This is a genomic window from Mycolicibacterium sp. 624, assembly GCF_040548615.1.
Taxonomy (GTDB): domain Bacteria; phylum Actinomycetota; class Actinomycetes; order Mycobacteriales; family Mycobacteriaceae; genus Mycobacterium.
The window spans coordinates 401,989-459,659 of sequence record NZ_JBEPRZ010000001.1; the positions used below are offsets into that span (position 1 = coordinate 401,989).

The following is a 57,671-nucleotide window of genomic DNA, read 5'->3' on the forward strand; positions in this document are numbered from 1 at the left end:
CACTGGCGCAGGTCCGCTGTACTCCGCACTGCTCGACGGTCTCGACCAACCGCACGGACTCGCCTTCGCCGGGTCGACACTCTATGTCGCGCAGAGCGATCAGGTGGACGCCTATGACTACGCCGACGGAAGGGCGAGTCACCCGCGCGTCGTCGCCTCGGGCCTGCCCGACGCCAAGAGCCCCGACCTGCAAGGTGCCTACTCGCATGCACTCAAGAGCGTGGCGGTGGGACCCGATGGGGCCGTGTACTTCTCGATCGGCTCCACGGGAAACATCTCGGCATCAGACCGCACCGCCACCCCGCCGCGCGCCACCATCATGCGGGTGCCACCGGGCGGCGGTCCAGCCGAGCCGTTCGCGACGGGCGTCCGCAACGGGACCGGGCTGGCCGTCGCCCCGGACGGTGCGTTGTGGACCGCGATCAACAACCGCGATAACGTCGCGGTCCCCGACGCGGGACCGGACTACGGCCGCGTCGTGCCCGATTATGTCGATGACCATCCACCCGAATCGCTGGCCAGGCTGACACCGGGACGCGAGCTGGGCTGGCCCTACTGCAATCCCGACGGCGGACCCGCCGACCTTCCCCTGATCCGCGACGTCCAGACCAACGCCGACGGTAGCGAACTCGACTGCGCGGCACTGCCACCCATCGAGCAGAGCCTCGGCGCCCACTCCGCGCCACTGGGATTGAGCTTCGTCGACGGCGCCCTGCCCGCGCCGTATGCGCGTGGGGCGCTCGTCGGCGTGCACGGCTCCTGGAACCGGCAGACGCCGCAGGCTCCGGACGTGTCGTTCTTCCCATGGCAGGACGGAGGCCTGGGGAACCAGCAGACGCTGGTCGGTGGATTCCAGACCGGCGACGGGGCACGCTGGGGCCGCCCGGTTGCCGCGGTCGTGGGACCCGACGGTGCGGTGTACGTCTCCGACGACTACGCCGACGTGATCTACCGCGTGGCGCCGCCGGGGCGTTGAGCCGTCGCAGCTTGTTGAGCACCACGTCGACCACCGCGTCACCGGCCGCGCTTAACCGACACGGTCAGTTGGTGGTCGCTGAGGTGGCGACGTCGTCACCGAACCATTTCTCTTTGATCAGGTTGTAGGTCCCGTCTTCTCGCATACGGAACAACGCCTGGTTGATCGGCTTTCGCAGTGGACTGTTGATTTTGAACACGAAGCCTTGGTTCTCGTCCTGGAACACCGGCCCGGCCATGACGGCGACACCTTCGCCTCGGTGGGCAACGTAGTAGCGCAGGACGGGGGCATCGAAGACCACCGCTTCGTAGCCTTCTTCGCGCAGGAGGTGGTAAGACTCCTCGATGGTCTTGGTCTCCGTCGCGTCGATACCCATGCTGCGAAGAAACGCTGCAGCTGTGGTGTCACCGACGGTGGCGACGGATTTTTCGTACAGGTCGGCCGGGCCACTGATCTTGGCATCCAATTTGGCGACCGTCAGAGTGGCGCTCAGATTGGCGGAGTAAAACGAGACGAAGACGATGCCCGCGAAGCCCCACAAGATCGCCAGTGCCTGGGTAATCGTCTTCGTCGCCGAGGTGCTGTTCTTGCCAACAAGCGATCCGATACCCCAACCGAAGGACTGCAATATTCCTGGGAAGTAGGACCGCGACACGACGGGTTCTGCGCTGCGCCGTTCGATCAGCCAAAAGATGTGCGCGGGCACCACACTGACCACCACGGCGGCGCTGAGCCAGATCAGCATTGTCCGCGACAGCAACAGGTCAAGGTAGCCGCCGAGCCCAGGCACTGAGGGGCGGGTGTCGTGTACTGGGACGATGATCTGCAGCCCGGCATCGAGAGTGGGCTGAGAGAAGTCGAATAGCTGTTCGCGATCAGCAGTCAGCGAGATCGCTCCGATTGCGACGTCGGATCGCCCCTCGGTGATCGTTTCCAACTGTCCGCGTACGTTGTCGGTTTCGATGTAGTCGGTTGTCCATCCCAGTCGCTGCGCGACTTCGTTCCACAGGTCGATGCTGAAACCCGTTAGCTCGCCGCTGCTCGTTCGCACGACAAACGGCTCCAGGGTATGGACGGCGACGGTGACCGATTGGGAATCGGGATCGGCTGCGGGTTCGGCCGCCGCCTGTGGAATGGCTGCCGGTACTGCGCCGAGCAAGGACAACGCGAACACAAACGCCGTCAGCACGAAGTACCGCAAGTTCACCCGCACCACGCTCCTGCTCGCTGCAAACAGAATCTGCTATCGGACCAGAGTGGGTTCGCGGACGGCCAACTGCGAAGGTGCCGGCGCACAACCAAAGAGACGGCTGCAGCGAGACCGCCAATTCCCACGGACAACACCCTACGGGCGGCCTATCCAGACGTGCCCGGGGCCTGGAGACCGGGGCGCGGGGGTTAACTCCTCGCCGCCAGGTCGGTGCGGGCCAATTCCGCAGGGTCACAACTACGGCAAACACATTGCCGTCAACGCAATTCGCCCGTTGTGCATCCGTGATGCACTTGTGACGAAAGTTGACAGTGTGTCACCTGTGATTATTGTTGTCCTGTACCCAGGGATGACCAGAAGGGGGCGCCGGTGCCGAACCCAACCGCAAATATCCGGCGCATCGTCGCCTTCGCATCGACGCTGATGATGTGCGCCACCCTGGCTACCACAGCGGGAGTGCCGACAGCCCGCGCAGCCGATGCCCGGGAGCTGCTCGCCGGGGCCATCGCGGGAACGCGCGGCTCCTATCTGGTCTACAACTTCGGCGGTGGAAATCCTGCGCCCATGCTCAACGCGGCGGGCAACTGGTACGAGATGACCAGCGGCGGACACCTGATGATCATCAAGGCGGCGTCACAACGGCTCACGCCACGCCTGCTGGTGGACTCGCACCGCGGCTACCAGGCCCGCTGCGAACGTGATCCGCGCGCCCGCACGAGTGAGGGCCTATGGCAGGCATCGGAGATCTTCACACCTCTGCAGGCATGGCAGGCACTCGGTCGACCGACCATCGCCATCAACGCCAACTTCTTTGACGTGCGCGCCCAGAAGGGCGGCTCGTGGAAGTCGACGGGCTGCAGCTCACCGCTGGGCGCCTACGTCGACAACACGCGGGGGCAGGGCCGCGCGAATGCCGCCGTCACGGGCACCATCGCATACGCAGGCAAGCAGGGGCTGTCCGGAGGAAACGAGACCTGGACGGCGCTGAGCACCATGATCCTGCCGGTCGGCGGTGCGCCGTTCGTCATCGCCCCGAAGTCGACCAACGACTACGACGCGGCGACCCCGGTGATCACCGACCTCGTCGACAAGGGCAACCGCTTCGTCGCCGTGGCAGGCCTGCACCTGCTGGCGCCGGGCGACACCGCGCAGATGAACGACGGCGGACCAAGCGCGGCGCGCACCGCGCTGGCGTACTCCCGCGACAAGGATGAGATGTACGTCTTCCAGGGCGGCAGCTACACACCGGATCAGATCCAGGATCTGTTCCGCGGCCTCGGCAGCGACAGCGCGATACTGCTCGACGGCGGCGGATCCTCGTCCATCGTGTTGCGCCGTGACACCGGGGGTATGTGGGCGGGTGCCGGTGTGCCCAAGGGATCCTGCGACACCTACGAGGTGCTGTGCGACTCTCGCGAGCGGGCGCTTCCGAGTTGGCTGGCCTTCAACTGAGGTCAGGCGGCGTCGGACGCGCTGCCCTCGGACGACGCGTCGGCGCCGGCGTCGGTCGCGGCAGCGGCCTCGGTGACACCCTTGCCGTCGTTGCCGTTCTTGGACTCCGACACGGGGCCGGGCTTGTCCTTGGGCGAGAACGCATTCGCGATGTCGCGTACGACGTTGAGCGACGGCTTGGGCTTCTTCACCGGCTTGGTGGCGGCCTCCTCGGCCGCCGCCGCAGGCTTGGCCTCATCGTCGGACTTCGCGTGCTTCGGCGCCTTGGCCTCAGCATCGGTCTCAGACGACTCGCCTGGCTCGCCCTCGCCTTCGGGCTTCGCGTGCTTCCCCGGCGAAAGCTGTTCCGGGGCAGGCTCTTGGGCGCCGGGATCGGTTTCGTCGGCGGGCTGCTCGTCGGCGAGTTGCTCCGCGGGCACCTCCGCTGGCTTCTCGGCATCATTGGCCTCTGCGGCCTGGTTCTGATCAGCCTGACCCTCGGCCTCGATGGCCAACTCCTCGGTTGATTCGTCTGCGCTGGAGCCGGTTTCGTCCTCCACGACACCCTCAGCGCCGGCAGGAACGGAGATCCTGGAGAACGTCGCGTTCAGGTCGGGAACATCTCCGATCTCGGACTCGGCGCTGATCGCGGCCGGGGCGACGGAATTGCCCAGTCCCCCAAACAGTCCGCCGAGCAGGCCACCGACACCGCCGATGACTCCCCCCAGCAGATCACCGAGCGGATTGCCCGGCGCCGATGGCGTTTCGCCGGGGACCGGCGGAGTGCCGGCAGCGCTCGTGCCGCCAAGAAGGTCCCCGCCAAGCAGGGCGTCCAGCAGGTTCTTCAGCACGTTCGGGCCGCTCGGTGTCGGGTTTCCGCTGAAGAACTCCTTCTGAATGCCGCCGACGAGGGCGCCGAACGTGTCAACGAGCGCCCGCCCGTAGTCGATGTTGGCGAAGGAGAAGAACGGCGTCTCAACCCCGGCATTGGTGAAGTCCCGGGTGTAGGTGCCGTCGGGATTCCGCACCACGTTGGAGTAACCGATGTTGGTGAGAATTGTCAGGGCGGGCATGAGCGCGTTCGCAATTCGCATCGGAATCTGCGCCAGCAGGCCCAGGCCGACCAGGTTCAGGAAGTCGGCGGCCAGGAAGAGCGGCTCCACCAGGGGGAGAGCCTTCGACTGCAGCGTGAGATAGATGTTGAGCGCCAATGGGTCATCCAGGTCGAGCGCCTCGTCCACGGCATCTCCGACCAGATCGATCAGCTGATCGTCGAGGCCTTCGAGGGTCAGCCCACGCAACATGTAGGTGGGCATCATCGCGGCGGCCAGATTGTTGGCCAGCGTGAAGGGATTTGGCCAGGACGCCAGGTCAGACATGGGTTGATACTCGAAGGCGATGTCGACCAGGATCGGCAACACGTTCGCGCCGCCGATGTGCAGGCCTAGTGGCCCACCAATCCCACCGTTGCCTGTCAGCTCGGTCGTCGGATTGACGGTGTTGATCCCGAACAGCGCCGCGAGCGGGCCGAAGCGCGCGAACGCACCACCGTCGGGCCGACCCGGGTTGTTGACCAGGATCATCGGAAGCAGGGTCAGACTGCCGAGGAGCGGCTTCACGCCGTCGTAGTTGAGGCCGCCGGGCTGGTTCGCCAGGTCCGCGATGACCTGCTCATAGGCCATTGCCGCGGCGAATGCGCCGAGCCCGATGCCCACGGTCGGAACGACGCGGAGGTCGAGCACGTCCGGGATGGCGGAGGTCAGGCCGTCGATCGCGTCCCTGAGCCCGTTCCTCAACAGGCCGAGCGGATCGAGGATGTCCACCAGCGGGTTGTCCTCGAGCTTGTCGAGCAGATTGGTCAGCAGGCCATTGGCCCCGATCTCGAGATACGGGGAGTTGTTGATCGCGTTGGCCACCGAGTTCGGCAGCGCGGACGTCCACCCGAGGTCCAGGCCCAGCATCTTCAGGATCGAGAACGTCGGCCCCGCCGTGACGATGTTGACCCCGGACAGGTCAAGCAGATTCGACAGATTCAGCGGATTGGACAGGTCGAGACCGATCAGGGCGAGCAGCCCCGTCAGCGATCCGTCAACGAGTTCGTCCAGGCCGAGCGCATCGAGTACGTCGGCGAGCAGCTGGCCGATCCCGGGGACCTGGCCGAGCACCACGTCCAGGAGCGGAAGATCGAGCGCCAGCGCGGAGATGATCCCCGGCAGCAGGTTCGCGGGGATGTCCGCCAACAGCGAGTTGATCAGGCTCCGTGGATCGATGCCCGCCGCCTGCGCCAGTTTCGCGAGGTTGATGCCGTTGACCACCGCCCGGATCAGTTGATCACCGATCGCCTGGCTGCCGTTGTAAATCGTGGAACCAAGTCCGCCGGTGATATCGGGCACCTGCCCGGAGTTCGGCAGCAACCTGATGGCGGCTGACAGGTCGATGGCCTCCTGGCTGACCGCCCTGGACGGCTGCGGCGCCGGAGCTGCACCCACGGTCAACGCCGAGACCGTCGCTGTCGCGGTGGCGACCACGGCAATCTTCTTAACCTGACGGCTCCCCTTGCGATGCTTGGCTGCCACGTGACCAGTCCCTTCGCCGCATTCTCACCCGTTTCACAGGACGCTAACATCTACGCCGACGGCAATAGTGCAGATTGCTGAGCGAATACTTGTAGATGCAAGAATGCGGAGTTCGACCCGATCCGCTGCAGCCCATGGGACGTTCCACCGAGGCCCGGTAGGCAAACAGCACGGTGGGCGCAAGCCGGTCAGACCGATAGGCACACCATCTTTATCGCGGTCGTCGCACCTGATCGACCACCCGGTGGACCGTGTGATCGGTTAGGGCCTGCCCGCAGTCCACGCCAGCAGCTTGTCGGCGGACCAGGTGTTGACGATGCGGTCGATCGGCACGTCGTTGTCGAGGGCGCGTTGCGCGCCGTACCCCAGGAAGTCGAGCTGGCCGGGGGCGTGCGCGTCGGTGTCGATGGAGAAGTCGCAGCCGATCTCCAAAGCCAGTGACAGCAGCCGGGTGGGCGGGTCGCGACGCTCGGGTCGCGAGTTGATCTCGACGGCGGTGCCGTGGTCGCGGCACGCGGTGAACACCTTCTCGGCGTCGAACGCCGACTCGGGCCGGATGCCGCGGTTGCCCTCCACCAGCCGTCCGGTGCAGTGGCCAAGCACGTCGGCGTATCCCTCGGACACCGCCCGCACCATGCGGCGCGTCATCGCCGGGGCGTCCATCTTGAGCTTGGAGTGCACGCTGGCGACGACGACATCGAGGCGTTCCAGGAGTTCGGGCTCCTGGTCCAGGCTGCCGTCGTCGAGGATGTCAACCTCGATGCCGGTGAGGATGCGCATGGGCGCGTAGCGCTCACGGAGTTCGTCGATGACGTCGAGCTGCTGGCGCAACCGTTCCGGGGACAGTCCGTTGGCGACCGTCAGACGGGGCGAGTGGTCGGTCAGCGCGCAGTACTCGTGGCCGAGAGACTTGGCGGTGGCCATCATCTCGGCGATCGGCGCCGATCCGTCCGACCAGTTGGAGTGCAGGTGCAGGTCACCCCTCAGCGCGGCCCGGACCTCGCCACCGCCGAGATCTCTTGCCGCTGAGCGCAGTTCGACGAGCGTCTCGGGTTCGCGGCCTGCCCAGGCCTGCTCGATGACCTTGGCGGTCTTGGGCCCGACTCCGGCCAGGGTCTGCCAGCTGTTGGCCTTGCCGTGCTTCTCGCGCTGGGTGTCGTCGAGGCCCTCGACGACATCGGCTGCGTTGCGGTAGGCCATCACCCGCCGCGAGTCCTCGCGCGCACGGTCCTTGTAGAACGCGATCTCGCGCAGTGCGGCTACGGGATCCATGTCCTCCAGTGTGCCCTGCGCTATCACGAGCACCACGCAGATTCCGGGTCTAGGCTCGCAAACGTGCGATTCGCCTTCAAGACCTCCCCGCAGAACACCACCTGGGCCGAGATGCTGCCGATCTGGCAGACCGCCGACGATATCGACGTCTTCGAGTCGGGCTGGACGTTCGACCACTTCTATCCGATCTTCTCCGACCCCGCAGGCCCGTGCCTGGAGGGCTGGATCACGCTGACAGCGCTGGCTCAGGCCACGACGCGACTGCGCGTGGGCGTGCTGGTCACCGGCATCCACTACCGCCACCCCGCCGTCCTGGCCAACATGGCGTCCGCGCTGGACATCGTGTCGGGCGGCCGCCTCGAGTTGGGCATCGGCGCCGGCTGGAACGAGGAGGAGTCCGGCGCGTACGGCATCGAACTGGGCAGCATCAAGGAGCGGTTCGACCGCTTCGAGGAGGCCTGCGAGGTGCTCACCGGGCTGCTCAGCCAGGAGACCACCACGTTCGACGGCAAGTACTACCAACTCAAGGACGCCCGCAACGAGCCGAAGGGACCGCAGCAGCCCCACCCGCCGATCTGCATCGGCGGCAGCGGCGAGAAGCGCACGCTGCCCATCACGGCCAAGTACGCCGACCACTGGAACTTCGTCGGTGGCCCGCCAGACGAGTTCGCCCGCAAGCGCGATGTGCTCGCCGCCCGGTGCGCGGACATTGGACGCGATCCGAAGGAGATCACGCTGTCGGCGCACGTGCGCCTGGACTCGGACCTCGACTACGCGAAGGCGGTCGCCGAGGCCGCCGCTCTCGGTGAGGAGGGTCTGGATCTGGCGATCATCTACCTACCGCCGCCCCTGGATCCGGCGGTCCTGGAACCGCTCGCCGAGGCGATTCGCGACAGCGGTCTACTCACCAGGCCCTGAACTCACTCGTCACCCACCTCGACCACGTGGACGCGAACGCCGTGTTCGGCAATTCGCTCAAGCTGTTTCACGTCAGCGGTGGAGTCGGTCACCAGATGATCGAGCTGGTCCAGCGCGGTCATCCGCGCGAGCGTCACCTTGCCGATCTTGGAGCCGTCTACCGCGACGACGACGCGCTGAGCGTTGGTGGCCATGGCGATCGCGGTGCGTGCCTCGGCCTCATCGAAGGTCGTCGCGCCGACCTCGGCGGACATCCCGTCAGCACCGAGAATCGCGGTGCCGACGGTGATGACCTGAAACGCGTGCTCGGACATCGGACCAACGGCCTCAAGGGAATTCGCCCTGACCAAACCACCCGTGATGATCACCTTCATATGCGCGTCGACCGCGCAGTCGGCGGCTATCGTCAGCGAATTCGTGACGATCGTCATGTTGGGTCTGCCTTTGAGCGATCGGGCCACCTCGCCCGTGGTGACGCCACCGGTCAACGCGACCGCCTGCGGGCCAGCGGGCACCAGCGCGGCGGCTCGCTGGGCGATTCGCCGTTTGATCGCGATCATCCGATGGTCGCGTAGCCGTACCGGAATCTCGCTGCCGCTCGGGTCCAGCGCGCGGGCACCGCCGTGGGTGCGCACCAGCAGGCCTTGCTCCTCGAGTTCGCTGAGGTCACGACGCAAGGTCGCGGCCGAGACGCGCAACTCTGCGCACAGCATCTGGGACGCGACCTCCCCGCGATCGCGCAGTAGTGACAGCACCTCGCGCATCCGGTCGGTGCGGTTGATCGACATCGCTCAGGCTCCTTGGGCTGATGGTGGACACAATCATTTTTACTGATCGTTTCGCCGGTTCCTATTGCGCGCTATGAGCGAGCTTCTCATGATCGTTGAATGTTGCACACCTCACGATCCCGGCAGCTGGTGACGCAGTGAGCCTCGCCGCCACAGCGGATCTCATCGCGGAAGCGACCGCCTCCGACACCGCCGTCCTCGCGTTCAACGTGATCACCATCGAGCATGCCGAGGGCATCGCGGCCGGGGCGGAGCGCGCAGGCACCGCCGCGCTGCTGCAGGTCAGTGAGAACACCGTGCTCTTCCACGGCGGCCGGCTCGCACCGCTGGTGTCGGCGTGCGCCCGGATCGCCGCACAGTCATCGGCACCGCTCGCGGTGCACCTCGACCACTTCCGGGACGTCACGCTCATCACCGAGGCGATCGATACCGCAGCCGAGTTCGGCGCCACATCGATCATGATCGATGCCGCACACCTGTCCTACCGGGACAACGTCGACCTCACCCGCTCGCTCACCGATCGGGCGCACGGCGCCGGACTGTGGGTGGAGGCCGAACTCGGCGAGATCGGCGGAAAGGACGGACAAGCCATGGGAGCGCACGCGTTCGGAGCGCGCACCGATCCGGACGAGGCGGCCAGCTTCGCCGCGGAGACCCGTGTCGACGGCCTCGCCGTCGCGGTCGGCAGCACCCACGCGATGACCACCCGGGACGCCCGTCTGGACGTCGAACTCATTCGACGGATCACCGCCAGTGTTTCTAAACCCCTTGTCCTGCATGGTTCTTCGGGCGTCACCGACAGCCAGATGCGCGACGCCGTTGCCGCGGGCATCCGCAAGCTCAACGTGGGCACCGCCCTCAACATGGCCTACACCGCGGCGATCCGCGAGGTCCTCGCCGCCGACGCCGAGGCGACCGACCCCCGCAAGTACCTGACGGCCGGACGCGAGGCCATCGCCGGCACCGTGGCCGAGCTGTGCCGCGCCGTCGAGGCACCCTCGTCCACCCGCGGGGAGCGTGAGGCGTGATGAGCCCAACCGCACCCGCGCACCCGAACACGCTCGGACTGCCCGACTTGATCGCCAGGCACAAAGCCGGTGCCGCCGTGGGCATCTACTCGGTGTGCTCGGCTCATCCCACCGTGGTGCAGGCCGCCGTCGTGCAGGCGCTTGCCGACGGCAGCCATGTGCTGATCGAGGCCACGTCGAACCAGGTCGACCAGTTCGGCGGCTACACCGGCATGCGTCCAGCCGAGTTCCGCGATCTGGTCCTCGGCATCGCCGACGACTGCGGACTGGCCCGCGACCGCGTCATCCTCGGTGGTGATCACCTCGGCCCCAACCGCTGGCAGGGCGAATCCGCCAGTGCCGCAATGCTCAAGGCCGATGCCCTGATCGCCGCATACGTCGAGGCGGGATACACCAAGATCCACCTCGACTGCAGCATGTCGTGCGCCGACGATCCCGCGGTGCTGCCCGACGAGGTCGTGGCGACCCGCTCGGCCCGCCTGATGCGGATCGCCGAGGACACCGCGCGCCGCCTCGAGAACGACGGTCCGGTGTACGTCATCGGCACCGAGGTGCCGGTCCCCGGCGGTGCGCACGAGACCCTCGACCACCTCACCCCGACTTCGGCCGACCGGGCCCGGCTCACCATCGCCGCACACCGGGTGGCGTTCGCCGACGAGGGCCTGGACTACGTGTGGCCGCGGGTCGTCGCCCTGGTGGTGCAGCCCGGTGTTGAGTTCGACCACCTCAACGTCATCGACTATCAGCACGGCGCCACCACGGAGCTGCGGCATGTCCTCGACACCGAGGACCACCTCGTCTTCGAAGCGCACTCCACCGATTACCAACGGCCCGAACAACTCCAGGAACTCGTCGAGGATCACTGGGCGATCCTCAAGGTCGGTCCCGGCCTGACATTCGCGATGCGCGAAGCACTCTTCGGTCTGGCGTTGATCGAACGGGAACTCGTGCCGGGGCCATCGCGGTCAAACCTGATCGAGGTCATCGAGCGCGCAATGCTGACCAATCCCGGGTACTGGGAGGGCTACTACGAGGGCGATCCGCTCGCCCAGCGCACGGCCCGCCGATACAGTTACAGCGACAGGCTGCGGTATTACTGGGCCGACGACGAGGTCGACGCGGCACGACTGACCCTGCTGAGCAACCTGGACCGCGTGGGCATTCCGTTACCCCTGATCAGCCAATTCCTTCCCGTCCAATACGACCGGATTCGGGCCGGTGACCTCTCCCCGACGGCGCACGCCCTAGTCATCGACCGGGTGCGCGACGCCCTTCGCCCCTACGCCCGCGCGTGCCAGCCAATAACCTCAGGAGCAGCCGATGACTAAGTCGCCCCTTTCCCCGCAGACCGGAATACCCGCCCAAGAGGACGGCGGCGCAACCATTCTCGAGATCGGCCAGCAGCCCGAGGCCTGGCGGGAGGTGGCGGGCAGCACCGACGCCGAGGCCGCGGCGTTCCTTCGCGAGATCGGCGCACGGCCCAACCTACGGGTCATCCTCACCGGTGCGGGCAGCTCGGCGTTCGCCGGTGACATCGCGGCTCCTGCGCTGCGTCGACATCTCAACCGGCGCGTCGAGGCCGTGCCGACAACGGATATCGTCGCCAGCCCGTTGGACTTCCTCGAGCGCCACACCCCGACCCTGCTGGTGTCGTTCGGCCGGTCGGGTAACAGCCCCGAGAGCGTGGCGACCACCGAGCTCGCCGACGAACTCGTCGAGGACGTCTGGCATCTCATCCTCACCTGTGACCGCAATGGCAGGCTCGGTCGTGCGCACTCCGGTCGCGCCAACTCGCTCGTTGTGTACATGCCCGAGCGCACCAATGACACCGGCTTCGCGATGACGTCCAGCCTGACCTCGATGTTGTTGTCCTGCCTGCTAATGCTTGGCCCCGCCGAACCCGGCGACGTCGACGCCCTGGCCCGCGCCGCACAGAGCGTCATCGAATTGCAGCCCGACATCCGGACGCTGGCACAGTCCAAGAAGCGGCGGATCGTCTACCTCGGCAGCGGAGCGCTGGAGGGTCTCGCGCAGGAGTCGGCGCTCAAGCTGCTCGAGCTGACGGCCGGGGAGGTCGTGACGTACTTCGACTCGCCGCTGGGCTTTCGGCACGGGCCCAAGTCGGTGCTCGACTTCGACACGGTCGTCGTGGTGTACGTCTCGACCGATCCGTACACCCGTCGCTACGACCTCGACATCATCGCCGAGATCCGCGCGCAGCTCGGTCAGGACGCCGTCACCGTGATCACCACCGAACCGATCCCCGCCGAGCTGGGGCCCGCCGTGGTCCTGCCAGGCCTGGCCGGCCTCGACGACGCGCTGGTGGCGCTGCCCTATCTCGTGTTCGCCCAGTATCTCGCGCTGTTCACGTCGTTGGCCTACGCCAAGGCACCGGACAACCCGTTCCCGTCCGGTGAGGTCAGCCGGGTTGTGAAGGGCGTGACGATCTATCCCATGACGGTGGGACGGTGATGACGGTGGCGCGCTATCTGGGGGTCGACGGCGGCGGATCGAAGACCGCGTTCGCACTCGTCGACACGACCGGCCACGTCCTGGCCCGCGCCACAGCACCCACCTCCTACTACTTCTCCGAGGGATTCGACGTCGTCGAACATGTTCTCTCCCAAGGGGTCACGGATATCTGCGGCCAAGCTGGCATCGAGACGTGCGATATCGACGCGGCGTTCTTCGGTATCCCCGGCTACGGCGAGGCCAGCGGTGACATCGCGCAACTCGATGCCGTGCCCGGCCGCGTCCTCGGCCACGACCGCTACAGCTGCGACAACGACATGGTCTGCGGCTGGGCCGGGTCACTCGGTGGCGAGGACGGTATCAATGTCATCAGCGGTACGGGTTCGATGACGTACGGTGAGCGAAATGGCACGGGACACCGCGTCGGCGGCTGGGGCGAACTCTTCGGCGACGAGGGTTCGGCGTATTGGGTTGCGACTCAGGGCTTAAACGCATTCAGCCGGATGAGTGACGGCCGACTGGCCCGCGGCCCACTCTACGAACAGCTCAAGAGGCGGCTCGACGTCGCGGCGGACCTCGACGTCGTCAGCCTGGTCATCGAGAAGTGGGCGGGAAACCGCAGTTCGATCGCCGCGCTGGCGACCACCGTCTGCCAGGCCGCCCACGATGACGAGGTCGCGGCGGGCATCCTGTCCGCCGCTGTCGCCGAACTCGTGACACTCGTCGAAACCACCCGCACGCTGCTGGGTTTCACCGACCTTGAGACGGTGCCGGTGTCCTACTCGGGCGGGATGTTCTCTGACGAGGGCTTTCTGGCGCTCTTCCTCGCAGCGCTTGGCGGCCTGCCCGGCAAGTACGACCTGCAGCGCCCGCTACTCGATCCCGCGGTGGGAGCGGCCATCTATGCCGCAAAGCGCAGCGGCCATCCGCTGAGTTCCAGCTCGATGCAGCAACTCATTACAAACCGCCAACGGACCGATGAGGTGAAGCCATCGTGACCGATGCGCCAACGACCACGACGCGCAGCTGGATCTTCTACGCCGCATTGCTCATCCTCTTCTGGGGAGTGTGGGGCGCCTTCTCGGCCCTGCCCGCGACCAAATACGGCTACCCCGACGAGATGATCTACTGCATCTGGGCGCTGACGATGATCATCCCGGCGGCTTTCGCGCTGCGCGGCCAGCGTTTCGACCGGCGACCGCAGGCCGCGGTCTATGGTCTGCTCATCGGACTCACCGGGGCAGGCGGCCAGCTGCTGCTGTTTCAGGCGCTGACCATGGGTCCCGCGTACCTCATCTTCCCGATCGTGTCGATATCGCCCGCGATCACGGTCGTGATGGCGATGGCGCTTCTGCGCGAACGTGTCTCGCCGCTCGCCGTCGTGGGTCTCGCCGCCGCACTCACGGCCATCGTGCTGTTCAGCATCACCAGCAGCGACTCCGACGGTTCGTCAGGCCCGTGGCTGCCGCTGGCGATCCTGATCTGCGTGGCGTGGGGTGTGCAGGCCTACTTCATGCGCAAGACCGCGACGATCGGCGTCAATGAGGCCACCACGTTCGGCTGGATGGCGATCAGCGCGCTCGCCCTGATCCCCGTCGCGGTGCTCTCGATGGGTGGCATACCCGGCGGATTCCCCTGGCAGGCACCGGTATTGACGGCAGGAACTCAGCTGCTCAACGCCGTCGGCGCCCTGTTCCTGGTGATGGCGCTCAGCCGCGGCAAGGCGACCATCGTCGCGCCGACCACCAACGCGCTGGCACCCGCGCTCACCATCGTGGTGTCACTCATCGCCTACCAGACCCTGCCCACCCCCTACGGTGCCGTGGGAATCATCCTGGCGCTGGTGGGCTCGACGCTCATGGTGTACAGCGACGAGAAGCGCGGCGAGGCACTCGCCGACGCGGTCATCGAGAACTCACTACAGAGCAGCACGGGAACCAGGAGCCAGGCGTGAAACCCACCATCGTCATCATCGGAGCGGGAAGCGTCGAGTTCACCCGCGAACTGCTCGGCGACATCTTCTCGTTCGCGGAACTCGGCTCAGCCCGAATCGTCCTGCACGACATCGACACCGAGCGGCTCGACACCGCCGAGGCCATCGCTCGCGCCACCGCCAAAGAGGCCGGCGCGCAACCCGAGATCCTCTCGTCCCTGGATCGCCGCCGCGCCCTCGACGGTGCCGACTACGTCATCAACGTGATCCAGGTGGGCATGCACGAGGCAACGGTGCGCGACTTCGAGATCCCCGCGCGGTACGGGCTGCATCAGACCATCGGCGACACCATTGGCATCGGCGGCATCTTCCGTGGCCTGCGGACGTTCCCGGTACTGGCTGCCATCGCCCGCGATATGCAGCAGGTGTGTCCGGACGCCTGGCTGCTGAACTACACGAACCCGATGGCCATGAACGTCACGTACCTGCGCCACGCCGCGCCGGGACTCAAGGTGCTTGGCCTGTGCCACTCGGTGTACTGGACGATGGCCGGTCTGTGCGAGCTCATCGACGTGCCGCTCGACGAGGTGTCGTACTGGTCGGCCGGCGTCAACCACCAGGCGTGGGTGCTGCGTTGGGAGCGCGGCGGACAGGATCTGTACCCGCTGCTGGATCAGCGCATCGCCGCCGACCCCGAGCTGCGCCGCAGGGTACGGGTCGACATGTACCGCAGGCTCGGCTACTACCCCACCGAGACGAGTGAGCACTCCAGCGAGTACGTCCCGTGGTACCTGAAGCATCCCGGCGAGGTCGATCGGCTGCGGCTCAACGTTGGCGAGTACGTGTCGATCAGTGAGGCGAATCTCGCCGAATATGCCCGTGTCCGTGCCGAACTCGCCAACGCCAAGGCTCTGCCGATCGACACGGATTCCACGGAGTACGCCCCGCAGGTGATCCACTCCCTGGAGACCGGTGCCGTGCGCGTGATCTCGGCGAACGTCGTCAACGCCGGGCTGATCACCAACCTGCCCGACGGTGTGGCCGTCGAGGTGCCCACAGTGCTCGACGCGCTTGGTGCGCACCCGATGAGCGTCGGGGATCTGCCGCCGCAGTGTGCCGCACTCAACCGGAGCTTCCTCGGACCGGTCGACCTCACGGTGCGCGCCGCCGTGGACGGGGATCCCCGATTGGTGCGGGCGGCGGCGATGGTAGACCCGAACATGGCCGCCACCTTGACCGTCGATCAGATCTGGGAGCTGTGCGACGAGCTGACGGTCGCGCACGGGGACCTGCTGCCAGAACCCCTCCGCACGAAACTCGCACCGTGAGAACCGATCCGCCGACAAAGGAGTATTCATCGTGATCCGATCAGTGATTCGCCAAAGACTCTGCATTGCCTTGGCCGCGGTCCTCGCCTCCGGCCTCACCGCCTGCGGCGGCGGCGACTCGTCGTCGGGTCCCGTCGAGATCGCGGTCTGGCACGGCTACCAGGACACCGAGGGTGAGGCCTTCAAGGGCCTGGTTGACCAGTACAACCAGGAACACCCCGACGTCCACGTCAGTGAGCTGTACTCGAGCAACGACCTCGTGCTGCAGAAGGTTCTGACCGCCGTCCGCGGCGGCAGTGCCCCCGACGTCGCCTACATGTTCGGGTCATGGTCGCCGAACATCGCCCAGATCCCCCAGGTCGTCGACATGGCGGGCGAGGTGTCCAACCCGGACTGGAAGTGGGACGACTTCTATCCCGCCGAGCGCGAGGCCGCGACTGTCGGGGACAAGATCGTCGGTGTGCCCGCCCTGGTGGACAACCTCGCGATCGTCTACAACAAGCAACTCTTCGCCGACGCCGGTGTCGCGCCGCCGACCCCGGAGTGGACGTGGGACGACTTCCGCGCGGCAGCCGCCAAGCTGACCGACCCGGCGAGGGGACAGTACGGCTGGCTCATTCCCGCCGACGGCAGCGAGGACACTGTGTGGCACTACGTTCCGATGCTGTGGGAGGCAGGCGGTGACATCCTGTCCCCCGACAACGAGCACGCCGTGTTCAACTCCGAGGCGGGCGTCAAGGCGCTCACCGTGCTGCAACAGATGGCCGTCACGGACAAGTCGCTCTACCTCGACACCACCAACGAGAATGGACCCAAGCTGATGAACAGCGGCAAGGTCGCGATGCTGGTGACCGGACCGTGGGATCTGAGCCAGCTGTCCGACATCGACTACGGCGTGCAGGTCATGCCCACCTTCGCCGGTTCGAGCGGCAGCCATCAGACAATCGCCGGCCCGGACAACTGGGTCGTGTTCGACAACGGCGACGCCAGGAAGCAGGCGGCGACCGACTTCGTGAAGTGGCTGACCGCCGCCGAGCAGGTCAAGACATTCTCACTCGGTACCGGCGACCTGCCCACGCGGCTCTCTGTCGGCCAGGATCAGGCCTTCGTCGCCAAGCTCGACGAGGGCCTGCCGGGCAGCGGCACGTTCGTCGAGAACCTGAACAACGTGAAGAAGGTCAGGCCGACCGTCCAGCAGTACCCCGACATCTCCGAGGCATTGGGGCAGTCGATCGTCTCCGTCCTGCTGGGCAAGGATCAGCCGGCTGACGCGCTGAACGCCGCGGCCAAGGCCGCCGACGCGGCTCTCGCGGAGAAGTAGGCGAATGCCCGGGGACGTCTCCGTGCGACAACCGCACTCGTTTCTCCGCCGCGTTGGCCAGTCGGAGAGCGTGAACGGCTGGGTTCTTGCGAGTCCGGCGATCGTGTTGATCGGCATATTCGGCCTGCTGCCGGTGCTGATGTCGCTGCAGCTGTCGTTCCAGCAGTCCGATCTGCTGACGCCGGAGACGCCGTGGGTGGGCCTGGAGAACTACCGGAAGTTGGCGGACGACCCGGTGTTCGTCGTGGCGATCAAGCACACCATCGTCTACACGGCGCTGTTCGTGCCCGGCACCATGCTCGTCGGTCTGTTCGTGGCCGCGGCGATGAACCGCTCGGTGCGGTTCATCTCGGTGTACCGCACCGCCGCGTACATCACGATGGCGGTGTCCACCATCTCGCAGGGCATCATCTTCCTGTGGCTGACCGACCGTGACTACGGTTTGGTCAACGCGACACTCAATGCGGTCGGCGTGCCATCCCAGGGGTTCCTGGCGTCGCCGTCGCAGGCGCTGTTCGTGATCGTCGCGATGACGATCTGGGGCTGGACCGGATTCTCGGTGATCGTGTATCTCGCAGCGCTGCAGGGTGTTCCCGCCGAGCTGCACGAGGCCGCGGCGATCGACGGGGCGAGCGCGTTCACGCGCTTCCGCACCATCACGGTGCCTCTGCTCGGCCCGGCGAATCTGTTCCTGCTCGTCTGGTTGACAATCAACGCGCTGCAGCTGTTCGACGAGGTGTACGCCACCACGCGCGGTGGCCCCCTGCGCGCGACGACCGTCATCGTCTACTACCTGTGGGATCGCGCGTTCGTGCACTTCGACGCCGGGTACGCCGCGGCTATGGCCTATGCGTTGTTCGTCGTCATCCTGGTGATCACCGCGGTGCAGTTCCGCGTCGCTCGTAGATATGTGCACTACTCATGACCAAGCCTCGACTCTCGGAGCGTACCGAGACACCCGTGCCCCCCGACCCCGCCAGCGGTTCGACGGCCCCTTCTGCGGCGCGTCGCCGGCGGATGCCACGGCTGCCCTTCAGCCCGTGGCACCTGGTGCTGATCCCGCTGTCGTTCCTGCTGATCGTGCCGCTGCTGTGGATGCTGGTCACCTCGCTCGAGACCGAGGGCGAAACCAACCACTTCCCGCCGGTGCTGCTACCCGAGACCCCGCGATTCGAGAACTACTCGCAGGCTTGGGCATCCGCGCCGTTCGGGTACTTCTTCCTCAACAGCGCGATCGTCACCCTGGTCGTGCTCGCCAGCAACCTGATCGTGTGCAGCCTCGCCGGTTATGCGTTCGCCCGCATTCGGTTCCTGGGCCGCGGAGCACTCTTCGTCACCTTGATGGCGACGCTGATGGTGCCGTTCCAGGTCACGATGATCCCTGTGTTCCTGATCGTGAAGTGGTTCGGCGACAACGTCGCCGACGTACTCGGCATCGATCACATCGGTGCGTTGATGCTGCCGAACCTGGCGACGGCGTTCGGGATCTTCTTCCTCCGCCAGTTCTTCATGACCGTCCCTGTGGAACTCGAGGAGGCGGCACGTGTGGACGGAACCTCGCGGCTCGGAGTGCTGTTCAAGATGGTGCTGCCATTGTCGCTGCCCGCGCTCTCGACACTCGCCGCGCTGACGGTGCTCACATCGTGGAATGACTTCCTGTGGCCGCTGATCGTGATCACCTCGCAGGACCAGATGACGATCCCGTTGGGCCTGAGCTACTTTCAGGGCGCCCACCGAGTGAACTGGCCACTCCTCATGGCGGCCAACGTGATGAGCCTGTTGCCGATGCTGTTGGTGTTCATCGGAGCCCAGCGGTACTTCGTCCAATCGGTGGCAAGTACCGGAATCAAGGGTTGAGAGAGGAAAGACGTTGGCACAAGTGGAGTTCCGCGATGTCACGCGGCAGTACCCGGGAGGGCGTTCGGGAGACACCGTCGCCCTGAAGGGCCTCAACCTGACGGTGTCGGATGGGGAGTTCCTGATCCTGGTCGGGCCGTCTGGCTGCGGCAAGAGCACCGCCCTGCGACTGCTCGCCGGGCTGGACAAGCCGACGTCTGGCGAGATCAGGATCGGCGGGGCGGTGGTCAACGAGCTGAGTCCCGGCGCACGTGACATCGCGATGGTGTTCCAGAACTACGCGCTGTACCCGCACATGACCGTCTACCGGAACCTCGCCTACGGGCTGCGGCAGCGCAGAACGCCTCGTGCCGAGATCGCGCGCCGGGTCAGCGAGACCGCCGAGCTGCTGCAGATCAGCGAGCTGCTCGATCGCAAGCCCGGTCAACTCTCGGGCGGACAACGACAGCGGGTGGCGATGGGCCGCGCACTGGTTCGCAAACCGCAGGCGTTCCTGCTCGACGAGCCGCTGTCCAATCTCGATGCGAAGCTTCGCAATCAGGTTCGCGGCGACCTTAAGCGGTTGCACCGCGAGTTACCCGTCACCTCCATCTATGTGACTCACGATCAGGTCGAGGCGATGACCCTGGGCGACAGGCTGTGTGTGATGTCCAACGGCGAGGTCCAACAGATCGGCTCCACCGACGACATCTACAACCGCCCGGCCAACACGTTCGTCGCGGCGTTCATGGGTAGTCCGCCGATGAATCTGATGCCGGGGATCGTGCGCGGCGGAGCGCTGCACATCGGTGGCGTGCAGGTCACGTCGGTGGCCGAACCCGACGGCCCGGTGACCGTCGGGGCACGGCCCGAGCATCTTCGGCTGCACACCACGAACATCGGCGGCATGGTGCCCGCGCGGGTCGACTTTGTCGAGCCACTCGGCAGCCATGTCCTGGTCACCGCGCTCGTCGGGGACGAAGTCCAGCCGTCCGCCGAGCCGACGCGGGTGATCGTGCAGGCGCCGGCCGGTACCGAGCTGGACTCCGGCACTCGCATCGGGCTCGCACTCACACCCGAGCGGACACACTTCTTCGACGACGAGACCGGGAATGCCAGACATCGATCCGAACGCATTGCGCACTAGGACGGCCGATTAATCGACTGCCAGACAGATGCAAACTTTTAAGCAAACAACCGCGATTGGCGGCCGTCGGGTCACGGCTCGGTTCAATAGCCGTAGCGCAGCATCTCGGCCGCGGTGACGAGGCGTTCCTGCTTGGCCGGGAACTCGCGGCACTTCATCGGGTGTAGGAGGTATGACCAGGCGATTCGCTTAATCCGCGAACGCCCCAGCGGGTTGTTTGGCACGGTGTTCACTCCTGCGTCGTACGGCTGCACCGTGGGGTCACACTCACGCACGACCCCCGCATACCATTAGACACCTGTGACGTAGCTAACACCACGAGACTCGCCGAGCTTTAGTCAGATGTTTTTGGTGTGACTGAAGTGATTATTGGGACCTCACCGCTGCGGCGCGGCGGTCGGCTTGATGGGCACGGGCAGCGCACTGTCCCCCATCAGATACCGATCCACACCAGCCGCGGCGGCACGACCCTCGGCAATCGCCCACACGATCAGCGACTGTCCGCGTCCCATGTCACCGGCCACGAACACGCCCGGCAGCGACGTCTGGAAGTCGTCGTCACGCTTGACGTTGCCGCGGTCGGTCAGCTCCACCTTCAACTCGGTCAGCAGTCCCGCGCGCTCCGGGCCCACAAAGCCCATCGCGAGCAACACCAGGTCGGCCTCGAGTTCGAAGTCACTGCCCTCGACCTTGACGAACCTGCCGTCCTGCATGACGACCTCATGCACCTTGAGCGCGGTGACGTGGCCATCGGCGCCGACGAACTCCTCGGTGTTGACCGAGAACACCCGCTCGCCACCCTCCTCGTGCGCCGAGGACACCCGGTACATCAGCGGGTAGGTGGGCCACGGCGTCGAGTCCGCGCGCTCCTCGGGAGGCCGCGGCATGATCTCGAACTGGTGGACACTCGCCGCGCCCTGACGGTGCGACGTGCCCAGGCAGTCAGCACCCGTGTCGCCACCACCGATGATGACGACCTTCTTGCCCTTCGCGGTGATCGGCGGCTGGCCGTCGGCATCGAGAACGTCATCGCCCTGCTGCACGCGGTTGGCCCACGGCAGGAACTCCATCGCCTGATGGATGCCCTTGAGTTCGCGGCCAGGAATCGGCAGATCACGCCAATCGGTCGCGCCGCCGGACAGCACCACCGCGTCATAGTTCAGGCGCAGCTGTTTCACCGTGATGTCGACGCCCACGTTGACGCCGGGCCGGAACTGGGTGCCCTCGGCCGCCATCTGCTCCAGGCGCCGGTCGATGTGGCGCTTCTCCATCTTGAACTCGGGGATGCCGTAACGCAGCAGGCCACCGATGCGATCGGCCCGCTCGAACACCGTGACGGTATGACCGGCCCTGGTGAGCTGCTGGGCAGCTGCCAGCCCGGCCGGTCCGGAGCCGACCACGGCGACCTTCTTACCGGTCTGCACGTCGGGCAGCATCGGAACAACCCAGCCCTTGTCGAAGGCGTTGTCGATGATCTCGACCTCGACCTGCTTGATGGTCACCGCGTCCTGGTTGATGCCCAGGACACAGGAGGCCTCGCACGGGGCCGGGCAGAGCCGCCCAGTGAACTCCGGGAAGTTGTTGGTCGCGTGCAGGCGCTCGATGGCATCGCGCCACCGGTCCTTGTACACCAGGTCATTCCACTCGGGGATGAGGTTTCCCAGCGGACAACCGTTGTGGCAGAAGGGAATGCCGCAGTCCATGCAACGGGCAGCCTGATCCTGCAGTGCGTCGTGGGAGAAGTCCTCGTAGACCTCTTTCCAGTCGCGCAGGCGCAGCGGGACCGGCCGGCGTTGCGGGGTCTCGCGATGAGTGTGCTTGAGGAAGCCGCGCGGATCAGCCACTGGTGGCCGCCATGATCGCGGTGCCGACGTCCTGGCCGTTGCGTTCGGCCTCGGCGATCGCCTCCAGCACGCGCTTGTAGTCGCGTGGCATGACCTTGACGAAGTGCTTCAGCTCACCCTCCCAATCGGCGAGGACACGTTGGCCCACAGCCGAATCCGTTGCGTCGACGTGCGCGACGAGCATGTCACGCAGCCAGCCGACGTCGTCATCGTCCAATGCCTCGAGTGCGACCATCTCACCGTTGAGGTTCTCACTCAGTGCGGTGTTCGGGTCGTACACGTAGGCGATACCGCCCGACATTCCCGCGGCGAAGTTGCGGCCGGTCGGGCCGAGGATCACCACCCGTCCGCCGGTCATGTACTCACAGCCGTGGTCGCCGACGCCCTCGACGACGGCGTGCGCACCGGAGTTACGGACGGCGAACCGCTCGCCGCTCTGACCCCGGATGAACGCCTGACCGCTGGTGGCGCCGAACAGAATCACGTTGCCGGCGATGATGTTGTCCTCGGCGGCGAAGCCCTCGGGCGCCTGCTCGGACGGGCGGACCACAATCCGGCCACCCGACAGGCCCTTGCCGACGTAGTCGTTGGCGTCGCCGTAGACCCGCAGGGTGACACCCTTGGGAACGAACGCGCCGAAGCTGTTTCCGGCCGAGCCATCGAAGGTGATGTCGATGGTGCCGTCCGGAAGCCCCTGCCCGCCATAGGCCTTGGTGACCTCGTGGCCGAGCATGGTCCCGACCGTGCGGTTGACATTGGTGATCTTGGTGGCGAATCGCACCGGCGATCCCGAGTCAAGGGCCTCACGGCTCTGGGCAATCAGCTGCTGATCCAGCGCCTTGTCGAGGCCGTGGTCCTGACGCGAGCTGCAGTACAGATCCTGGTTCATGAACGCCGATTCGGGTTCGTACAGCACCGGCGACAGGTCCAGCTTGTGCGCCTTCCAGTGCTCGGCGGCCTGGGTGGTGTCCAGGGCGCCGACTTGGCCGACCATCTCGTTGACGGTGCGGAAGCCCAACTCCGCCATGAGTTCACGGACCTCATCGGCGATGAACATGAAGAAGTTCTCGACGAACTCGGGCTTGCCATTGAACCGCTCGCGCAGCAGCGGGTTCTGGGTGGCGACACCCACCGGGCAGGTGTCGAGGTGGCAGACCCGCATCATGATGCAGCCAGCCACGACCAGCGGCGCAGTGGCGAAACCGAACTCCTCGGCACCCAGCAGCGCAGCGATAACCACGTCGCGGCCCGTCTTGAGCTGACCGTCGACCTGGACCACGATGCGGTCGCGAAGTCCGTTGAGCAGCAGGGTCTGCTGAGTCTCGGCGAGACCGAGTTCCCACGGCGCACCGGCGTGCTTCTGTGAGGTCAGCGGGGTGGCACCGGTGCCACCGTCGTGACCCGAGATCAGCACCACATCGGCGTGTGCCTTGGAGACACCCGCGGCCACGGTTCCGACGCCGTTCTCGGACACCAGCTTCACGTGCACGCGGGCGCTCGGGTTGGCGTTCTTCAGGTCGTGGATCAGCTGGGCAAGATCCTCGATCGAGTAGATGTCGTGGTGCGGCGGCGGCGAGATCAGGCCGACACCCGGGGTCGAGTGCCGCACCTCGGCCACCCACGGGTACACCTTGTGCCCCGGAAGCTGGCCGCCCTCACCGGGTTTGGCGCCCTGCGCCATCTTGATCTGAATGTCGGTGCAGTTGGTCAGGTAGTGACTGGTGACACCGAACCGGCCAGACGCCACCTGCTTGATGGCACTGCGACGCCAGTCGCCGTTGTCATCGGGCTCGAAACGGTCCACGCTCTCGCCGCCCTCGCCCGAGTTCGACCGGGCGCCAAGGCGGTTCATCGCAATGGCCAGCGTCTCGTGCGCCTCGGCCGAGATCGACCCGTAGCTCATGGCGCCCGTCGAGAACCGCTTGACGATATCGGCGGCCGATTCCACCTCGTCCAGCGGAACCGGCTGGCGCACCCCGTCGCGGAACTTCAGCAGACCGCGAAGCGAGGCCATCTGCTCACTCTGGTCGTCGACCAGTGCGGTGTACTCCTTGAAGACCTTGTACTGCCCGGTGCGGGTGGAGTGCTGCAGCTTGAACACCGTGTCCGGGTTGAACAGGTGATACTCACCCTCGCGACGCCACTGGTACTCACCGCCCACCTCGAGTTCGCGGTGAGCGCGCTCGTCGGGCCGGTCCAGGAAGGCCAGCGCGTGCCGGGAGGCGACGTCGCTGGCGATGTCCTCGAGGTCGATTCCGCCGACCGGGCAGCTCAGCCCGATGAAGTACTCGTCGAGCACGCCCTGCGAGATGCCGATGGCCTGGAACAGCTGCGCACCCGTGTAGGAGGCCAGGGTGGAGATGCCCATCTTGGACATCACCTTGAGCACGCCCTTGCCCGCTGCCTTGACGTAGTTGGCCTTGGCTTGGTCGCTGTTGATTCCGGTGATCACGCCGCGGTCGACCATGTCCTCGATCGACTCGAAGGCCATGTACGGGTTGATCGCGGCGGCGCCGAAGCCACACAGCATGGCCATGTGGTGCACCTCGCGCGCGTCGCCGGCCTCGACCACGAGGCCGACCTTGGTGCGGGTGCGCTCACCGACGAGGTGGTGATGCACGGCCGCAACGGACAACAGCGACGGGATCGGCGCCATGGTCTCGTTGGACTCGCGGTCGGACAGCACGATGATGCGGGCACCCTCGCGGATCGCCTCCGACACCTTGGCGCGCACGGTGTTCAGCGCTTCTTTGAGGCCCTGTCCGCCCCGATTCACCGGGTACAGACAGCGGATCACCGCGGCGCGCATACCGTGCTTGTGGCCGCGGATCTCGTGGTCGGGATCAACGCAGATCAACTTCGACAGATCGGCATTACGCAGGATCGGCTGGGACAGGACGATCTGGCGACACGACTCGGGACCCGGGTTGAGCAGGTCCCCCTCGGGTCCGATCACGCCCTGCAGGCTGGTCACGACCTCTTCGCGGATGGCGTCCAGCGGCGGGTTGGTCACCTGGGCGAACAGCTGCTGGAAGTAGTCGAACAGCATGCGGGGGCGCTGCGAGAGCACGGCGACCGGTGTGTCGGTCCCCATCGAACCGAGGGCCTCGGCGCCGGTGCGCGCCATCGGCGCCACCAGCATGTTCAGTTCCTCGTAGGTGTAGCCGAAGATCTGCTGGCGCAACACCACCCGGTGGTGCGGCATGCGGACGTAATCGCCGGGGGGCAGCTCGTCGAGGGGGAACAGGCCCGCGTCGAGCCACTCCTGATACGGATGCTCGGCGGCGAGTTCGGACTTGATCTCCTCGTCGGAGACGATTCGGCCCTGGGCGGTGTCCACCAGGAACATCCGGCCGGGCCGGAGGCGCAACTTCTGTACGACGGTGGACGGGTCCAGGTCGAGCACACCGGCTTCGGATGCCATCACGACGAGACCGTCTTCGGTCACCCAGATCCGCGACGGGCGCAGGCCGTTGCGGTCGAGCACGGCGCCGATGACGGTGCCGTCGGTGAAGCACACCGCAGCCGGGCCGTCCCACGGTTCCATCAGCGAGTCGTGGAACTCGTAGAACGCGCGACGCGCGGGGTCCATCGACTCATGACGCTCCCAGGCCTCGGGGATCATCATCAGCACCGCGTGCGGCAGGCTGCGACCGCCGAGGTGCAGCAACTCCAGCACCTCGTCGAAACGCGCGGTGTCGGATGCGCCGGGGGTGCAGATCGGAACGATCTTGTCGAGCCCCTCGGTCCCGAAGGCGTTGGTGCGGATCAGCGCCTCGCGCGCCCGCATCCAGTTCTCATTGCCTGTGACGGTGTTGATCTCGCCGTTGTGGGCGACCCGTCGGAACGGGTGAGCCAGCGGCCACGACGGGAAGGTGTTGGTGGAGAACCGCGAGTGCACGATGCCCAGCGCGCTCATCATGCGCTCGTCCTGGAGATCCAGGTAGAAGGCCTTGAGCTGAGGCGTGGTCAGCATGCCCTTGTAGACGAAAGTCTGACCGGAAAGGCTTGGGAAGTACACGGTTTCGCGTCCGGGGCCGTCCTGGCCCGGGCCCTTGGTGCCCAACTCGTGTTCAGCGCGCTTGCGCACCACGAAAGCCTTGCGCTCCAAGTCCATACCCTCGGCGCCAGCGATGAACACCTGACGGAACGTCGGCATCGCATCGCGCGCCAGTGCACCCAGTGAGGAGTCATCGGTGGGAACCTCGCGCCAGCCGAGCAGCGTCAGACCCTCGGCTTCGACGATCTTTCCAACGGCCTCACAAGCAGCGGCCGCATCCTTGGCCGACTGCGGGAGGAACGCGATACCGGTGGCGTAGCTGCCTGCCGCGGGAAGCTCGAAGTCCCCTTGTTCCGCACAGACCGCCCGCAGGAACTCGTCGGGCACCTGAAGCAGGATTCCGGCACCGTCACCCGTACTCGGCTCGGCACCCTGAGCACCGCGGTGCTCGAGGTTCACCAGCGCCGCAATGGCCTTGTCCACAATGTCACGGCTACGTCGTCCGTGGATGTCCGCAACCATCGCGACACCACAGGAATCGTGCTCATATGCGGGGTTGTACAGCCCGACCGCCTTGGGCGCCATTCCCACCTGACCTTTTCTCTTCACACGCCTTCACGCAGCGTGTCTGCGTGGCAGCCGTCAACAGACGGCACTGCCGGGCTAGGCGATGGGAGGGCCAGTGTGCAGCACTGAACGACAGGCTTTATGTCCCCAATTGCCTCGAGTGATAAACGATATGACAGAGACTGCCTGACATGCCAACTTAGCCAGACCTAACTAATGCGCTGGGACGTCCAGCCGCGCCATTCCGCGTCAAGGCACGATTTGGACTCTAAAATGTTGCAGCACTGCAACTTTCGCGATGACGTCGAACCGGCCGCCCGGCTGGGGTGCGATCCACATCACGCCCGGGATCGCCCTTGCAGTTTGCTACCATTAAGTAGCAGTCCATCTAGCTGCTATTATCGGACTCTTCCAATTTGCTGGAAAGCTTTCTCGGATTCTTAGGCTCGACCAGGGCAAACTTGGCCGCCCCGGAGCCCGGCCCCGCCCGTCCGGATACCCCTGCCGGGTATCAAGGAGTGCACCTGCCGCCAAGCTTGGCCCAATGCGACACCACGCGAGCAACACGCCGATCGGCAGATTCCGGATCGAGACCCTCGAGGAAGGCGTCGACCGATGCGCCGCCACGATGCCCATCGAGGGGTTGCTCAACCCAGCCACCGGGGAGCCCAGCCTGGGCCCACTGGCAGTCCTGACCGATCACATCGCCGGATTGCTCAACCACCACCGCCGCCATGACCACGAATGGACTGTGTCCAGCGAACTCTCCCTGGAACTGGCACCCGACGCCGCCGCGGCGGTCGCTGCCGCAGGTGACGAGACCGTGCTGGGCATCAGCCGGCCGATGAGCGGCAAGCACGCCACCGCGGTCGGCGAGTGCGAGTTGCTTCTCGCGGGCAGGCTGATCGGGAGCGGGACCGTGCGGTCGTTCTACATCGACCACCCTGGCGAGTTCGCCGAGGCGCCCGCCCGCGAGGGCGACATGGAGGAGAAGTTCGGCCTCTCCGACATGATGGCGATCGACTCCCCGCGTGTCGAAGGCGACTCGGTGATCCTGGGACAACGCGCCGATCGCGTGCTCAACAACAACATCGACGTCGTCCACGGTGGTATCGCCTCGGCAGGCCTGGAGATTGCCGCGTCGGCCGCCGTGAACGCAGGCCGCTCCGAGGGTCCGCTGATCACCGCATCCCTTCGAGTGAACTTTCTGCGGCAGTTCTTGGCGGGCGGGGAGTCCCGCTACGTGGGAACGCCATTGCGCGTCGGGCGCCGCAGCGGCGTCGCCGACGCGCAGGCGATCGGCGCCGACGGTAAGGTCGCGATCATCGCCCGCCTCACCGCATATCGCAGCTAGTGCTAGCGCTAGACCACGCTACGTAACGTCCCGGTAGCTTTCGGTCACGATCAGGCAGAGGTTCGGCCACAGTCATCCCTTCGCGGTGCTCAACCGTGCGACCCTCTCGCAACGGGCACCTCAACGGCGCACCGGCAAGGGAGGTTTCACATCATGACAACCCCGACCATGACTCACCGCTTGGCAGCTGAGTTCATCGGTACATTCTGGCTTGTACTCGGCGGCTGCGGTAGTGCGGTGTTCGCCGCGAAGTTCATCGCCGACGATGGCGTCTCGCTTGGCATCGGATTCCTCGGTGTCGCACTGGCGTTCGGCCTGACTGTGCTCACCGGTGTGTACGCGTTCGGCACCATCTCGGGTGGCCATTTCAACCCGGCCGTCACGCTCGGCGCCGCCCTCGCGCACAGGGTGGAGTGGAAGGCACTGCCCGGCTACTGGATTGCACAGGTCATCGGCGGCCTCGTCGGCGGTGCGGTGATCTACGTGATCGCCAGGGGCCAGGACGGCTGGACGGCGACCGGCAACATGGCCGCCAACGGTTTTGGCGACCATTCACCCGGTGGTTACTCAATGGTGGCGGTGCTCGTCGCCGAAGTCGTCCTGACCGGCGTGTTCCTACTCGTCATCCTCGGCTCCACCGACAACCGGGCGCCAAAGGGATTCGCGGGCTTGGCAATCGGGCTGACGCTGACACTCATCCACCTCATCTCGATCCCGATCTCGAACACCTCGGTGAACCCGGCGCGGTCGACTGGCGTCGCGTTCTTCAACGGTGACGGAGCCCCCGCTCAGCTCTGGCTGTTCTGGTTGGCACCTCTGGTCGGCGCGGCGATCGCCGGTATCGCCTACCCGTATCTGTTCGGCCGCGCCGAGGAACTGGCCGACAGGCCGGTCCGCGACGATGCGCTCGATCAGCAGAGGGCCTGAGCGAGACGGGAAGTCGGACCCGCACCCGTGTGGTGCGGGTCCGATCCCCGGCTGACTACTTAACCGGAGCTCTCTTCTTGGCGTTCTGCGCGGCCTTCTTCTCGGTGGTCGCGCCCTGGCTGGACAGCTGACCCCCGGAGTTCTCCAGGTGCGCGCGGACGAACCACTGGAACTTCTCCAGTTCGCCGACCTGACCGATCACCATGTCCTGCGAGACGAGATCGATGTCGTCGAGCGTGTCGATCGCCTTTCGAGCGTCCTCGATCACCCCGGTGTACACCAGATCCAGCGCGGCAAGATGCGCCTGCACGGTGTCCCGGCCGACGGAGTAGTCGTCCCAGGTGCGGTCCTTCAAGATCGCGCCTGGCGTGCCCTTCGGCGACGCGCCCAGCGCCGCGATCCGCTCGGCCGCGTCGTCGGCGTAGCCGCGCACCAGCTCTACCTGCGGATCGATCATCTCGTGCACGCCGATGAAGTTCGGACCAACCACATTCCAGTGCACGTGTTTGAGCGTGAGGTGCAGGTCGTTGTAGGTGCTGAGCAGCTTCTGCAGCAGTTCAGCGACCTCGCGGCCGGCCTTGTCGGATAGGCCCGGAAGAGTGAATGTAGGCATCGTTGGACTCCTTTGGTCTTGACGTCTTAGGAGTCCTACCCGCGACTCGCAGGGGCTAACCCCCGTCGTCAAAGACTGCGCAGATCCGGGATCGCCATGCGCGCGCCGTAGCGTGGATTACGCGCCATGCCACTGACTTCGAGGAGCCGCACGGCCCGATGCCGGTGCGGCCGTAGCGGTTCCAGCAGCTCCAGCATCTCGGCATCGTCGATGCGGTGGCCCAGCAGGGTGCAGCCGACCACGTTCGACAGGTGGTAGTCACCGACCGACAGTGCGTCGGCGTCACCCCAGGCGCGTTGGGCGGTCTCGGCGGCGGTCCACTCGCCCACCCCGGGTAGCGATCGCAACGCCTCTCGCGCGTCGGCGCTGGGGCGCGCCGTCAACCGTTCCAGTGAGGCAGCCCGCTGCGCGCACGACACCAGCGTCCTGGCGCGTCCGGGATCGACGTTGGCGAGGTGGAACTCCCAGGACGGGATGCGCCGCCACACGTCGGCGGCAGGCGGCACGCGCATCCGGGCGGGGGCGGGTCCGGGTGCGGGTGTGCCGAACTTCGTGACCAGCAGACGCCATGCGCGAAACGCGTCCTTACCTGCGACGCGCTGTTCCAGGACGGCGGGCAGCAGGGCCTCCAGCACGCGTTCTGTGCGCCCGAGCCGAAGGTGGGGAACGCGTCGATACGCGGCGGCGATCGTCGGTTCGCGGGGCGCGAATCCTGCCGCGTCATCGTGGGCACCGAGGAATGCGGGCAGGCCGTCGACGAACTCGGCTGCGCCGTCACCCCAGGCCTCACACTCGACCGTGTCGCGGCCGGTCTTGAGAATGCGCGCGCTCACCGGGCCGCTGGTCTGCATGCTGGTCTTCCAGATCGCGCCGTCGGCCAGTTGGAAACACGGGTCACCGGGGCCGCGTCGCAGCGGTGACAGCGTCAGCGTCGGACTCGCGGGGCCTGAGAACGCCACAGTCCTGCGCAGCGGTTCAGCGTCCACCCCACCATCCTGGCCTATGTCTCTGGGCTACGTCTCTGGCCTACGTCGCCACGACGACGTCGGCCTTGTCTGCGTAGAACGCGACGTGACCTGCGATCGCCGCGACCGCCGGGTACGGCTGCTCGTAGGTCCAGATGGCGTCGGCGACCGTGTTCTGGCCGGTGGTGACGTCGTAGTAGTTGGCCTCACCCTTGTATGGGCAGTAGGTGGTGGTATCGCTGCGCCGCAGGAAGCGTTCGGCGACGTCCGCGAGCGGAATGTACTGAACGGCGGGGTAGGTGGATTCCTGCAGCGTCAGCGCATCGTCGGTTTCGGCGACGACGTCACCGTGCACCCGTACGACGACGTGTCGGGCGGTCCGCGTGACGGTTATCGGATGTTCGGCAGTGGGCTCTAGAACGGGTCGATCGGTCATGTTCATGCCAACGTACTCAGCACGGTGTGAGATTCCTTTCTCACCCGAACGCCTCATCGCTACGATCGCCCCGTGAGCGAACCCGGTCCAGCGTCGGCCCAAGCTTCTGTGACGATCACCGCCAGCTGCGGCGACGTATATGCCCTGATCACCGATCTCCCGACCATGGCGACCCTGACCGCGGAGACCAACGCCATGGAATGGCAGCGGGGCGACTCCGCCCAACCCGGCGCGGTGTTCAAGGGCCACAACAACAATGGCGGCAAGGAGTGGACGACCGAGTGCACGGTCACCCATGCCGAACCTGGCCGAGTGTTCGCCTTCGACGTCGTGTACGTCGTCGACGCCGACAGCCCCGTCATCTCGGTCTCGCACTGGCGTTACGACATCGCACCCGTCGACGGTGGCTGCCGTGTCACCGAGCAGACCTGGGACCGAAGGCCAGACTGGTTCCGCAAGCCCGCGGAGCAGGCCACCGGCGTCCACGATCGCACGGCCGCCAACGCCGAGCACATCAAGCAGACCCTGGATCGCCTCAAGGCGAAGGCCGAAGACGGAGCCTGACGCTCCGAACCCTCGATACGATCGCCGCATGACACCACTCGGCCCCGCCTCCGCCCAGGCCTCGATGACGATCACCGCCGCACCCGAAGCGGTGTACGCGCTGATCACGGACCTCCCGACCATGGCGGCGCTGGCAGAGGAGACCGACGCGATGGAGTGGCATCAGGGCGGTAGCGCCACACCGGGTGCGGTGTTCAAGGGCCACAACAGCAACGGTGGCCGGAAGTGGACCACGATGTGCACGGTGACGCACGCCGAGCCAGGCAGGACGTTCGGATTCGACGTGAAGAGCCTCGTCATCCCCGTGGCGCACTGGCGCTACGACATCGCACCGGCCGAGGGTGGCTGCACCGTCACCGAGCAGACGTGGGACCGCCGCCCCGGCTGGTTCCGCAAGGTGGCCGGGTTGGCTACCGGCGTCAGCGACCGCGAATCCGCCAATGCCCAGCACATCCGGCTGACGCTGGAGCGCCTGAAGGCCAAGGCTGAAGCCTGATTCACGCGGCCTGATTCACGCCGCCTGATTCACGGCCTGCCGGTGATGACGTCGGCGACCCGCGCGATCGGTGAGGTGGTGGCGCGGCCGCCGGCCTCGTGCCGGTCGGCGAGCTTGTAGGCGATGTAGAGGCCCCGCACTCCCAGCCAGCGCAGCGGCTCGGGCTCCCAGTTACGCGAGACGTGGCCGACCCAGGGAAGTTCTACCCGCGGGGTCGCCTGCTCGAGCACCAGGTCAGCCAGGGTGCGGCCGGCGAGGTTGGTCGCCGTCACGCCGTGGCCGACGTAGCCGCCAGCCCAGCCCAATCCGCTGACCCGGTCCAGCGCGACCCCGGCCTCCCAGTCCCGCGGCACGGCGAGCACGCCGCACCACCCATGCGCGATCGGGACATCGCGGACCTGGGGCAGGACGTCATGTAGCACCTGAGACAAGTGGCGGATGGTGCGCGCGGGCACCCGACCGTCGACGTCGGTACGCGACGCATAGCGGTAGGGCACGCTGCGGCCGCCGATGGCGATGCGGTCGTCGACGGTGCGCTGGGCGTAGAAGAAGCCGTGCGCGGTGTCACCGACGGTCTCACGGCCGTTCCAGCCGATCGACTCCCACCGCTCGGCGCTGATGGGCTCGGTGGCGATCATCGAACTGTTCATCGGCAGCCAGCGTCGGCGCAGACCGCTCAGCCCAGGCGTGAATCCCTCGGTGGCGCGCAACACGATCTGCGCGCTGACCGTGCCGAGCGGCGTGGTTGCGCGGCCCGCCGCGATCTCGGTGACGGGCGAGCGCTCGTAGATCTGCACGCCGAGACGTTCGACGGCTTCGGCCAGACCCGTCGCGAGGTGGGCGGGCTGAATCCGCGCGCAGTGCGGCGTGTGGTAGGCCGAGGTCACGTTGGCGAATCGAATACGTTGCGCCGCTTCGGCTGTCGTCAACGGTTCGATACCGTCGACGCCCCACTTGCGCTCCTCCGCGATCGCATCGGCAAGTCGGGTGGCCTGCGCGCGGTTGCGGGCGATCTCGAGGGTGCCGCCCTTGACGATGCCCGCGTCGATACCCTCACGCTCGGCCACCGAGGCCACCTCGTCGACGGCGTCGTTGAGTGCGCGCTGCCAGGCGAGGACTCCGTCGCGGCCGTATTGCTTGGCCATCGCGTTGCGGTCCCCCGGTACGAGGCCCGACAGCCACCCACCGTTTCGGCCCGAGGCCCCGAAGCCCGCGAAGCGCGCCTCGAGGACGACAACGCGCAGACTCGGGTCGGCCTTCTTCAGGTAGTACGCGGTCCACAGACCGGTGTAGCCCGCGCCGACGATGCAGACGTCGGCGTCGAGGTTCCCCGGCAGCGATTGACGTGGTGTCGGCAGCCGGTCGAACCAGTGGGAGACGAGTCCGTTCTTCGGTGTGGGCTCATGAGTTGGCACGAACCAATTGTGTCAGCCGCCGTGGTGGTCTAATCGGCTCATGACCGCTCTCCAGCGCCGCGACGCCGTGTACGTGTTAACCCTCGGTGATGACGAGAACCGGTTCCACCCCGACCGCGTGGCGGCGATCAATGCCGCGCTCGACGAGGTGGAGGCCGCGCCCGGGCCCAAGGCCGTCGTCACGACCGGTGTTGGAAAGTTCTACTCCAACGGCCTGGACCTGGCCTTCATGGCGGAGAACCCCGATGCGGCCGAGGCGAACCTGCGGGAGGTGCACGCGCTGTTCGTCCGGGTGCTGACGTTCCCGGCGCCGATGGTTGCCGCCCTGCAGGGGCACGCGTTCGCCGCAGGCGCCATGCTCGCGCTGGCACACGACCTGTCGATCATGCGGTCCGACCGCGGCTACTTCTGCCTGCCCGAGGTGGATCTCGGCATCCCGTTCACCCCGGGCATGAACGCGTTGATCCGGGCGCGCCTGCCCATCGCCACCGCGCACGAGGCAATGACGACGGCGCGGCGCTACGGCGGCGACGAGGCGCACGACGCGGGCATCGTGATGGGTGTCGGCACCGAGCACGAGATCCTCGACATCGCCGTGGCCCGCGCCGCCGAGCGTGCGGCCAAGGCCGGCCCCACCATGGGTGCGATCAAGGCCGGGCTCTACGCCGAGGTGGTCTCTGCGCTCGCCGGCTAGAACGGCGGTATTGCGCCGAGTGCCGCCTGGGCTGCGTCCGCCAAGTTGCGCCGGCGCTCATCGTCGACGCGACGTTGGCGGTCCTGGCTGCGGGTGCTCCTGCGACGCGGCATCGTCAGGCCGCTGTTCGAGCCCGCACGGCTTCGCGCCGTCACCGTCACCGATGCGGTGGGTTCGCACAACGACGGGAACAACAGTCGGCTGCCGGGTCGGGTGGTGTGGGTCTGTCCACCCGGTGAAGTCCAGATGACCGTGCCGTCGGGCAGTTGACGATCGCGCCAACCCCCGTCCCCGCTCCAGAACGTCTTGAGCAAGTGGTGACACCAGATTGGTAAACAACGTTTTAGTGGGTCGTATCGTCCCACCGGCGTTGCGCCGAGCGGAATAGGTCCGGGGCGATGCGCACGACCGGACGTGTAGATGGAACACAGGGACGTGTTAGTGTCTACTTTGGACGTAGATGCGTCCCGATCTGCTGTTGGAGGTTTGATGCTCACGTATGGCTTCTGGAACAACAAAGGCGGCACCGGCAAGACCAGCCTATGCTTCCAATCGATCTGCTTCTACGCCCACCAGCACCCTGATCAGCGGATTCTGGTGATCGATGTCTGCCCGCAGGCGAACCTTTCTGAGCTGCTGCTGGGAGGCCTGGCCAACGGCGGCAGCGATCGGCTGCTTGCCCGGCAGGGTGCGGTACCGCGTGCCACCATCGGCGGCTACTTCCAGCAGCGGCTGCCAGCGCCGTATCAGCCGCCCGCGATCGAACCGCAGGACTACATCACGACTCCGTCCGAGTTCAACGACGAGATCCCCGAGAACGTCGACCTGATCTGTGGCGATCCGCTGTTGGAGCTGCAGTCCAACGCGATCTCGACGCTGGCGAACAACAACATCCCGGGCACCGATTCGTGGATCGCCATCATCGACTGGATCAAAGACCTGATCGCGCCGCTGCAGGGGAAGTATGACGTCGCATTCATCGACTGCAACCCGAGCTTCTCGATCTACACGCAGATCGCGCTGTCTGCCGTGGACCGCATGGTGTTGCCGGTAATGGCCGACGACTCATCACGGCGGGCGATCCAGAACGCGTTCAGCCTCGTCTACGGGTTGAAGCTGCCCTCCGACATCTACGCCACGTACGCGTTCGCCACGCGCCTCCGCAATGCGAAACGCAAGCTGCCGCAGGTCCACATGATCGTCAAGAACCGGTTGACCCAGTACATGGGCAAGGCCTCGGCCTACGCCGCCGTGCTGCGCTCGATCGACAGGGACGTCGACAAGCTGATGGATAGCAACCCCGAGATCTTCACCTTCCACGATCTGGAAGTGGGCCTCGTCGACGTCCGCGACTTCCAGACCACCGGCGTCGTGGCATTCGCAAAGGGCACGCCCCTCTACAGCCTCAAGTCGGGCAAGCGCGACGTCATGGGTCAGAGGGTTGTCGTGCACGAGGAGTACAAGGCCAATTGCGTGGAACACATGAACGACCTGGTGCTCAAGCTCTAGTCACTGCGTCGTCCGGCGCGGTTCGCCACCGGGTGCGCACTCGGTGGCGAACCGGTCCACCGTCAATCGTGCCGGTAACCGGCCGGTCGCCACCCGGTTGACCGCCGAATTAGTTGCGGCGCAACCACATCCGCCCTACAGCATCCGGCGGGCACCCCGTCGCGGCGGCCGAGGCCCGCGTTTCTGGCCCGCGCAACAAAAAAGTCCTGAACTACCCAGTGGGAGTTCGGTGGCCCTCCCCCGTCAACAATCTCGGGGTGGGTGTCTGGAGACGGTGCCTCGGCGGCTTCGCAGTCGGGGCTCCCACACAGGCAGGCCAACCGGTCCGCGCCGTTCGCGAGAGCACCCAGCGCGTCAGCTCGGCGTTGATCGCGGGTGCGGGGATCGGCCGCACAGGTGGTGCCCGCAAGCGCATCGAGTCTGCGGTCCAGCGCCGTGGCGTCGTGGGCGAACAGAGTGCCCCACAGCGAGGCGAGTCCATCTCCATCGCTGTGCACGTCCACGCTGCGAGTGCGGGCCCCGTCCTGAGTGCGCCGCACGGCATGCGGGTCGAAGTCGCGAATCAGGGCGTCGATGGTCTGTTCGGTCTTGTTCTGCGACATCGACTCCCATTGGCGCAGGGCCTCGGCGAGGGCGGCGTCAACGGCGCGCAGCGCCTGGGGGTCCTTGATCAGCATCGTGCGCCACACGATCGTCTTCACCAGGAGGCAGGACACCAGACCGTCGACGAACACCGAACCAACCATCGGTAACCGGTCGCGAAGCGCGGTGCCGACCAGCAGCAGACGCGAGGCGGCGCCGGACGTGAGTTGTTGCGCCGCACCGATCTCGGCGCAGACCGCTCCCCAGTTGTCCAGGTACCACTGTTCACGTTCGGCCGACCCATCGGCGGCCTGGTAGGCGTCGAGCATCGCGACCATCGCGGCCAACCGGCGCGCACACGCGGCGGCCTCCACCCGCGCCCAGGCCCCCACCCCCGCGCCACTGACCGCCCCATAGGCCTTCGCCACCAATTCATCGAACATACGTGCGAATCTAAGGCTGTCCACTGACTCAAGTTCTGGACAGAACCGACACACGCCAGGACCGCGCCCACTGCCTGTGGATGAAATCGCGTCTGTGTATAACTGTCGGCTCGCCGACGTGGATAACTGTCGGCTCGCCGACGTGGATAACCGTCTAGCCCACCGGACCAAACGCGTAGCGGTGATATTGCGCCATGTACCGCAGCACCGGGACCGGCTTCATGGTGGCCAGCATCAACCGGTAGTACCAGGGCAACGTGTTGAACACCGGATCGTCGAAGGGTGATACCCGGGCCAGCAGCCGGGTGCCCGGCACTGCGCGCAGGATGTCCTCGGGACTGTCGACGGCCCAATGCAGTTTCGCTCCGGATCGGCGCACCACGCTGTTGCTCCACTGCGCTTTGATGCCGAGGGTGTTGAACGCATCGAATTGCAGTTCCCCGGAAGGGAACCCGTCGACGATGCGGCGCAGTAGCGCGACCCCGTCGTGTTCGGTGAGATACATCGTCAGCCCTTCACCGATCATCAGGGTCGGCCGGTCGGCCGGGATGTCACTCAACCAGGCCGGGTCGGTCACCGAGGCCGCCACCACGTGATAGCGCTCGGCCGACGGGTAGAGCTGCTCGCGCAGGTGCGCCACGTCGGGATAGTCGATGTCGTACCAATCGACTCCGGGTCCCGGCTGCAGCCGGAAGAACCGGCCGTCCAGGCCACAACCCAGATGCAGCACGACGGCTTCGGGATGCACGGCCAGGAACTGCCGGGTCCACCGGTCGAAGTGCGCGCTGCGAGTAGTCACCGACGGCGAGTTGCGCGCCGTGATCGACGTCCGCGACCAGTCGTAGTCGATGCGATCCACGACATCCCTGGCCCAGGTGTCGTGCAGCACCGAGTTGGGCAGATCGGCATCCAGGGCCTTGGCGTACAACGTGGCCAGCATGGTCTGCGGCGATCCGGACAGGTCGACGCGCAGCTTGTCCGTCATGGCGTCCAGGCTAGGCCGGTCCTGCGCACACGCCCAGTACCTGAACGGCGGACCGCGCGTCGTTCAGCCGGCCTGCTTGCTCTTGCGCCTGCTGTCGCGCAGCCCCGCCCAGAACGTCGCGGCCTCGCGGATCGACTCCTCGACCGGCCTTGGCTGCCAACCCAGTTCACGCTTCGCCTTGCTGCAGTCGACCGGCGCCTCGGCGCGCATCAAGCGCAGTGAGTTGATCGACAGCTGCTCGTCGGTGCCCTTGAATCGGCCCTTGGCACTGCCGAGGGCCGCCATCGCGTAGGACACCGGCAGCGGTACCGACTTGGTCGGGGCAGGCATTCCGGCGGCCTCGGCGGCGATGCGGACGACGTCGGCGTTGGTGATCATCCGGTCCGATATCAGGTATCGCTCGCCGACGCGGCCCTTGTCTGCGGCCAGAATCATCGCGCGGGCGGCGTCGTCCACGCCGACGGCCTCGAGTTCGATACCGCTCATCACGAACGGCAGCTTGCCGAACGCGGCGCCGGCGATGATCGCGCCGTGCGGGGTTCGGCCCCAGTCGCCCGCGCCATAGGTGGTCGACACGCACATGGCGACGGCGGGCAGTCCACGCTCGCGGGCGTACTGCAGCACCAGGTTCTCCGCCTGCACACGCGAGCGGACGTACGCGGTGAGCCGCTTGTCGTGGACGTCGGCGATGACGTCGGCCTCGGTGGACGTGCGTCCGCGCTTGCGGCCGACGGTGGCATAGCTGCTGGTGAAGACGAAGCGTCGCAGGGTGGCGGCGATGGCGGGCTCGACGGCGATCTCGAGCACGTTGCGCGTGCCCTCGACGTTGGTGCGAAACAGCGGTGCCGGGTCGCGCAGCCAGCCCCGCGTGTCGACCACGCAGTAGTAGACGACGTCGACGCCGGTCATGGCCTCGCGCAGGACCTCGTCGCTCCAGATGTCGCCGACAAAGCGCGTCACCTCGAGGTCATCGATGCCGATGGTGGTGGCGCCCTCGCGCACCATGACGCGCACGTTCTGGCCCTCGGCGACGAGCTGGCGGGTGACGTGGCTGCCGAGATAGCCGTTGGCCCCGATGACCAGGCTCGTCGAATTCCCGGACTGGTTCGCTGTCACAGCGTGCGCCCCACCTGCTGCATCCACTTCTCGGCCTCCTCGGGCAGCGTGCCGAGCTCATTGGCCTTCCTGCACCACTTCGCGGCCGCAGAGACGAACCGAAGGGGGTTGTAGACGTCCTCCTGACGGCTCCACTTGCCGTCACCCGCGTAGGTGAGGATCGACAGATTCGTGGCGGTGATGATCGTGCCGTCGCCGGGGTCGCGCATCGGGTTGTCGAGTTCGCAGATGATGCGCCCGGTGGCCTCGTCGATCACCGACCACAGCGACGGGAATGACGTCATGTAGCTGCCGGGGAAGCTCTCCATGGTCTGCCAGATCCACGGACGCACCTGTTCGCGGCCGCGCATGGTGCCCGCGGCGTGCTCGACGTAGACCACGTCCTCGGTGTACTGGTCAACCCACGGATCCCAGTTTCTGGTCTGCGCGGCACGATCGACTATGTTCTCGAATTCGACGAACGCCGAGGCGAGTTCGTCACGACTGAAGGTGTTGCCCGTCACACCCAGAACTAGAACACGTTCTACCGGAGTTTGTCGAGGGGCTACGCGCGGAACTTCTGAGGGACACCTGTGGTTATACGAGTGCCGACCCAAGGAGGTCACAGTGGAGAAGGTCTACAACAAGAACCCCGCGGCCGTGAGCGCGCTCTCCCCGGAGCAGTACCAAGTCACCCAGGAGAACGGCACCGAGCGACCGTTCACCGGCGAGTACTGGGATAACCACGCCGCGGGCCTCTACGTCGACGTGGTGTCGGGCGAGCCGTTGTTCGCCTCGACCGACAAGTTCGACAGCGGATCGGGCTGGCCGAGCTTCACCAAGCCCGTCGAATCGGCCAACGTGTCGTGCAAGCGCGACTTCAGTCATCTGATGCTGCGGACCGAGGTCCGGTCCACACACGGGGACAGCCATCTCGGCCACGTCTTCAAGGACGGTCCGGCGCAGGCGGGTGGCTTGCGCTACTGCATCAACTCGGCTTCGCTGAGATTCATCGCGCTCGAGGACCTCGAGGCGCAGGGCTACGGCGAATATGTGTCGCTGTTCAATGAGGAGGCGCAGGCATGACGACCACACAGACCGCGGTACTGGCCGGTGGATGCTTCTGGGGCATGCAGGATCTGATCCGCAAGCAGCCAGGCGTGGTGAGCACCCGCGTGGGCTACACCGGTGGCCGCAACGACCACCCGACGTACCGCAATCACCCCGGTCACGCCGAGGCCATCGAGATCGAATACGCCCCGGCCCAGACCGACTACCGGGCGATTCTGGAGTTCTTCTTCCAGATCCACGATCCGAGCACCAAGGACCGCCAGGGCAATGACGTGGGGTCCAGCTACCGGTCGGCGATCTTCTACCTCGACGACGAGCAGAAGCGTGTCGCCGAGGACACCATTGCCGACGTCGACGCCTCGGGGCTATGGCCGGGCAAGGTCGTCACCGAAGTGACACCGGCCGTTGACTTCTGGGAGGCCGAGCCGGAGCATCAGGACTACCTGGAGCACTACCCCAACGGCTACACGTGCCACTTCCCGCGGCCGGGCTGGAAGCTGCCGAGGCGCGAAACCGCCTCGCAGTAACCGCCTCGCAGGAAACACCGGTTCAGCCCAGCGGTGTGACCCGCCGGCGCACCGTCAGGCGCCCGCCGGACTTCGGCGTGTAGGCGACTCCGCGGGAGTGCGGCTTCTCGTCCGGCGCCGTTGTGGTCTCGATGGCGAAGTGACGCAACACCGTTCGCAACACGACGTCCATCTCGACGTTCGCGAAGACCGCGCCAACGCAGCGCCTGGTGCCGCCGCCGTACGGCATGAAAGCGAGCATCGACGGCTTGTTGTCGACGAAGCGCTGCGGATCGAACCGGTCGGCCTTGGCGAAGTCCTGCTCCCTGTGTTGCACCTTGTTGATCGCCACCGTGACCGAATAACCCTGCGGGACAACCCACTCACCGAGCTGCACACTGGGCGCGTACACGTGCCGACCGGCGAAGTCGATGACGGTGCGCACCCGCTGAGTCTCCAGAATGGTGGCCTGGCGGTACTCGTTGTCGCCGGTGGCCGCCTCGGCCTCCAGCCTGGTGAGCACCTCGGGATGGCGGCTGATGCGCTCGAACACCCAGGCCAGGGTGGAGCCGGTGGTCTCGTGGCCAGCGGCAAGCAACGTCAGCAGCTCGTCGGCGATATCGCGCCGCGACATCGCCGAGCCGTCCTCGTAGGTACTGCGCAGCAGTAGGGCCAGCACGTCGTCGCGGGTGTCGAAGTCGGGATCGGCCGTCACATCATCGATCAGCCGGTCGACGACCTCGTCGTACTGCCTGCGGTACTCGGCCAGGCGACCCCACGGGGTCAGACGACCATAGGTGCGCGACGGCACCGGCAGCACGGCCAACCGGGAGCCCAGCGTGACCCACGGCGGAATGATCCGTCGCAGTTCGTCGAGGCGTTCCCCATCGGCGCCGAAGACGGCCCGCAGGATGGTGTTCAGCGTGATCCGCATCATCGGCTCGAGGGTCTCGAACTGCTCACCCTCGGGCCAGGACGCCGTCTCGCGCAGCGTCTCCTCCTCGAAGATTCGCTCGTAGTTCTTGATGCTCTTGCCGTGGAAGGGCGGGGTCAGAAGCTTGCGTCGACGACGGTGCTCGGAGCGGTCGAGGGCGAACACCGAGCCGGAGCCCAGCACCCGGCTGAGATTGGGCTGAATGTTGCCGACATCGTCTGTGTTGGCGGTGAAGAGCTGCTTGGCGACGGCTGGGTCGGCGACCACGACGGAGCGCCCGAACACCGGCAGCGTCATCGTGACGACGTCACCGTACTTGCGCGTCATCCGCTCGATGGTCCACGTCCGTGAGACCGCGTAGGCCAGGCCCTGGACGAACTTGGGTAGCCGCGGACCGGGCGGCAGGTTGATGACGGCAGTCGATGCCTCGTTGATGGTCGCTTGGCTCACGCGAATCTCCAACCAGTCGCGGTACTGCGCTGTACCGAAGGTGTGTGAGGTACGGTACCGCCTGGTACCGCACATTCGCAAGGGTTGGAGGTGACGATATGGCGGCCACTCTGATGGAGCCCGACCCGACGAACACCCAGGGCTTCCGAAACCGACTCCTCGACGGCCTGATCTCCTCGATCGAGCACCGCGGCTACCGCGACACCACGGTCGCCGACATCGTCCGCGGCGCCAAGACCTCCAAGCGCACCTTCTACAGCGAGTTCGCCAGCAAGGAGGAGTGCTTCGTCGAACTGCTGCGGACCAACAACGACGAACTCATCGTCGACATCCGCACGGCGGTGAATCCGGAGGCCGACTGGCATGTCCAGATCCACTCTGCGGCAACCGCATACGTCGACCACATCTCATCTCGCCCCGCAATCACGCTGAGCTGGATCCGGGAGGCGCCCGCGTTGGGCGCCGCAGCGCTTCCCCTGCACCGGGCCGCGATGGGCAGCCTCGTCGACATGCTCGTCGACCTGACCGACAGTCCCGGTTTCCGCCGTGCCGACCTCGAGCCAATCTCGCGTCCGTTGGCGCTGATCCTGTTGGGCGGTCTGCGCGAGCTGACCGCGCTGACCGTCGAGACCGGCAACGATCCACGGCAGATCCTCGAGCCTGCCGTCACCGCGGCGACGGCAATCCTGGGGCCGCGCGTCAGCCCAGCATGAGGCGGGCGGACTTCTCGAGCCGCTGCGCGATGTCGGCGTAGGACGCGTATCCCATGCCTGCCCGCACCAGGGCACCCGAATAGAGCATCTCCAGCGAATCGATCACGTCGGGATCGGTGTCCGGGGCCAGCGCTGCCGCCAGCCGGTCGCGGATGTCGCGGCCGATGCGCTGACGCAACGCCTCGACATCCGGATCGCGGCCCAGCAGCGCGGTGGTCACCGCGCCGGCGAACTCCGGTTCATCGGCCATCAGCAGCGCGATGTGACTCAGCACGTCGACCACGCGGGACGCCGCGTCCTCCGAGTCGTGCGGAACGGGCGGGGACGAGACGAGGCGTCGCCAGAAGACCTCGGCAACGAGGTGTTCCTTGGATGAGAAGTATGTGTACGCGGTGGCGGCACCGACGCCCGCCTCGGCGGCCACGCGCCGGACCGTCAGACCCGTGAAACCCTCGCGCTTGAGCAACTCGACCGCGGCCTTACCCAGGCGATCGACAGTGTCGGCCTGCTTGGCGGTCAGTCGGCGCCGAGTCGACTCCAAAGCCGGATCGGACACGTGTCTGGACGCTACTACAACCCGGGTGGACCAGCAACGGTAGGTTGGCCGAATGAGCACCGCCGACACCGCACTGCCGCCGTCCGCCGCACGCCTGTTCGCGCACGCCGAGCAGGTCACCGGTTTCATGCCCGCCGACGAGGGACGTGCCCTCTACGACGCCGCCGTGCGCTACCTCGGCGACGGCGTCGGCGTCGAGATCGGCACCTACTGCGGAAAGTCGACCGTAATGCTCGGCGCGGCCGCGCAGACCACCGGTGGCGTCCTGTACACCGTCGATCACCACCACGGCTCCGAGGAACACCAGGTCGGCTGGGAGTACCACGACACGTCCATGGTCGATCCGGTCACCGGACTCTTCGACACCCTGCCCTCGCTGCGCCACAATCTGGACGCCGCGGGACTCGACGACCACGTGGTGGCCGTGGTGGGCAAGTCGGTGGTGGTGGCCCGCGGTTGGCAGACGCCGGTGCAGTTCCTGTTCATCGACGGCGGCCACACCGAGGAGGCCGCACAGCGCGACTACGACGGCTGGGTCAAATGGGTGACTGTCGGTGGCTGCCTCGTCATCCACGACGTGTTCCCCAACCCCGAGGACGGCGGGCAGGCGCCGTTCCACGTGTACCAGCGTGCGCTGAACTCGGGCCAGTTCCGCGAGGTCGGCGCGACCGGATCGATGCGCATCCTGGAGCGCACCGCACCGCACGCGGAGTAGCCCTCCCGCCTGCGCGCCGTTTGTGAAACTGACGACGCGAAACCCACTGAGACGTCGCAGGATTCACAAATAGGCGTAGAGACAGGCGCTGACTAGCGCCGGGTCGCGCAGGCGCAGTCGAACTCGCTCTCCAAGCCGCGCGGCAGGTCGTCGGCACGGAAGATGCCGCTGCCGGCGGTGGTCGACGACAAGGCGTCGGCGGCCAGGATCATGGCGGCACCCGTCCAGGTCGTCCGCTCCACCGGCCAGCGCTTACCGTCGGCGAACACCAGACCTGTCCAGTACGAACCGTCGGTTTCACGCAGATGGTGCATCGCCGCGAACTGTTGGTGCGCGCGCACAGAGTCGCCCATGGCGTCCAGCGCCATCACGAACTCGCACGTCTCGGCGCCGGTCACCCACGGCCTGTGGTCGATGCAGCGAATCCCGAGGCCCGGCACCACGAACTCGTCCCACCGGGCGTCGATACGCGCGCGGGCGGCCTCGCCCCGGATCGCTCCACCGAGCACCGGGTAGTACCACTCCATGGAGTGGGTGTCCTTGGCCAGGAACAGCTCCGGATGCTCGGCGATGGCGTGGCCGAGCGCACCGACCGCGACCTCCCACTCGGGCTGCGGCTCGTCGAGGTAGTTCGCCAGCGCGATAGCGCACCGCATCGCGTGGTGGATGCTGGCACAACCGGTCAGCAATGCCTCCTGGATGATTCCGGAAGGACTTGCGGCCCAGGCGATCTCGCCACCGTCCAGCTGCAGCGTCAGGACGAAGTCGATGGCCCGGCTCACGACGGGCCACATGGTCTCGGCGAAGCCCCGGTCCTGGGTGATCAGCACGTGGTGCCAGACGCCGGTGGCGACGTACGCGCAGAAGTTGCTGTCGCTGTTGGCATCCTCGATGACACCGTTGCGGAACTGAATGGGCCACGATCCGTCCGCACGCTGCGTGGCCCTGCACCACTCGTAGGCGGCGCGGGCGGGTTCCCACAGCCCGGCGACGGTGAGGGCCATCGCGTTCTCGACGTGGTCCCAGGGATCGGTGTGGCCACCGTCGAACCAGGGCAGTGCGCCGGTCGACTCCTGGGTGGCGGCGATGGACTCGGCGGTCTGCAGGCACTGATCAGGAGTCAGAACGCCTGCGACCCCTGGAATTTCGTGGCTGTGCTTAGGACTTCTCACTGGCAATCACCGGCTTACGGAAGTACAGCGCGACGCTCTTGCCGATCAGCGGATTCAGCAGCGCCTCGGCATTTCGGGTTAGCCACGGCCGCGACATCATGTCCCACACCAGCAGCTTGTGATAGGCAGCGACGGCGGGGTGGTTCGGTTTCTCCACGCCCACAGCGCATTTCAGCCACCAGAACGGCGAGTGCAGCGCGTGCGCGTGGTGACTGTGGTCGAACTCCAGGCCGCGGGCCGCGATCTTGGCGTGCAGCTCATCGGCCCGATAGATGCGGATGTGGCCGCCCTCGTTGGCGTGGTACTCGTCAGACAGCAGCCAGCAGACCTTCTCTGGCAGCCAGCGCGGCACGGTGACGGCGAGCCGACCACCCGGCTTGAGCACACGGACCAGCTCGTCGATGGCGCGGTCGTCCTCGGGGACGTGCTCGAGGATCTCCGAGGCCATGACGCAGTCGAATGTGCCGTCGGCGTAGGGCAGTTCGAGCGCATCGCCCTTGACCGCCTCCGCCTTGGCCGATGCGGGCGCCTCGCCCTGCTCCTGCATGGCCTGCAGAATGGCGTCGACATCGTTGAGGTCTTCAGCACTCTGGTCGAACGCGATAACGTCCGCACCCCTGCGGAACGCCTCGAACGAGTGTCTGCCCGCACCGCAGCCGACATCAATGACGCTGGTGCCCGGGCCCACGCCAAGCCTGTCGAAGTCGACGGTCAGCATGCGCTTGCCTTCCTCTGCCCACCACGTTGAGTTCGCTCGCACGCCCGCTCGTACACGGCGACGGTCTGTGCAGCCACGGATTCCCAGCTGAATACATCGACGGCCCTGGTGCGACCCGCGGCACCGAGGCGGCGCAGTTCGAGCGGCGAGTCGAGCAGTGCGCCCAGCACATTGGTCAGGTCGTCGACATCGCCAGGGTTGACCAACCGCGCGCACTCGCCGTCGGGCCCCAGGACCTCCGGCAGCGCACCCGCGCGGCTCGCGACGATGGGCGTACCGCTGGCCATCGCCTCGACGGCCGGCAGCGAGAAGCCCTCATACAGCGACGGGATGCAGGCAACCTCGGCCGAGGCCAGCAGGCTGGCGAGCGCGGCGTCGGACAATCCACTCGAGCTGTGCACGATATCGGAGATGCCCAGTTCGGCGATCAGCTTCTCGGTCGGGCCGTTGGGCTCGAGCTTCGAGACGAGCTGAACGTCGAGGTCACGCTCAACGCGCAGCCGTGCCACGGCGTGCAGCAGGTGGCTGACGCCCTTGAGTGGCACGTCGGCGCTGGCGATCGCGATGATCCGGTTGCGCACCCGATCACCCGCGGGCTTGAACAGCTCGGTGTCCACACCGAGCGGAACCACCTGCAACTGATCGAGCGAGACACCGAAGTCCGCGGCGATGTCGGCTGCCGAGGTCGATGAGACGGTGAGCAGCTCAGGGATCCGGCGAGCCACCCGCTTCTGCATCTCGGCGAACCCGTACCACCTGCGCACCAAAGGCTTTCGCCACCACTTGGCGGCTGCGACGTCGACCACGCGGTCGCGCGTGATCGGATGGTGCACGGTGGCGACGACCGGCAGGCCCGTGGCGACGATCTTCAGCAGCCCGTCGCCAAGGCTCTGGTTGTCGTGCACGACGTCGAACTCGTCGCGACGCTCGGCGAGGATGCGCGCCATCCGCAGACAGAAGGTCTTGGGCTCGGGGAAGGCGGCCGTCCAGGTGGACAGCAGCTCGAGCAGATCGATCCGATCGTGAATCTCGCTGGGCCGCGGGATGCGGAACGGATCCGGCTCCCGGTAGAGGTCCAGGCTGGGCACCTCGGTGAGCCGCACCCGGGGGTCAAGTCCCTCGGGGTAGGGCGGGCCGGAGAACAACTCGACGTCGTGACCGAGTTCAACGAGGCCGCGACTGAGGTGCCGGACATACACACCCTGGCCGCCACAATGCGTCTTGCTCCGATAGGAAAGCAGGGCGATCCGCATGGTCAATTCACCGCGGCCAGAGTCGGCGTAAGGGCTCTGGACATGTGTCCAGACTATAGTTTGACTAGCTAGTGACCGCAATGTGGCCACCGTGGCCGGCCCCTGCGACCGGTGCTCGCACTACGCGGGAGGGAACCCTCCGGTGGCGATCGGACCCCATCGCGTCGGCGTCACACGGATCAGGCACTTGCCCTGGACGACCATCGCCTGGCGGTATTCGTCCCAGTCCGAGTGCTCGCCCGCGACGGCGCGGAAGTACTCGACCAGACCGTCCACGGCCTCGGGCACGTTGATGACCTCGGCATCGCCGTCGACCTGGACGTATGGCCCGTTGAACTCATCGGACAGCACCGTGATGCTGGCGCGGCGATCACGGCGCAGGTTCACCGACTTGGCCCGCTGCGGATAGCTCGCCACCACGATCCGGCCCTCTCCGTCGACGCCTCCGGTGACAGGCGAACTCTGCAGTGAACCGTCGGCCCGGTAGGTGGTCAGCACCATGTGATGGCGGGTCCGGACGAAGTCGAGCATCTCGGAGCGGGCGACAACGTCAGCCGTGGCGTACTTGCGAGCCATGCCTCCAACGTACTGACGTGCGCTATTTCCGCTACTTGCGCTTCAACGTCCAGGCGGGCACCCAGTGCGTGACGGCCCTGCGATCCGCGCCGTAGGCGACGTCATAGGTCACCCATCCCCACCAGTGGCCCTGCTCGCACAGTCCCCAACACGTCAGCATTCCCTCGACGATGGCGTGCATCTGCAGGCCCGCCGGGTGGTAGCCGCCGGCGCGATGCGGCTCGCGCGGGAACACCGTGGCGAGATCGATCAGAACCGGCATGGGCGGATCCACCCGGCGAAACGTCGCCGGCTGCGGCTGACCGTTGTGCCCGATCGACTGCAGCTGCCCCATTGTTCGATCATACGTTCGAATTGAGGTCCGATGGCAGCACGAACGTGAACGCCCGCCGGAAACCCAAACCGGTCAGCCGGCCGGCGCGCACCGCGCCCACCGACGTCGTCCTGACCTCGCCCGAGGACGGTTCGTAGCAGCGCAGACGCTCCCCCGACGCCTCGACGATCAGCACCCAGTGCCTCGGGATGACGTTACCGACGAGCATGGCTACGGGACGCTCCTGCGCGACGGCGGCCAGCACGTCGGCCATCGCGTCGCGTCGACCCCACAGCCCGTGGCACAGACGCCACCGATAGGGCATGCCGCGACCGGCGCCCTGCGCACTGATCGCCCTGGCCATGCCCATCGGGGTGGTGCCGAGCGCCCGCGGCCAGACCGTATTGATTCGCCCGTGCACGCGGCCCTGCTCCCTGGCGAACCACGCGGGCGCCACCAGTTCGCGGCGATACGCCGGGTCCAGCAGCGCACCCGCCACCACGGCGACGGCAGGACCGCATGAGACGCCGTCGCGCTGCCGCAGGCGCAGAGCCGCGAGCTTCACGATGCCCAGGCTAGGCCGATCGGGATTCCCGTCACCCAGATATGGGTATCGGTGAACACATGTCCGCTGGAACGCCGGGTCGGCCATGAGCCTCGACTTCACGCCGACCATCGCGCAGCACGATCTGGCCCGCCGCACGCACGAGTTCGCCGAGCAGGTGATTCGGCCGGTGGCACGGGACTACGACCAGCGCCAGGAGTTTCCCTGGCCGGTGCTGGAGGAGGCCGCCGAGCGCGGCTTCTACAGTCCACTGTTCTATCGCGACCTGATCGGCGACCCGAGCGGACTCTCGCTGCCGATGTTCATGGAGGAGCTGTTCTGGGGCTGCGCGGGGATCGGGCTGGCGATCGTCATGCCCGCGTTGGCGCTGTCAGCGATCGGACAGTCCGCGACGCCCGAACAGATGCTGCAGTGGGCCCCGGAGTGCTTCGGGTCGCGCGGCGACCTCAAGCTCGCCGCGCTGGCCATCTCCGAACCCGAGGGCGGCAGCGATGTCCGCAACCTGCGCACGCGCGCACGACGCGACGGCCCCGGCGAGGACGCTGACTGGATCATCGACGGCAGGAAGATGTGGATCGGCAATGGCGGAATCGCCAACGTGCACGTCGTGAACGCCGTGGTCGACGACGACCTCGGCCATCGCGGGCAGGCACTGTTCGTGGTGCCCGGTGGCACGCCCGGGCTGGAGATGGTGCGCAAGCTCGACAAGCTGGGCTGCCGCGCGTCGCACACCGCCGAGCTCAGGTTCGAGGGTGTCCGGGTGCCTGCAGACAACCTGCTCGGCGGGCCGGACAAGCTCGAGCACAGGCTGGCCAAGGCCCGAGAGGTGGTCGCCGGGGCCAAGCACTCCGGTTCGGCGACCATGGGCACGTTCGAGCAGACCCGCCCGATGGTCGCGGCCCAGGCCCTTGGAATCGCCAGGGCCGCACTGGAATACGCCACCGAGTACGCCAACGGGCGCGAAGCCTTCGGCGCGCCCATCATCGACAACCAGGGCATCGCGTTTCCGCTGGCCGATTTGGCAACCAAGGTCGACGCCGCCCGCCTGCTCACGTGGCGGGCCTCGTGGATGGCCGCCACGGGTGTGCCACTCGAACGCGGCGAGGGCTCGATGGCCAAGCTCGCCGCCAGCGAGGTGGCGGTCGAGGCCACCGAACGCGCCATCCAGACCCTCGGCGGCTGGGGCTACATCACCGACCACCCCGTCGAGAAGTGGTACCGCGACGCCAAGCTGTACACGATCTTCGAGGGCACCAGCGAGATCCAGCGCATCGTCATCTCCAACGCACTGGGCGCCGCCGCCGGCAAGCCCCCGCTGCACATCGAACTCGAGCCGACCGGCGGCCCGCTCAACGCGGCGTTCGGCCGCGGCACCCCCGCGCGCACCTGGGCGGCCAATGCCGCCCTGGACATGCGGGACAAGGTGCCGGGTCCCGTGATGAACCTGGCGATGAAGGTGCTGCGGCCACCCAGGAAGAGCCGATGATGCGGTACCCCTGGTCACGCATACCGGATTCTGGCAACATTACCGACGAGTAGGTTCGGCTCGCCGAACACGATTGAGGTGGGGATTTCGATGGAGACTCGGCAGTTCGCAGTTACCTACCTCGCCGCGGGCACCGAGGGTGGCGGGGCGGCGATCGGTGAGGTCATCGGCATGTCCGCCGTCGGGCTGGTCGTCGGCGTCATCCTGATCTGGGTCGGCTATCTGCATCGGGCACGCAAGATCACCTGGCTGCACGACCTCGGCGAGCGCGCAGGCCGCAGGTTCAAGCGCCCGGCCTGGGTCGCACTGCCCATCATGTTGTTCATCACGACGATCATCAGCGCGCTGTTCGGCTTCATCTGGGACGTCAGCCTGCACATCGGCAACGGCCGCGACCCGGGGCCGCTGGCCAACCCCGCCCACTACTTCATCCTCTTCGGGCTCTTCCTCCTGTTTGTCGCCGGCTGCCTCGCCTGCGTACTGCCCTATGACAAGCCGGGCCCGTCGGCCGTCCGGATCACGCGCACCTGGTACGCCCCGGTCGGGGGTCTCCTGATGGCCGGATGCGGGCTGTACGCGTTGATCGGCTTCCCCCTCGACGACATCTGGCACCGCATATTCGGTCAGGACGTCACGTTGTGGGGTCCGACCCACCTGATGATGATCGGAGGCGCGGGCTTCTCCACGCTCGCAGCGCTGTATCTCGACCACGAGGGCCGTCGGGCAGCCGGCGAGGACGCCCCCAAGGACGGACCCGGGCTGAAGTTCGTGCAGTACCTGGCTTTTGGCGGCGTGGTCATCGGGATGTCGGTGTTCCAGATCGAGTTCGACTTCGGCGTGATGCAGTTCCGCCAGGTCTTCGAACCCATGCTGATCGCCGCCGCGGGAGCCTTCGCACTCGTCGCGGCCCGGATGATGCTCGGCCGTGGAGCCGCGATCGTGGCAGCACTGCTGGCGATCGCGCTACGCGGCCTGATGGCCGTGCTGGTGGGCCCCGTGCTCGGCGCTCCAATCAACTGGTTCGCGTTGTACCTCGGGCCGGCCATCGTGATCGAACTCCTCGCGCTGACACCGCTTCTCAAGCGCCCGGTGCTGTTCGGCCTCGTCAGTGGCGTCGGGGTGGCGACGGTGGGTCTGTTGCTGGAGTCGCTGTGGATCGGCGCGGTCTACGAGTACCCGTGGCCTGCCAGCATCTGGCCCGAGGCGCTGATGATGGCCGTTCCCGTCGCCGCACTCGTCGGTGCCTGCGGAGCCATGGTCGGCATGGTGGTCACCGGGCAGAGGCTGCCGAGTCGAGCAGTCAGCATCGGCCTGGTGGTGCTGGCCGTCATCGCCATCGGCGCAGCCACGGCCAATGGGCTTCGCTACGACGTCCCGCAGAACGCGACCGCGACCATCACGTTGACCGAGGCACCCAGCATCGGCGACCAGCGCATGGCGACCGCCGACATCCGCATCACCCCACCGGATCTGGTGAGCGCAGATCCCAACTGGGTGTCGGTGTTGGGCTGGCAGGGCGGGATCGAGAACGATCGCGGCATCTTCGTCGATCATCTGGAGCGACTCGGGTCGGGGCACTTCCGCTCGACCGAGCCGATGCCGATCTCGGGTACCTGGAAGACGCTGTTGCGCGTCCACGACGGCCGAACCCTGGCAGCCGTGCCGATCTACCTTCATGGCGACCCGGGCATCGGCGCCGAGGAGGTACCCGCGGAGTCCTCGATGACGCGGCCGTTTGTCGCCGAGGTCACCATACTGCAGCGCGAACGCAATCCCGATACTCCACAAGCACTTTGGCTTATCGGCTGCCTCGTGGTGCTGTTCTGCACGCTGACCCTCATCGCCGGTCTGGCCTGGGGCGCGGGACGGCTCAACAAGAACGAGCCGACCACCAGCGAGCCCGAGCTGGCACCGTCCGGGCAGACATGACGGGCAGCACCGAACCCGACATTCTCGCTGATCACTCGATCCTGCTCGCGATTCCCGCATTCGCGCCGGCGCTCGTCGTCGTGGCCGTGGTGATCTGGATTGTGATGCGCGACAGGCGCCGCGCTGACGACGAGGATCCTTCCAGCGAATCCCCAGCATCGACCGACGAGGATGGCTCACCGTGACCACTTCCACGATCTCCCGGACTCTGCTGGCCACCCTTGCCGCGGCGCTGCTCACCGCGGGCTGTGGCGGGTCGGCTCAGGACGCGACGAGCAGCACCCCGACATCTCCGGGCGCCTCCCCGTCATCCACGGCCGCACCGGAACTCACCGATCAGCAGGAACCACCCGCAGTGGCGTCGCTCGACGTCACGATCAGGGGCGGTGAGGTCATACCCGCCAACGCGCAGATGGACGCCCAGGTGGGGCAGCCCATCGTGATCCGGGTCAACAGCGACGCCGCTGATGAGTTGCACGTGCACTCCAGTCCCGAGCACAGCTTCGCCATCGCGCCGACGAACGGTCAGTCCTTCCAGTTCACCGTCGACGTCCCCGGCAGGGTCGACGTCGAACTGCACCAGCTGCACACGACCATCGTCACCATCACCGTCGTGCAGTGACTCCCGCGCAGGCGACGGTGGTACTCGCCCACGGGTTGGGTGGATCGTCCGATCTTCCAATTCCCGTCACCTACGCCCTGATCGGCGCCGCGTGGGCGTTGACATTCACATTCGCCGTCGTCGCACTCGCCTGGAAGCGCCCGCGCTTCGATCCGGACAGACCCGCGCGGCCCCTGCCCCAGTGGTGCACCGCCCTGGTCGACAACTCCGCCGTGCGGTGGACGGTCGCGCTGCTTGCTCTGCTGCTCGCGGTGTGGGTGGCGGTGGCGGCGATGTTCGGGCCCCAGGACGGCGACAACCCGTTGCCTGGAGTCTTCTACGTGCTGCTCTGGGTCGGTCTCGTGGCCGTGTCGGTGGTGCTGGGGCCGGTCTGGCGGCTGCTGTCACCGGTGCGTACGGTCTATCGGCTGCTACCGGCGTCCCGCAGGCCGCCGCGGACGTACCCGGCGCGCTGGGGATACTGGCCGGCCGTACTGGGCCTGTTCGCGTTCGTGTGGCTCGAACTCGCCAGCTCCGATCCGGGATCGCTTGCCGCCATTAAGGTATGGCTCCTGGCATATCTGGTGGTGACGCTTGCCGGGGTGCTGCTGTTCGGGACGCGCTGGGCCGCGCGCGCCGACCCGTTCGAGGTGTACGGCGTTGTGGTGTCACGCCTATCGCCGTTGCGGCGCAACGCCGACGGTCGCGTCGCTGTGGGCAACCCGTTCGATCACCTGCCGTCGTTGCCGGTTCGGCCAGGCACGGTCGCAGTGCTGGCGGTCCTGCTGGGATCCACTGCGTTCGACAGCTTCTCGGCGATGCCGGGATGGCGCGGTTTCGTCGACGATGTGTCGGGCGGTTCGGGAACGGTCGCGGTACTCGTCCGCACGGTCGCGCTGACGACTTTTGCCGGGGTGGTCGGCGGGTCGTTCTGGCTCGCGGCGCGCGCGACGGGCGGGGTCGACCGCGCGAAGCGACGCGAACTACCGGGCCTGTTGGCGCACTCGCTGATCCCGATCGTGGTCGGCTACGTTTTCGCCCACTACCTGACCTATCTGGTGGAGCGCGGCCAGCAGACAGTGCTGCGCCTCGCCGACCCATTCAACTGGGGGTGGCTCGGCGACGTGCAGGTGTCCTATGTGTTGTCGATGCACCCGTCGGTCCTGGCCACCCTCAAGGTCGGCTTCGTGGTGGCCGGGCACATCGCGGCCGTGGTGGCCGCGCACGACCGAGCGCTGCGGGTGCTGCCGAAGCCGCATCAGGTGAGTGGACAACTCACGATGATGCTGGTCATGGTCGGCTACACGTTCACCGGGCTGTACCTGCTGTTCGGCGGCTAAGTTTGTCAGCATGCGCGCGCTGATCATTGTCGACGTTCAGAACGACTTCTGCGAGGGCGGATCCCTTGCCGTCGACGGCGGTGCTGACGTCGCACGCAAGCTGACCGACCTGTTGCGCGACCACACCTTTCGCGCTGACTACGACCACGTCGTGGCGACTATGGATCACCACATCGATCCCGGCGAGCACTTCTCGGAGAACCCCGACTATCGCGACTCCTGGCCACCCCACTGCGTCGTCGGCACCGAGGGCGCCGACTTCCACCCCGCATTCGACGCGTCCGCCGTCGAGGCCGTCTTCCACAAGGGCCACTACTCGGCGGCCTACAGCGGTTTCGAGGGTGCGCATGCCGAGGACGGCACGGGACTGGCCGACTGGTTGCGCCAGCGCGGTGTGGACGCCGTCGACGTGGCGGGCATCGCCACCGACTACTGCGTGAAGGCCACCGCCGCCGACGCGGTCGCCGCCGGTTTCACCACCCGCGTCCTGCTGGACCTGACGGCGGGGGTGTCGCCGGCGACGACCGCGGAGGCGGTTGACGCGCTGCGTGCCTCGGGCGTCGAGATCGGCTAGCTGCGGACCTCCCGGGCGGCGGTCACCAGGTGCCTCAGCGACGCCGTCACCTCGTCGGTGGTCCGTGTCTTCAACCCACAGTCCGGATTGACCCAGAGCCGTTCGGCGGGAACCGACTTCAGAGCCTCCCGCAGCGATGACACCATCTCGTCGACGCCGGGAACCCGCGGTGAGTGGATGTCGTAGACACCCGGACCGACGCTGTTGGCGAAGCCCACCTCGTTGAGGTCACCGAGCACCTCCATGTGTGAACGCGCCGCCTCGATCGAGGTCACGTCGGCATCCAGGTCGGCGATCGCTCCGATCACCTCGCCGAACTCCGAGTAGCAGAGGTGTGTGTGGATCTGGGTGGAGTCGGCGACCCCCGACGTGGACAGCCGGAACGCGTCGACTGCCCACTTCAGGTACGCGTCCTTGTCCTTCGATCGCAGCGGTAGCAGTTCACGCAGCGCCGGCTCGTCGACCTGAATGATCGCGATACCCGCCGCCTGCAGATCCACCGTCTCGTCCCGGATCGCCAGCGCCACCTGGGCCGCGGTGTCGGCCAACGGCTGATCGTCGCGGACGAACGACCACGCCAGGATGGTCACCGGGCCCGTCAGCATGCCCTTCACCGGCTTGGCGGTGAGCGACTGCGCGTAGGTGATCCACTCGACCGTCATGGGCGTCGGCCGGCTGACATCGCCGTACAGGATCGGCGGACGCACGCAGCGGCTGCCATAGGACTGCACCCAGCCGTTCTGCGTGGCGAAGAACCCGTCGAGCTGTTCGGCGAAGTACTGCACCATGTCGTTGCGCTCGGGCTCGCCGTGCACCAGCACGTCAAGACCCAGCTCCTCCTGAAGCCTGATCACGTCGGCGATCTCCGCCTTCATCCGGCGCTCGTACTCCGCCGCGTCGATCTCGCCGGCCCGCAGTGCGGCGCGGGCCACTCTGATCGCCGATGTCTGCGGGTAGGAGCCGATTGTCGTGGTCGGCAGGTCGGGCAGCTGCAGCCGTTGGTTCTGCGCCTCGCGGCGCTGCGCCGCCGGACCGCGCGTGGTGCCGGATGCGGCGATCGCGGCGATACGGGCACGGATCCGCTCGTTGGACAGGCGCGGGTCGGCACGACGTGAGGCGATGGCCGCGTTCGATGCGGCGACCTCGGCGGCGATGGCGTCCCGCCCGTCCCTCAGACCGCGCGCCAGCGCGACCACTTCGGTCACCTTCTCGGCGCCGAACGCCAACCAACTGCGCAGCGCGGGCTCGAGCCCGGGCTCCGCGTCCAGTGTGTACGGCACGTGCAGCGTTGAGCAGGACGTCGAAACCGCCACTGCACCCGCCGATCCCACGATCGTGGCCAGCGTGCCCAGCGCCGCCTCCAGATCGGTGCGCCAGACGTTGCGGCCGTCGACGATCCCGGCGACGACGGTCTTGCCCGCCAACTCCGGGACAGCGGCCACTGCCGATGCGCCGCCCGCGACCAGGTCGACGCCGATGGCCTCAACGGGCGTCCGCGCCAGAGCGGGCAGCGCATCGGCCAGTTCGCCGAAGTAGGTGGCCACGAACACTGCGGGCCGTTTGGCCAGGCCTGCGAGCAGCCCGTAGGTGCGCTCGGCCAACTCGCCCGCGTTGTCCAGCATGTCGGTCACCAGGACGGGCTCATCGAACTGCACCCACTGCACACCCTCGTCCACGAGGACCTCAAGCAACTCGGCGTAGACGGCGAGCAGGTCGTCGAGGCGTGCGATGGGCGCACCCGCCCCGTCGACCGCCTTGGACAGCGCGAGGAACGTGATGGGTCCGACGATCACCGGCCTGGCCGGAATGTCCAGTGCGCGTGCCTCTTCCAGCTCACCGAGGAGCTTGAGGGGATTGAGTGCGAACCGCGTCCTCGGGCCGATCTCGGGCACCAGGTAGTGGTAGTTGGTGTCGAACCACTTGGTCATCTCGAGCGGCGCGACGTCGTCGTTTCCCCGCGCGGCGGCGAAGTAGCGGTCCAGATCGCTGGAATCGGCACCGATACCGGCCACACGCTCTGGCAGGGCGCCGACCAGCACGGCGGTATCGAGCACCTGGTCGTAGTAGGAGAAGGTGTTCACCGGAACCGAGTCCAGGCCCGCGGCGACAAGCGACTGCCAGGTGTCGGCCCGCAGGTTCGCGGCAAGGTCCTCGAGTTCGGCTCGTTCGATGCGGCCCGCCCAGTACCTCTCGACGGCACGCTTGAGTTCCCGGTTGGGGCCGATCCGCGGCGAGCCGGTGATGGTGGCGGTGAACGGTCTAGCTGTGGTCATGCGACGTCCTCTTGACGAGACGGATGGATATCACCAAGAGACGTCGAACCGAGCGCGATCATTCCACTGGAGTAACCGCTTCGGCCACTGCCCATTCCACGAGGCGATGATCCACCGAACGCGGCGCGTCCGGTACGGCTGGCAGGTCTTCGGACTCACAGGCGCGCACGATGTTCGTGCACCTACTGGCCGTCGCTTCCCAGCCCTTGCGGACCAGTGCTGATGACGGCGGTCGTTCCTGCATACCGCTGCGGGACAGTCCCGGATTCTCACCGGGTTCCCTCTTGCGATGTCGCCGTCCGAGGACGACGACAAACCAGCTGCACCGGCCAGCGTATCCCTAGTGCCGTGTCGGGTCGACGGGCCGCCCGGACCACTGCGGTGGACGACCGGCCTGGAACGCCCGCACGCCCTCGCGGGCGTCGTCATGGGCCATGAGTACGCGATGGATGGCCGTCTCCCGTTCCCCGACCGCGGCGGAGTCGAGGTCGAACGAGTCCCACAGCAGCCGCTTGCTCGCCGCCACCGACATCGGCGCGGTATTGGTGGCGATGTCGGTGGCGATCTCCAGGGCCGCGGGCAGCACCTCGTCGGCGGGCAGCACCCGGCTTCCCAGCCCCAGCGCCACGGCGCGGTGCCCGTCGAACGTCGCGCCCGTCAGCAGGATCTCCGCGGCGTTCGCGATCCCGACCAGGCGCGGCAGCACCCAGTGCGAGTACGCGTCGCCGACCACCCCGCGGCGGACCTGCACCACGCCGTACTTCGCGTCGGCGGCGAACAGTCGGATATCGCACTGCAGCGCCAGGGTGAGCCCAAGCCCGAGGGCGTGGCCGTTGACCGCGGCGATGACGGGCTTGCTCAGCGTCCAGGCGGGCACCGCGACACCCGCGGCGGTGAAGCCTGGGCCGGTGCCCGCGAAGGTGTCCTCGCCCCCGGCGAGGTCAGCGCCCGCGCAGAATGCGGGTGGGGCCCCCGTGAGGACCAGAACGCGAACGCTGTCATCGGCATCGAGCCTGGTGTACGCATCGGCCAGCTCCTGGCGCATACCGTCACCGAACGCGTTGCGCCGCGCGGGCCGATTCAGCGTGACAGTAGCCACACCGGCCTGCACGTTGGTTTGCAATGTGCGGTAAACGGGCAGTTCAGCAGGTGCGCGCAAGCGACTCCCCTCCAGTCCGAACAACTCGCCCAGCGTGCCCTC

55 protein-coding genes and 1 riboswitch (1 of these 56 running past the window's edge) are annotated in these 57,671 nt (G+C 66.8%); of the genes, 29 read left to right on the top strand and 26 right to left on the bottom strand.

Features of this window, described 5'->3' with window-relative positions:
* A protein-coding gene (locus ABIA65_RS01770; RefSeq protein ID WP_354522411.1) for a PQQ-dependent sugar dehydrogenase crosses the window boundary here: on the top strand, positions 1-976 show its 3' portion. The gene continues 344 nt to the left of window position 1, outside the view; 976 of the gene's 1,320 nt are visible here — the last part of the coding sequence; its start codon lies off the left edge, out of view; the stop codon is at positions 974-976.
* A 64-nt stretch (positions 977-1,040) separates the two neighbouring features.
* On the opposite strand, the gene ABIA65_RS01775 is transcribed toward ABIA65_RS01770, so the two are convergent.
* Positions 1,041-2,189, bottom strand: coding sequence for a transporter substrate-binding domain-containing protein (locus tag ABIA65_RS01775; protein ID WP_354522412.1), 1,149 nt, complete (start codon positions 2,187-2,189; stop codon positions 1,041-1,043).
* Positions 2,190-2,609: 420 nt separating this feature from the next.
* On the opposite strand from ABIA65_RS01775, the gene ABIA65_RS01780 reads away from it, so the two are divergent.
* The gene (locus ABIA65_RS01780; protein ID WP_354523069.1) at positions 2,610-3,638 is read left to right on the top strand and encodes a phosphodiester glycosidase family protein; all 1,029 of its coding nucleotides are present in this window, start codon (positions 2,610-2,612) and stop codon (positions 3,636-3,638) included.
* Between the two features lie 2 nt (positions 3,639-3,640).
* Here the strand turns inward: ABIA65_RS01780 and ABIA65_RS01785 are convergent, their stop codons facing one another.
* Together ABIA65_RS01785 and ABIA65_RS01790 are read right to left on the bottom strand one after the other, a co-directional pair.
* Positions 3,641-6,193 carry an ICP22 family protein gene (locus tag ABIA65_RS01785; RefSeq protein ID WP_354522413.1) on the bottom strand — a complete coding sequence of 851 codons (2,553 nt, stop codon included), beginning with the start codon at positions 6,191-6,193 and terminating at the stop codon, positions 3,641-3,643.
* Between the two features lie 261 nt (positions 6,194-6,454).
* Entirely contained in the window at positions 6,455-7,465 is a 1,011-nt protein-coding gene (locus tag ABIA65_RS01790) for a PHP domain-containing protein (RefSeq protein WP_241401779.1), read from the bottom strand.
* A gap of 63 nt (positions 7,466-7,528) precedes the next feature.
* Here ABIA65_RS01790 and ABIA65_RS01795 point away from each other — a divergent pair, with 63 nt between their 5' ends.
* On the top strand, positions 7,529-8,383 hold the full coding sequence (locus ABIA65_RS01795) for an LLM class F420-dependent oxidoreductase (protein WP_241401780.1): 855 nt from the start codon (positions 7,529-7,531) through the stop codon (positions 8,381-8,383).
* 2 nt (positions 8,384-8,385) lie between these two features.
* Here the strand turns inward: ABIA65_RS01795 and ABIA65_RS01800 are convergent, their stop codons facing one another.
* Positions 8,386-9,171 carry a DeoR/GlpR family DNA-binding transcription regulator gene (locus ABIA65_RS01800; RefSeq protein ID WP_241401781.1) on the bottom strand — a complete coding sequence of 262 codons (786 nt, stop codon included), beginning with the start codon at positions 9,169-9,171 and terminating at the stop codon, positions 8,386-8,388.
* 137 nt (positions 9,172-9,308) lie between these two features.
* Here ABIA65_RS01800 and ABIA65_RS01805 point away from each other — a divergent pair, with 137 nt between their 5' ends.
* The 10 genes from ABIA65_RS01805 to ABIA65_RS01850 are packed head-to-tail and all read left to right on the top strand — an operon-like array spanning position 9,309 to position 20,236.
* Positions 9,309-10,199 carry a class II fructose-bisphosphate aldolase gene (locus tag ABIA65_RS01805; protein ID WP_241401782.1) on the top strand — a complete coding sequence of 297 codons (891 nt, stop codon included), beginning with the start codon at positions 9,309-9,311 and terminating at the stop codon, positions 10,197-10,199.
* Entirely contained in the window at positions 10,199-11,527 is a 1,329-nt protein-coding gene (locus ABIA65_RS01810) for a D-tagatose-bisphosphate aldolase, class II, non-catalytic subunit (RefSeq protein WP_354522414.1), read from the top strand. The genes ABIA65_RS01805 and ABIA65_RS01810 overlap by 1 nt, the downstream gene beginning before the upstream one ends.
* Entirely contained in the window at positions 11,520-12,671 is a 1,152-nt protein-coding gene (locus tag ABIA65_RS01815) for an SIS domain-containing protein (RefSeq protein ID WP_354522415.1), read from the top strand. The genes ABIA65_RS01810 and ABIA65_RS01815 overlap by 8 nt, the downstream gene beginning before the upstream one ends.
* Complete coding sequence (locus ABIA65_RS01820) at positions 12,671-13,669, top strand: N-acetylglucosamine kinase (protein WP_354522416.1); 999 nt, start codon at positions 12,671-12,673, stop codon at positions 13,667-13,669. The genes ABIA65_RS01815 and ABIA65_RS01820 overlap by 1 nt, the downstream gene beginning before the upstream one ends.
* A complete protein-coding gene (locus ABIA65_RS01825) occupies positions 13,666-14,625 on the top strand; it encodes a DMT family transporter (protein ID WP_354522417.1) in 960 nt (319 codons plus the stop codon). Before ABIA65_RS01820 ends, ABIA65_RS01825 begins: the two co-directional genes overlap by 4 nt.
* Positions 14,622-15,932 (top strand): alpha-glucosidase/alpha-galactosidase, encoded by a 1,311-nt coding sequence (locus tag ABIA65_RS01830; protein ID WP_354522418.1) that lies wholly within the window; start codon positions 14,622-14,624, stop codon positions 15,930-15,932. Before ABIA65_RS01825 ends, ABIA65_RS01830 begins: the two co-directional genes overlap by 4 nt.
* 31 nt (positions 15,933-15,963) lie before the next feature.
* Entirely contained in the window at positions 15,964-17,253 is a 1,290-nt protein-coding gene (locus tag ABIA65_RS01835) for an ABC transporter substrate-binding protein (RefSeq protein ID WP_241401788.1), read from the top strand.
* 22 nt (positions 17,254-17,275) lie between these two features.
* Positions 17,276-18,178, top strand: a complete 903-nt coding sequence (locus ABIA65_RS01840) for a carbohydrate ABC transporter permease (RefSeq protein ID WP_241401789.1) — start codon at positions 17,276-17,278, stop codon at positions 18,176-18,178.
* Positions 18,175-19,110 (top strand): carbohydrate ABC transporter permease, encoded by a 936-nt coding sequence (locus ABIA65_RS01845; RefSeq protein WP_354522420.1) that lies wholly within the window; start codon positions 18,175-18,177, stop codon positions 19,108-19,110. The genes ABIA65_RS01840 and ABIA65_RS01845 overlap by 4 nt, the downstream gene beginning before the upstream one ends.
* Before the next feature lie 13 nt (positions 19,111-19,123).
* Positions 19,124-20,236 carry an ABC transporter ATP-binding protein gene (locus ABIA65_RS01850; protein ID WP_354522421.1) on the top strand — a complete coding sequence of 371 codons (1,113 nt, stop codon included), beginning with the start codon at positions 19,124-19,126 and terminating at the stop codon, positions 20,234-20,236.
* Positions 20,237-20,319: 83 nt separating this feature from the next.
* Here ABIA65_RS01850 and ABIA65_RS01855 read toward each other — a convergent pair whose 3' ends face one another.
* From ABIA65_RS01855 to gltB, 3 genes are all read right to left on the bottom strand, one after another.
* A complete protein-coding gene (locus tag ABIA65_RS01855) occupies positions 20,320-20,469 on the bottom strand; it encodes a hypothetical protein (protein ID WP_241405945.1) in 150 nt (49 codons plus the stop codon).
* A gap of 144 nt (positions 20,470-20,613) precedes the next feature.
* Positions 20,614-22,080, bottom strand: a complete 1,467-nt coding sequence (locus ABIA65_RS01860) for a glutamate synthase subunit beta (RefSeq protein ID WP_241401791.1) — start codon at positions 22,078-22,080, stop codon at positions 20,614-20,616.
* Positions 22,073-26,665, bottom strand: coding sequence for a glutamate synthase large subunit (gene gltB, locus ABIA65_RS01865; RefSeq protein ID WP_354522422.1), 4,593 nt, complete (start codon positions 26,663-26,665; stop codon positions 22,073-22,075). The genes ABIA65_RS01860 and gltB overlap by 8 nt, the downstream gene beginning before the upstream one ends.
* Positions 26,666-27,191: 526 nt before the next feature.
* On the opposite strand from gltB, the gene ABIA65_RS01870 reads away from it, so the two are divergent.
* Positions 27,192-28,001 (top strand): PaaI family thioesterase, encoded by an 810-nt coding sequence (locus tag ABIA65_RS01870; protein ID WP_241401793.1) that lies wholly within the window; start codon positions 27,192-27,194, stop codon positions 27,999-28,001.
* A 153-nt stretch (positions 28,002-28,154) separates the two neighbouring features.
* Positions 28,155-28,928, top strand: a complete 774-nt coding sequence (gene aqpZ, locus ABIA65_RS01875) for an aquaporin Z (protein WP_241401794.1) — start codon at positions 28,155-28,157, stop codon at positions 28,926-28,928.
* Positions 28,929-28,983: 55 nt separating this feature from the next.
* Here aqpZ and ABIA65_RS01880 read toward each other — a convergent pair whose 3' ends face one another.
* From ABIA65_RS01880 to ABIA65_RS01890, 3 genes are all read right to left on the bottom strand, one after another.
* Positions 28,984-29,541 (bottom strand): Dps family protein, encoded by a 558-nt coding sequence (locus tag ABIA65_RS01880; RefSeq protein WP_241401795.1) that lies wholly within the window; start codon positions 29,539-29,541, stop codon positions 28,984-28,986.
* A gap of 68 nt (positions 29,542-29,609) precedes the next feature.
* Positions 29,610-30,527, bottom strand: a complete 918-nt coding sequence (locus ABIA65_RS01885) for a DNA-3-methyladenine glycosylase family protein (protein WP_354522423.1) — start codon at positions 30,525-30,527, stop codon at positions 29,610-29,612.
* A 40-nt stretch (positions 30,528-30,567) separates the two neighbouring features.
* Positions 30,568-30,942 (bottom strand): DUF427 domain-containing protein, encoded by a 375-nt coding sequence (locus tag ABIA65_RS01890; RefSeq protein ID WP_354522425.1) that lies wholly within the window; start codon positions 30,940-30,942, stop codon positions 30,568-30,570.
* 72 nt (positions 30,943-31,014) lie between these two features.
* On the opposite strand from ABIA65_RS01890, the gene ABIA65_RS01895 reads away from it, so the two are divergent.
* Positions 31,015-31,506, top strand: coding sequence for an SRPBCC family protein (locus tag ABIA65_RS01895; protein ID WP_354522427.1), 492 nt, complete (start codon positions 31,015-31,017; stop codon positions 31,504-31,506).
* 28 nt (positions 31,507-31,534) lie between these two features.
* Positions 31,535-32,002, top strand: a complete 468-nt coding sequence (locus ABIA65_RS01900; protein WP_354522428.1) for an SRPBCC family protein — start codon at positions 31,535-31,537, stop codon at positions 32,000-32,002.
* A 29-nt stretch (positions 32,003-32,031) separates the two neighbouring features.
* Here the strand turns inward: ABIA65_RS01900 and ABIA65_RS01905 are convergent, their stop codons facing one another.
* Positions 32,032-33,417, bottom strand: coding sequence for an NAD(P)/FAD-dependent oxidoreductase (locus ABIA65_RS01905; protein ID WP_354522429.1), 1,386 nt, complete (start codon positions 33,415-33,417; stop codon positions 32,032-32,034).
* Positions 33,418-33,457: 40 nt separating this feature from the next.
* Here ABIA65_RS01905 and ABIA65_RS01910 point away from each other — a divergent pair, with 40 nt between their 5' ends.
* Positions 33,458-34,111 carry an enoyl-CoA hydratase-related protein gene (locus tag ABIA65_RS01910; protein ID WP_354522430.1) on the top strand — a complete coding sequence of 218 codons (654 nt, stop codon included), beginning with the start codon at positions 33,458-33,460 and terminating at the stop codon, positions 34,109-34,111.
* Here the strand turns inward: ABIA65_RS01910 and ABIA65_RS01915 are convergent.
* The gene (locus tag ABIA65_RS01915; RefSeq protein WP_354522432.1) at positions 34,108-34,425 is read right to left on the bottom strand and encodes a hypothetical protein; all 318 of its coding nucleotides are present in this window, start codon (positions 34,423-34,425) and stop codon (positions 34,108-34,110) included. The two genes, ABIA65_RS01910 and ABIA65_RS01915, sit on opposite strands and share 4 nt — an antisense overlap.
* 175 nt (positions 34,426-34,600) lie before the next feature.
* Between ABIA65_RS01915 and ABIA65_RS01920 the strand changes: the two genes are divergently transcribed.
* A complete protein-coding gene (locus ABIA65_RS01920) occupies positions 34,601-35,620 on the top strand; it encodes a ParA family protein (protein ID WP_354522433.1) in 1,020 nt (339 codons plus the stop codon).
* 62 nt (positions 35,621-35,682) lie between these two features.
* Here ABIA65_RS01920 and ABIA65_RS01925 read toward each other — a convergent pair whose 3' ends face one another.
* The 4 genes from ABIA65_RS01925 to ABIA65_RS01940 all read right to left on the bottom strand — a co-directional run bounded on the left by ABIA65_RS01925 (position 35,683) and on the right by ABIA65_RS01940 (position 39,249).
* The gene (locus ABIA65_RS01925; protein WP_354522434.1) at positions 35,683-36,645 is read right to left on the bottom strand and encodes a DUF222 domain-containing protein; all 963 of its coding nucleotides are present in this window, start codon (positions 36,643-36,645) and stop codon (positions 35,683-35,685) included.
* 154 nt (positions 36,646-36,799) lie between these two features.
* Positions 36,800-37,630: a class I SAM-dependent methyltransferase gene (locus ABIA65_RS01930; RefSeq protein WP_241401802.1), complete on the bottom strand. Its 831-nt coding sequence runs from the start codon at positions 37,628-37,630 to the stop codon at positions 36,800-36,802.
* Between the two features lie 63 nt (positions 37,631-37,693).
* On the bottom strand, positions 37,694-38,746 hold the full coding sequence (locus ABIA65_RS01935; RefSeq protein ID WP_241401803.1) for an NAD-dependent epimerase/dehydratase family protein: 1,053 nt from the start codon (positions 38,744-38,746) through the stop codon (positions 37,694-37,696).
* Positions 38,743-39,249 (bottom strand): nuclear transport factor 2 family protein, encoded by a 507-nt coding sequence (locus tag ABIA65_RS01940; RefSeq protein ID WP_241401804.1) that lies wholly within the window; start codon positions 39,247-39,249, stop codon positions 38,743-38,745. The genes ABIA65_RS01935 and ABIA65_RS01940 overlap by 4 nt, the downstream gene beginning before the upstream one ends.
* A gap of 103 nt (positions 39,250-39,352) precedes the next feature.
* Between ABIA65_RS01940 and msrB the strand changes: the two genes are divergently transcribed.
* Positions 39,353-39,811, top strand: coding sequence for a peptide-methionine (R)-S-oxide reductase MsrB (gene msrB / locus ABIA65_RS01945; RefSeq protein WP_241401805.1), 459 nt, complete (start codon positions 39,353-39,355; stop codon positions 39,809-39,811).
* Entirely contained in the window at positions 39,808-40,323 is a 516-nt protein-coding gene (msrA, locus tag ABIA65_RS01950; protein WP_241401806.1) for a peptide-methionine (S)-S-oxide reductase MsrA, read from the top strand. Before msrB ends, msrA begins: the two co-directional genes overlap by 4 nt.
* A 22-nt stretch (positions 40,324-40,345) precedes the next feature.
* Here the strand turns inward: msrA and ABIA65_RS01955 are convergent, their stop codons facing one another.
* Positions 40,346-41,686, bottom strand: a complete 1,341-nt coding sequence (locus ABIA65_RS01955; protein ID WP_241401807.1) for a cytochrome P450 — start codon at positions 41,684-41,686, stop codon at positions 40,346-40,348.
* Positions 41,687-41,784: 98 nt separating this feature from the next.
* Between ABIA65_RS01955 and ABIA65_RS01960 the strand changes: the two genes are divergently transcribed.
* Positions 41,785-42,399, top strand: coding sequence for a TetR/AcrR family transcriptional regulator (locus tag ABIA65_RS01960; RefSeq protein ID WP_241401808.1), 615 nt, complete (start codon positions 41,785-41,787; stop codon positions 42,397-42,399).
* Here ABIA65_RS01960 and ABIA65_RS01965 read toward each other — a convergent pair.
* On the bottom strand, positions 42,386-42,955 hold the full coding sequence (locus tag ABIA65_RS01965; protein WP_241401809.1) for a TetR/AcrR family transcriptional regulator: 570 nt from the start codon (positions 42,953-42,955) through the stop codon (positions 42,386-42,388). The two genes, ABIA65_RS01960 and ABIA65_RS01965, sit on opposite strands and share 14 nt — an antisense overlap.
* A gap of 52 nt (positions 42,956-43,007) precedes the next feature.
* Between ABIA65_RS01965 and ABIA65_RS01970 the strand changes: the two genes are divergently transcribed.
* Entirely contained in the window at positions 43,008-43,670 is a 663-nt protein-coding gene (locus ABIA65_RS01970) for a class I SAM-dependent methyltransferase (RefSeq protein ID WP_354522435.1), read from the top strand.
* Between the two features lie 92 nt (positions 43,671-43,762).
* On the opposite strand, the gene mmpH is transcribed toward ABIA65_RS01970, so the two are convergent.
* The 6 genes from mmpH to ABIA65_RS02000 all read right to left on the bottom strand — a co-directional run bounded on the left by mmpH (position 43,763) and on the right by ABIA65_RS02000 (position 48,267).
* Positions 43,763-44,842 (bottom strand): MMP endo-(1,4)-3-O-methyl-alpha-D-mannosidase, encoded by a 1,080-nt coding sequence (gene mmpH, locus ABIA65_RS01975; RefSeq protein WP_354522436.1) that lies wholly within the window; start codon positions 44,840-44,842, stop codon positions 43,763-43,765.
* Positions 44,829-45,560, bottom strand: coding sequence for a class I SAM-dependent methyltransferase (locus tag ABIA65_RS01980; protein WP_241401812.1), 732 nt, complete (start codon positions 45,558-45,560; stop codon positions 44,829-44,831). The genes mmpH and ABIA65_RS01980 overlap by 14 nt, the downstream gene beginning before the upstream one ends.
* On the bottom strand, positions 45,554-46,813 hold the full coding sequence (gene manT / locus ABIA65_RS01985; RefSeq protein WP_354522437.1) for an MMP alpha-(1->4)-mannosyltransferase: 1,260 nt from the start codon (positions 46,811-46,813) through the stop codon (positions 45,554-45,556). Before manT ends, ABIA65_RS01980 begins: the two co-directional genes overlap by 7 nt.
* Positions 46,814-46,933: 120 nt before the next feature.
* Entirely contained in the window at positions 46,934-47,389 is a 456-nt protein-coding gene (locus ABIA65_RS01990) for a PPOX class F420-dependent oxidoreductase (RefSeq protein WP_241401814.1), read from the bottom strand.
* A 31-nt stretch (positions 47,390-47,420) separates the two neighbouring features.
* A complete protein-coding gene (locus tag ABIA65_RS01995) occupies positions 47,421-47,723 on the bottom strand; it encodes a hypothetical protein (RefSeq protein ID WP_241401815.1) in 303 nt (100 codons plus the stop codon).
* Positions 47,724-47,730: 7 nt separating this feature from the next.
* Entirely contained in the window at positions 47,731-48,267 is a 537-nt protein-coding gene (locus tag ABIA65_RS02000) for a hypothetical protein (protein WP_354522438.1), read from the bottom strand.
* A gap of 85 nt (positions 48,268-48,352) precedes the next feature.
* On the opposite strand from ABIA65_RS02000, the gene ABIA65_RS02005 reads away from it, so the two are divergent.
* The 6 genes from ABIA65_RS02005 (at position 48,353) to ABIA65_RS02030 (ending at position 54,197) form a co-directional block, all read left to right on the top strand.
* Positions 48,353-49,753 (top strand): acyl-CoA dehydrogenase family protein, encoded by a 1,401-nt coding sequence (locus ABIA65_RS02005; protein WP_354522439.1) that lies wholly within the window; start codon positions 48,353-48,355, stop codon positions 49,751-49,753.
* A 90-nt stretch (positions 49,754-49,843) separates the two neighbouring features.
* Positions 49,844-51,682, top strand: a complete 1,839-nt coding sequence (locus tag ABIA65_RS02010) for a hypothetical protein (protein WP_354522441.1) — start codon at positions 49,844-49,846, stop codon at positions 51,680-51,682.
* Positions 51,679-51,867 (top strand): hypothetical protein, encoded by a 189-nt coding sequence (locus ABIA65_RS02015; protein WP_241401819.1) that lies wholly within the window; start codon positions 51,679-51,681, stop codon positions 51,865-51,867. Before ABIA65_RS02010 ends, ABIA65_RS02015 begins: the two co-directional genes overlap by 4 nt.
* Positions 51,864-52,304: a hypothetical protein gene (locus tag ABIA65_RS02020; RefSeq protein WP_354522442.1), complete on the top strand. Its 441-nt coding sequence runs from the start codon at positions 51,864-51,866 to the stop codon at positions 52,302-52,304. Before ABIA65_RS02015 ends, ABIA65_RS02020 begins: the two co-directional genes overlap by 4 nt.
* The gene (locus ABIA65_RS02025) at positions 52,301-53,623 is read left to right on the top strand and encodes a hypothetical protein (RefSeq protein ID WP_354522444.1); all 1,323 of its coding nucleotides are present in this window, start codon (positions 52,301-52,303) and stop codon (positions 53,621-53,623) included. Before ABIA65_RS02020 ends, ABIA65_RS02025 begins: the two co-directional genes overlap by 4 nt.
* A gap of 10 nt (positions 53,624-53,633) precedes the next feature.
* A complete protein-coding gene (locus ABIA65_RS02030; protein WP_354522445.1) occupies positions 53,634-54,197 on the top strand; it encodes an isochorismatase family protein in 564 nt (187 codons plus the stop codon).
* Here the strand turns inward: ABIA65_RS02030 and metE are convergent.
* Positions 54,194-56,470, bottom strand: a complete 2,277-nt coding sequence (gene metE, locus ABIA65_RS02035) for a 5-methyltetrahydropteroyltriglutamate--homocysteine S-methyltransferase (protein WP_354522446.1) — start codon at positions 56,468-56,470, stop codon at positions 54,194-54,196. The two genes, ABIA65_RS02030 and metE, sit on opposite strands and share 4 nt — an antisense overlap.
* A gap of 123 nt (positions 56,471-56,593) precedes the next feature.
* Positions 56,594-56,806: riboswitch (cobalamin riboswitch) on the bottom strand.
* A 4-nt stretch (positions 56,807-56,810) separates the two neighbouring features.
* Positions 56,811-57,569 carry an enoyl-CoA hydratase/isomerase family protein gene (locus ABIA65_RS02040; RefSeq protein WP_502919505.1) on the bottom strand — a complete coding sequence of 253 codons (759 nt, stop codon included), beginning with the start codon at positions 57,567-57,569 and terminating at the stop codon, positions 56,811-56,813.
* Between the last annotated feature and the right edge of the window lie 102 nt (positions 57,570-57,671).

Bases quoted from the DNA above. Each gene is read 5' to 3' on its own strand.
- gltB (WP_354522422.1), bottom strand. From the start codon at position 26,665: ATGGCGCCCAAGGCGGTCGGGCTGTACAACCCCGCATATGAGCACGAT.
- ABIA65_RS01780 (WP_354523069.1), top strand. From the start codon at position 2,610: ATGATGTGCGCCACCCTGGCTACCACAGCGGGAGTGCCGACAGCCCGC.
- metE (WP_354522446.1), bottom strand. From the start codon at position 56,470: ATGACCACAGCTAGACCGTTCACCGCCACCATCACCGGCTCGCCGCGG.
- ABIA65_RS01790 (WP_241401779.1), bottom strand. From the start codon at position 7,465: ATGGATCCCGTAGCCGCACTGCGCGAGATCGCGTTCTACAAGGACCGT.
- ABIA65_RS01930 (WP_241401802.1), bottom strand. From the start codon at position 37,630: ATGACGGACAAGCTGCGCGTCGACCTGTCCGGATCGCCGCAGACCATG.
- ABIA65_RS01845 (WP_354522420.1), top strand. From the start codon at position 18,175: ATGACCAAGCCTCGACTCTCGGAGCGTACCGAGACACCCGTGCCCCCC.
- ABIA65_RS01900 (WP_354522428.1), top strand. From the start codon at position 31,535: ATGACACCACTCGGCCCCGCCTCCGCCCAGGCCTCGATGACGATCACC.
- ABIA65_RS01995 (WP_241401815.1), bottom strand. From the start codon at position 47,723: ATGGGGCAGCTGCAGTCGATCGGGCACAACGGTCAGCCGCAGCCGGCG.
- ABIA65_RS01815 (WP_354522415.1), top strand. From the start codon at position 11,520: ATGACTAAGTCGCCCCTTTCCCCGCAGACCGGAATACCCGCCCAAGAG.
- ABIA65_RS01990 (WP_241401814.1), bottom strand. From the start codon at position 47,389: ATGGCTCGCAAGTACGCCACGGCTGACGTTGTCGCCCGCTCCGAGATG.
- ABIA65_RS01810 (WP_354522414.1), top strand. From the start codon at position 10,199: ATGAGCCCAACCGCACCCGCGCACCCGAACACGCTCGGACTGCCCGAC.
- ABIA65_RS02005 (WP_354522439.1), top strand. From the start codon at position 48,353: ATGAGCCTCGACTTCACGCCGACCATCGCGCAGCACGATCTGGCCCGC.
- ABIA65_RS01880 (WP_241401795.1), bottom strand. From the start codon at position 29,541: ATGCCTACATTCACTCTTCCGGGCCTATCCGACAAGGCCGGCCGCGAG.
- manT (WP_354522437.1), bottom strand. From the start codon at position 46,813: ATGCGGATCGCCCTGCTTTCCTATCGGAGCAAGACGCATTGTGGCGGC.
- aqpZ (WP_241401794.1), top strand. From the start codon at position 28,155: ATGACAACCCCGACCATGACTCACCGCTTGGCAGCTGAGTTCATCGGT.
- msrA (WP_241401806.1), top strand. From the start codon at position 39,808: ATGACGACCACACAGACCGCGGTACTGGCCGGTGGATGCTTCTGGGGC.
- ABIA65_RS01820 (WP_354522416.1), top strand. From the start codon at position 12,671: ATGACGGTGGCGCGCTATCTGGGGGTCGACGGCGGCGGATCGAAGACC.
- ABIA65_RS01800 (WP_241401781.1), bottom strand. From the start codon at position 9,171: ATGTCGATCAACCGCACCGACCGGATGCGCGAGGTGCTGTCACTACTG.
- ABIA65_RS02010 (WP_354522441.1), top strand. From the start codon at position 49,844: ATGGAGACTCGGCAGTTCGCAGTTACCTACCTCGCCGCGGGCACCGAG.
- ABIA65_RS01920 (WP_354522433.1), top strand. From the start codon at position 34,601: ATGCTCACGTATGGCTTCTGGAACAACAAAGGCGGCACCGGCAAGACC.
- ABIA65_RS01890 (WP_354522425.1), bottom strand. From the start codon at position 30,942: ATGACCGATCGACCCGTTCTAGAGCCCACTGCCGAACATCCGATAACC.
- ABIA65_RS01925 (WP_354522434.1), bottom strand. From the start codon at position 36,645: ATGTTCGATGAATTGGTGGCGAAGGCCTATGGGGCGGTCAGTGGCGCG.
- ABIA65_RS01960 (WP_241401808.1), top strand. From the start codon at position 41,785: ATGGCGGCCACTCTGATGGAGCCCGACCCGACGAACACCCAGGGCTTC.
- ABIA65_RS01980 (WP_241401812.1), bottom strand. From the start codon at position 45,560: ATGCTGACCGTCGACTTCGACAGGCTTGGCGTGGGCCCGGGCACCAGC.
- ABIA65_RS02015 (WP_241401819.1), top strand. From the start codon at position 51,679: ATGACGGGCAGCACCGAACCCGACATTCTCGCTGATCACTCGATCCTG.
- ABIA65_RS01870 (WP_241401793.1), top strand. From the start codon at position 27,192: ATGCGACACCACGCGAGCAACACGCCGATCGGCAGATTCCGGATCGAG.
- ABIA65_RS02030 (WP_354522445.1), top strand. From the start codon at position 53,634: ATGCGCGCGCTGATCATTGTCGACGTTCAGAACGACTTCTGCGAGGGC.
- ABIA65_RS01970 (WP_354522435.1), top strand. From the start codon at position 43,008: ATGAGCACCGCCGACACCGCACTGCCGCCGTCCGCCGCACGCCTGTTC.
- ABIA65_RS01910 (WP_354522430.1), top strand. From the start codon at position 33,458: ATGACCGCTCTCCAGCGCCGCGACGCCGTGTACGTGTTAACCCTCGGT.